The organism is uncultured Dokdonia sp. (genome assembly GCF_947492815.1).
GTDB lineage: Bacteria > Bacteroidota > Bacteroidia > Flavobacteriales > Flavobacteriaceae > Dokdonia.
In genome coordinates, this window is the sequence record NZ_CANLOB010000021.1 from 1 (window position 1) to 57,671 (window position 57,671).

Genomic DNA, 57,671 nt, shown 5'->3' on the forward strand with positions numbered 1-57,671 from the left:
GATGGCGCCGACGGAGCAGTTGGACCACAAGGACCAGCGGGTGCAGATGGTGCTGACGGAGCTGTTGGACCACAAGGACCGGCAGGTAACGATGGAGCTGACGGAGCAGTTGGACCACAAGGGCCTAAAGGAGACGATGGCACAGATGGCACAGATGGAGCAACTGGACCGCAAGGTCCGCAAGGAGCTCAGGGCCCACAAGGACAACCTGGACAAAACGGGCAAGATGGGCAGGATGGAGCCGCTGGACCACAAGGACCACAAGGACCACAAGGACCTGCAGGTCAAAATGGACAGGATGGACAGAACGGTCAAGACGGAGCCGTTGGACCGCAAGGACCAGCAGGGCCAACTGGCGCTACTGGACCACAAGGCACTCAAGGACCTATAGGACCACAAGGAGTTCCTGGAGCTCAAGGACCACAAGGGCAGACAGGAGCAACAGGACCGGCAGGTGCTGATGGTGCTGACGGAGCTACGGGACCACAAGGACCTCAAGGTGAAGTTGGGCCATCTAATGCATATACTGGGTTTTTTATTATAGACAATACTACATTAACAGAAACAGGTACTTACGAACAAGTAATTGATATGATTCCGTTTGAACCTTCTCAGGTTACTTTTGTTGCTCATCCTAACATAGGTAGTTTTGATCTAAATGAAGACAATGCTCTAGCAGATACTCCAAATGCTAATACAGATAATAACACAGCTCTTTTAGAGAATAGCTTTGGAACTATGAATGGATTTGCACGTGCAGGAAGCCCTATCAGTCAAGCAGTTATTTTTGTCGGAGGAAGTGGGTCTTCTATAAATAATATTTCAAGATATTCTAACAACGATCAATGTATAGGGTTACGTTACACTGATAATGATGGAGATAACATGGGAGTCATTGCTGCAAAAATAACTTCCTTTGAATCTGATGGGTTTACATTAGATATTACGTATACTGAAGGAACTTCTGGACCAGCTGATAGACAAGATGATATATTAGATGAGGCTGTGATTGTATTATTCACTGCTTACAAGTAAAAGAAAATGAAATATTATATCACTATAATTTTAGTTTCTGTTTTTGCTTTCGCGAAAGCGCAAACAGCATTCCACAATTTTGGAAATGTACAGATACACGATCAAGGACAAATAGGGTTTCATATAGACCTCATTAATGATGGAGATTTTAACCAGAATCTTGGGTTAGCAGGATTCTATAACTTTAATAATAGTCTCACTATATCCGGAACCAATGAACCTATCTTTTTTGATATGGAAGTAAATGTTCCTGATGATTTATTTTTTGAAGTCTCAACAGGTGTGACTAATTTTTTTGATTTTATAAATGGAAGAATCATTACCCCTAGAGAAAATATAGGAATTACGTTAGATTTTAGAAATAATGGTGTTTATGCTGGTGAAGGAAATAATACACATGTAGATGGATATATAAATAATGCAGGAGATTTAGATTTCAGGTTTCCTATTGGAGATGATTTCAGGCTTCGTACTATGACTGTATTACCGTTAGACAATACGTTTACTTTGTATAAAGCAGCCTATTTTTTTGAAGATCCGAACTCACCTTCTACCCTAACGGGTTTCTTTAATACTAATTTATTTCAAAATACACTATCTATCATTAGTGAAAAAGAATATTGGGATTTAGATGGTACATTGCCTGCAAGAGTAACGTTAACTTGGGATGATCAAAGCGACATTCCAGTATTAGCTGATGAATTATCATCTCTTCGAGTGGTTGGTTTTTCTACAGCACTTAATCAATGGGTTAATCTAGGAAATAGTTCTTTTTCTGGAACTATGGAAGCGGGGGAAATAACATCTGATATTATGGAACCTAATCTCTACAGTGCGCTTACTTTTGGTTCTATTTTAAGAGGTAATGGAGCTATTACAGTGTATACACTTATATCGCCTAATGGAGATGGAAAAAATGATACCTTAATCATTGAAGGATTAGAAACAAGTCCAGATAATGAATTGATTCTTTTTAATAGATGGGGTGTGGAAGTATTTAGAAAAAAGAACTATGACAATTCTTTTGGTGGAATTTCTGATGGTAGAGCTACGATAGACGGGAGTTCTGAGTTACCAGTTGGTACCTACTTTTATGTACTAAAACTACAGGATCAAAAAGATCTTGCTGGTGCGTTTTACATCAATAGATAAAGAATACATAATCATTTTTTAGGTAGCCTACTCGTTTCTTTTTATTTTTAAAGCAAAACAAAAAGCTTCTTTCGGTGATCAATCCTATTATAGAAACTGATAGATTATTCTTACGAGAATTTAAAAAAGGGGACGGTATTCATTTTTTTCAAATGAATGCGGATTCTGAAGTCATACAATACACGGGAGATACTCCATTTAAAGATATTGATGAAGCACATACATTTATAGAAACGTATGATGCCTATAAAAAAACAGGCATTGGTCGTTGGGCCGTTATTCGAAAGTCTGATCAAGAATTTTTAGGATGGTGTGGTTTAAAATATCATGCTAAAGATCGAGTTGTTGATATAGGGTTTCGTTTTTATAAATGTTATTGGAATCATGGATATGCCACAGAAAGTGCAAATGCAGTAATACACTATGCATTTGACTCTTTAAAATACCCTTTCTTAGTGGCTCATGCACATATAGATAATATAGCCTCACATGGTGTTATTAAAAAATGTAATATGCATTTTTTAAAAGATTTTGACTACGATGGACTCCCCGCAAAATTATATCGTATGGACAATCCTGATTATCATCTAAAACAAATTACTGCAGAAGATACTTGGCCAGTGCGTCATCCTGTATTACGAAAAGGAAGACCTCTTGAAGACGTATATATGGAAGCCGATGAAAAAGAATCTACATTTCACGTAGGCATTTTTCATCAACATCAAATCATAGGTGTAGCCTCATTTATGGACGATTCTAAACCTATTTTTACAGGAAAACAATACCGACTTAGAGGCATGGCTGTATTACCTGAATATCGAAGACGAGGTATTGCTGAACTCTTATTAAAAAAAGGAGAAGAAATACTTAGAGAAAGAGATTGTATTTTACTGTGGTTTAATGCTAGAATTATAGCTGTTTCTTTTTATAAAAACTTAGGATACAAAACTATTGGCTCTGAATTTGATATTCCATTAATAGGGCCTCATTATTTAATGAAAAAAGAACTTGAATGAACCGTAGAACATTTACAAAAACAATCATATTAGGAGGTGTAGCTACTACCCTTCCCGTCCAATTATACGCATCTACGGCAGGTATTCAAATTTCTAATGACGAATTATTAGGAAAAGGGAGTCCTTCATTAACTTCAGGAACAGGGTATAAATTACGGCCAGATGCTGCTGTTGCATTTGAACAACTAAAAGCTGCTGCTTTAAAAGATAAAATCCAAATTAAGGTTGTGTCTAGCTATAGAGATTACGCACATCAAAATAGGATTTGGGAACGTAAGTATAACCGCTTTCGCGAAAGCGAACTCTCCCCTATTCAAGCTATTAAAAAGATTATAGAGTACTCTACCATTCCTGGCACCTCCAGACATCATTGGGGAACAGATATAGACTTAATAGACGGTACTCCAAAAGTAACAGGAGATGTACTTGTTCCATCAAAGTTTCATGGTACAGGTCCATTCTGTAAGTTTAAAGAATGGATGGATGCTCATGCAAATTCTTTTGGATTCTATTTGGTGTATACAGATATAGCTGATCGTAAGGGGTTTAACTATGAACCATGGCATTATAGCTACGCACCATTATCAATCCCCTATCTTAAAAGTTATAATGGTTTAGATATAAAAACAATATTACAGGAAAATAAACTAGTTGGGAGTGAACATCTTACCTCAACATTTATTGATCAGTATATCACAGAGAACATACTTGATATCAATCCGTATTTATTAGGTTAAAGGGATTCTATAATTCTTTTTTCTGCTAGTGCTTCTTTAAAATCAGGACGATCTTCTAAGGCTTTAGAAATCCATGATGTTGCCTTTTGTTTTTCCATTTTATGTCTATATATCTGGGCAAGTCTATAATACGCCCAATCTTTTGGGACACCATCTGCTGGAGAATAATTCATGATATACTTATCTAAACATTCTATTCCTTGGTCAAGGCCTATCCCATATTGCCCTGCTATTTTCCCTAATTGATAATGTAATCTATTTTCAGAATTATGTTTTTTACGAGCCTCATCTAAGACTTCTAAAGCTTTTGCGGGAGCATCATTTTTTTCATAATGCTCATACAATTTGGTATAACACACTACAGATCCGCCAACCTCAACAGCTTTTTTATAATTAGACTCAGCATCTTTAGGTCTATCATTATATTCTGCGATATATCCATGTGCTAAAAACCCATCTACTGGGGATAGTTTAGAGAGTTCATTAGCATATTTTTTTGCTTTACTTTCACTTCCGCCAATAATGCTTGGTAATTGAATATAAAATTCTACTAATGCCCATCGAGCTTCCACATGTGTAGGATCTAATTCTGTTGCAGTGACAAAGGCTTCTTTAATATCTCCTATTAATCCTAAAGCTCTTACTTTGTTTATAGCAAGTGCTTTCATTCCTAGTACGCCTCCATACTTATAATGATAGTTAGCTACTTTTGGAGCTAGTTCTACTAGTTTTTCATAATAATCTATGGCTTCGTCCCAATCTTCGGCATAACCATAAATATCACCTAGATATTCTAATGTTTTAAGATCGTTAGGGTGTTGTTTTAAATAGGTTTGAAAGATTGATTTTGCCTGTGTAAACTTTTTGTTATTGAAGTAGGTTTCCGCTTTCGCGAAAGCAGAATTAGAAGTATCTACCTGCGCAAAGGAACAGATAGGGAATAATAAGAAAAGGATCCACTTCATAGGATTTATAATTTTTGCAAATATATACGAAAATAATGCCAAGCTTGATTTTGGTTAGGATTAAGATTTGGGAGGGTATTGTTTAAATATTTTTTCTACCAATTTTTTAAAATAAGCATCTCTTTGATTTGGTGTAGACTTCACTTTTACATCACTCTCACTTATGGCCTGCCATACAAGTGTTCCTCCATGATCCATATCATAAAACTCAAGTGTTATTTGCTGATGTTGCTCACGCCCTCCAATAGGTATTCCGCCACTTATCCCAACACCTACATTACCTCCGCCGCCGCCTAGACCAACACCTACAGTGTTTCTAGAAGCAGTCTCATACTCTGATGCTTGTATTAAAATGGATAAGCTATTGTAGTCTGTTCGGGTATATCCCTTTGATTCAAGAACGCTATCTGTAAATTTTATAAAACGTCGCTCATCAAACTCTGAAAGTCCTGTTGGCTCACGAAAATCATACTGATACGTTTTATATGATTCAAAAGAAGCCTTTTCATCATAATCATAATCTACAAAGGTAGACCCACAACTAATCAAAAAAGAAGCTATACCTATTAAAAATAATACTCGCATTAGGATATTGTTTGTCTAAAAATAAACAATACAATAGGAGTTATATTGTGTTTTGCTATTTCTTAACTATTTTTTTTGTGATGACTCCTTTATTAGTTGTAATACGTGCAAAATACATTCCTTTCACTAAAGACGAAAAGTCAATAGATGTATCTTGCGCTGTCATTACTTTTTTACCAGTTACAGAAAATACCTCTATCGCCTGTAGTTCTACTTCTGATAGGAGCTCGATATTCAAAATACTTATTGTAGGGTTAGGATATAGTCTAATATTATTTTCAATAAGTTCTTCCTCTACGCCTAATATACACTGTTCTTCTACCTCTTCTATAGAGTTACAGTCTGGAGCATTGTTATTAATTATCAAAATAGAATTACTAGTATTAGTACAGAGAAAAGGATTTACACAATTAGAAAGATTAAAATTATTTGTTATTTGTATAAGTTGAGAAGGAGTTTCATAATTTGATAATGCAAATATATCTACAAGAGCGTCATTATTATCAACTATAAGTTCTTGAAGAACATTCCCTTCTTCCAATCCATTTAAACTAGTGATAAGATCATTATTAGAGATTTCTATAATATTTGCATCTATAACAGCACCATTCAAAGAAACGACAGTATTTAATAAAGGATTATTTGAAATTTTAAAATTATCACTCAAAATTTCAAAAACTTGAGACAACGCGTCTATGTTTTGCAGGGATGCATTATTCTCTATAATAAAATCCATCAAAGTATCTGGCAGTGTGCTACCTATTGAGAATAAATTTAATCCGTTAAGATTTTCTAACAATGGGTTATTTGAAATTTCAAGACCTCCTACTATTTGAATAGAACTAAGTGGTGTTAGATCTACAATATCATCTCCAGATATTATTAAAACCCCTTCTATAAGATCACATCCTAAAGCGTTTTCTCCAAAAGCATCAACCTCAACCTGAGAAGTTAATACAACATCACTAGAAGAACATAAAGCACAACTATTAGCAACTTCTTCTTCAGTTGCACAACCTACAAGATTATTTTCGATAGTGATCAGATCAGTATTCGTAATATTATCACATAATAATGCTATCCTACAATCTGAAAGATTAGAATTATTAGTTATTTCTATAAAAAAAGTGGGAGGTAATAGATCTGACAAAGCAGATATATCTTCAAGAACATCATTACCAGAGATTGTAAGACCACCTATACTAAAGGAAGCTCCTGCATTTTGTAGGCCTTCTAAGTTTGTAAGAGAATCATTATTTATAACCTCTATTCCTACAATTACTTCTTGCAGACTTTCTAATGAAGATATATCAGTTAGTAAAGGATTATCTTGAATAACTATAGTTTCAAGGAAGCTTAAACTATTTAGTCCTTCAAAAGAGGATAAATTCATATTATTCCTTACTGTAAAAGTGATACCTCCGCTACTATAATTATCTAAGCCTATCAAATTTTGTAAAGAATCATTACCTTCAATAATAAGACTATCAAAAGTTTCTTGTAAATCATTTAATCCTTCAAGATCAATGAGACTGTCATTGTTTATAATTTCTACACCTATAAAACCAAAAGTTCCAAGTCCTTCTAGGGATAATAACATTGGATTATTAGATATTACTACATTAAGTCCTATGTTTTCTATGTTTTCTAATCCTGCTAAACTTGTTAATTGAGTATTAGTATTTATTATTAAACTATTATCAACAGATATAATTTGAGACAAGGGAGTTAAGTCAACAATATCTGTCCCTGAAATAGTCATATCGCTAGGAAAAGAGATCATTGTACAATCTGGAAAATTAATAGGAAAAGCATCTATTTCTGCTTGAGAAGTAAATATGAGATTTCCTTCTGGACATTGTCCAAATCCAATAAAAAAAGAAAATAGAAATAAAAATGATAGTAGTGTTTGTTTCATAGTCAACGATTTAGATTAAAAGTAAACATACCAATTAATCCAATACTAAATAACTAAAAACAAGATTTTAACGATTATTCTTCATTAAGCATTTTCCATAGCGCGTCTTTAAGCTCTACAAGGCCTTGTTGTGCAACAGAAGAAATAAATAAATAAGGTATTGGCAATTCTCTATCTAACTCTTCAGAAAGTTCTGCTGTAAGCTCATCATCCAGCATATCACTTTTAGTAATCGCTATGAGACGGGATTTATCCAGCATTTCTGGATTATATTTTTGTAATTCGTGTAATAACACATCGTATTGGCCAGCTATACTATCTGCATCGGCAGGAATCATAAAGAGTAAGGTTGAATTACGTTCTATATGACGTAAAAATCGATGTCCTATTCCTTTTCCTTCGGCGGCACCTTCTATAATTCCTGGAATATCTGCCATTACAAAAGATCTAAAATCTCTGTATTGTACAATTCCAAGATTCGGTTTGAGTGTTGTAAACTCGTAGTTGGCAATTTTAGGTTTTGCGGCAGTTATTGCGGCAAGTAAGGTAGATTTTCCAACATTTGGATATCCTACCAATCCTACATCTGCCAGTACTTTTAGTTCAAGAGTAAGCTGTGCTTCATAGCCATCTATACCAGGTTGTGCGTAACGAGGCGTTTGATTGGTACTACTTTTAAAATGCCAGTTACCACGTCCTCCCATTCCACCTTCGGCGGCGATAAACTCTTGACCGTCTTCTGTGATTTCGAAAATCACTTTATCAGTTTCGGTATCTCTAAGGGTAGTTCCTAAAGGGACTTCAATATATTCGTCCTGACCATCATGACCTGTAGATCTTGATTTTGCACCATTCCCACCATGACCTGCACGTAAATGGCGTTTAAATTTAAGATGCAATAATGTCCAAAGGTTTTTATTTCCTTTTATAATAATATGACCTCCACGACCACCATCACCTCCATCAGGGCCACCTTTTTCTATAAACTTTTCTCTATGTAAATGTGCAGAACCTGAACCTCCATTTCCAGAGGTCACGTGTATTTTTACATAATCAACAAAATTTCCTTCAGTCATTTTTCTAGTTTCTTGTGTAGGCAGGAATAGGATCCTGAGTCACCATTTATATTTATCAGTTGTACGTTTTCTTTATACGCTTTCGCGAAAGCGTACCCAGCAATCTTACTATATATTATATAATAACCCGTTGTGCATTTTTACAAAACAACTGGTATATTATCCTATCAATCTTCATTATGTACCTCTAATCCTAAAGGAAGTAATGAAAATTTCTTCGATTCACCCTTCAAGGAAGGGAAAAAAATCAAGAAACCTGTTTAAAATGCACAACGGGTTATAATACTCTTCTTATAATGTATCAATTACAGCACTTAATCGCTCTGTAATATCTTCTATACTTCCCACACCGTCTACGCCAAAGTATTTATTTTGCTTTTCGTAGTATCCTTTTAAAATAGCAGTTTCGTTATAATATACTTTGATACGGTTGCGAATTACAGCCTCGTCTGCATCATCTGCTCTACCCGATGTTTTTCCTCTTTCTAATAAACGTTGCACCAGTACCTCATCATCTACTTCTAGGGCAACCATCGCAGCAACTTCTGTATTTTTTGAAGCCAATAATGTAGCTAATGCTTCTGCCTGTGCTTCTGTTCTAGGAAAACCATCAAATATAAATCCATTTGCATTTGGATTCTTTTCTACTTCTGCATTTAGCATATCTATCGTCACAGTATCAGGAACTAATTGTCCTTTATCCATATATGATTTTGCCAATGTTCCTAATTCGGTTGCATTTTTTATGTTGTATCTAAACACGTCTCCTGTAGAGATATGTACTAGACTGTATTTTTCTTTTAATACATCTGCTTGTGTTCCTTTTCCTGCACCTGGAGGGCCGAATAAAACAAGGTTCTTCATGTGTGATTGTTTAAGTTTATAAATAGAAGTAAGATTACGTCCTAGTCCTTTATAGTCTAGTCCGAATCCAACAACAAAATCATTGGCAATCTCTAAGCCTATATAATCTATTGTATATGGTTTTGTATACGCTTCTGGTTTGTAAAATAAGGTGGCTATTTTAAAAGAAGCGACTTCTTCCTGTTCGAGAATCTGTATAATCGTTTCTATGGTATTACCAGAATCTACGATATCTTCTATCACGACAACGTCACGACCTTTTAAAGAAGGCTCTGCTCCCATGACGGTAAATATTTCGTCACTTTGTGCTAATCCATCGTAACTCGCTACCTTGATAAAGCTCATCTCACACTCTCCATTAAACTTTTTGATAAGTTCTGCTGCAAAAAGAAAAGCACCATTAAGTACTGTCAAAAATACAGGGCGTTTATCTTTATACGCATCATTAATAAGCACTGCAACGCCGTTTACAGCTTGTTGCACTTTTGTATTTGAGATACATTTTTCAAAAGTAAGTTCGTGTAATTGTACAGTCTTCATAGTGTTTTACAAAGGCGCAAAGATACCACCAGAAAAGGACAAATCACAAATTCGGATTCTATAATACGCAAACTTGTGAAAAGCATCTAAATTCTGAAGTATTGATACGAGATTAGAAACGATGTTTTTGTATTTTTGAGTTTTAATTTTTATGCTTGTCGTACTTCGGCAAGTGTCACATTGAGCTTGTCGAAATGCTCAGCATAAACCTCAACGCTGTTGAGAACGTACTTATATGAAAAACTATTTTTCTTCAGAATTCAAATTAGGTATTTTAGGTGGTGGTCAATTAGGCAAAATGATGCTTTATGACACCCGAAAATATGACATTCAAACGTATGTACTAGATCCAAGCCCAGAAGCGCCTTCAAGAATTGCTTGCAATTATTTTGAACAAGGTAGTCTGATGGATTATGACACCGTAGTTACTTTTGGTCGTAAAGTAGATGTGCTCACTTTTGAGATAGAGTCTGTAAACATAGCAGCACTAGAAACTTTAGAAAAAGAAGGCCTGACTGTATATCCTTCTTCAGATACTTTACGAAAGATTCAAGACAAAGGTGTACAGAAGGAATTTTATACGGCTAATAATATTCCTACAGCGTCTTTTAAAATATACCCATCAGCAAGTGCGATTCTTGAAGATAGTCCTAGTTATCCTTTTGTTTGGAAGTCCTGTACAGGCGGATATGATGGGAAAGGAGTTTCTGTGATTAGAAGTGCTCAAGATTTAGAAAAACTACCTGAAGTTCCTTGTATTGCAGAAGCAATGATTCCGTTTAAGAACGAGCTTGCTGTGATTGTAGCGCGTAATCCTTCGGGAGAAGTGACTACGTATCCTGTAGTAGAAATGGAATTTCATCCAGAAGCAAATCAGGTAGAATATGTAATTTGCCCTGCTCGTATTGATGAGCAAGTTGCTCAAAAAGCAAGAGCTGTTGCCGAGAACGTGTCAAAGGCTTTTGAACATGTAGGACTCCTAGCTGTCGAGATGTTTCAAACCAAAGAAGATGATATCTTGGTAAACGAAGTAGCTCCAAGACCGCATAATAGTGGTCATTATAGTATAGAAGGCAGTTACACCAATCAGTTTGAGCAGCATATACGAGCTATCTTAGATTTACCTTTAGGAAAAACAGCAAGTAAAGTTGCTTCTGTGATGGTAAATCTTGTAGGGGAAGAAAATTATCAAGGACAAGTTCTTTATAAAAACATTGAACACATCATCCAAATGGATGGTGTTACGGCTCATATTTATGGAAAAAAAGAAACACGTCCTTTTAGAAAAATGGGACATGTTACCATTGTAGATGAAGACATAAGTATTGCAAGAGCTACCGCCGAAGAGGTTAAAAAAATGATTAAAGTAATTTCTGAATAATATAAACACAAAAGGATCAAAGTATATGAAAGTAGGAATCATTATGGGAAGTACAAGCGATCTCCCAGTTATGCAAAAAGCCATCGATATTCTTGAACATTTAGGAATTGCTACGGAAGTCGATATTGTAAGTGCACACCGTACGCCAGAAAAGCTTTTTGATTATGGTCAAAACGCACATACAAGAGGTATCAATGTCATTATTGCTGGAGCTGGAGGTGCGGCACACTTACCAGGAATGGTGGCGTCATTATCACCACTTCCTGTGATAGGAGTTCCTGTAAAATCACGTAATTCTATAGATGGGTGGGATTCTGTACTATCTATACTACAAATGCCGGGCGGTGTTCCTGTAGCGACTGTAGCATTAGATGGAGCTCAAAATGCAGGGATACTTGCAGCCCAGATTTTAGGTGCTACAGATACTGAAGTACAACATAGAATTGTTACGTATAAGCAAGAGCTAAAACAAAAAGTAATTGACGGAGCAAAAAGTCTAAAATAAAAAAGACCACCTCTCCAGGTGGTCTTTTTGTCAATGTAACATTTGGGTATTGAATTATTATTTATTAACCATCCTAAATAGTATCAAACCTTATGTATTTTACATTGAATTGGGGAATTCTCACTAAAACTCACGTCAAAGATATCACGTAGTTTGAAACTAGTTGCTAAAATCCGACGAGCACAACTAAAACATAGATGAAATACACAAAATCATCGATAAAAAACATAATTTAATTGCATTTTATATGAACATAGCAGATAATCCACTTTTAATTCCTTTCAATGAAGCGCCATTTTCTAGTATAAAAAATGAACACTTTAAGCCTGCATTTGAAACTGCTATTACTATGGCTAGAGAAGAAATAAATACTATTGCCAACAATACAGCAGCACCTACTTTTGAAAATACAGTGGTTGCACTTGACTATAGTGGTGCTCAATTAGATCGTATTTCTAGTGTATTCTTTAATTTGAATAGCGCCGAAACAAATGAACATATTCAAAAAATAGCACAAGAAGTATCTCCTTTGCTTTCTGAATTTGGCAATGACATTACACTTAACGAACAATTATTTGCTCGTATCAAGAGTGTGTATGATCAAAAAAATACACTTGAATTATCTGTAGAAGAACAAACACTACTCGATAAAAGATATAAAAGTTTTGCTCGTAATGGAGCCAATCTTCCTGAAGATAAGAAATCTAGATTGAGAGAAATAGATGCTGCATTAGCAAAATTAAAGCTTACGTTTGGAGAAAATGTACTAGCAGAAACAAACGCCTATGAGTTACATCTCACTGATGAAAGTGATCTAGATGGGTTACCAGAGAGTGCTAAAGAAGCGGCTGCAAGTGAAGCGAAGAATCGAGATAAAGACGGATGGGTGATCACCTTAGATTATCCAAGTTACATTCCGTTTATGAAATATGCTACTCATAGAAATTTACGTAAAGAACTTTCTATTGCTTTTGGAAGCAAAGCCTTTAAAGGCAACGAACAGGACAATCAAAAAAATGTGTTAGAAATTGTTCAATTACGTCATGAACGTGCGAATCTTCTTGGGTATGATACACATGCTCATTTTGTACTGGAAGAACGTATGGCAGAAACACCAGACAAAGTCATCACCTTCCTAAACACATTACTAGAAAAAGCAAAACCAGCGGCAGAAAGAGAATTTGCACAGTTAGAAAATTTCGCGAAAGCGGAAGACAACATTGAACGATTAGAAAAATGGGACAGTTCTTATTATTCTGAAAAACTAAAACAAAAATTATTTAGTCTGGATGATGAGCAATTGAAACCCTATTTCAAATTAGAAAACGTTATCACAGGTGTATTTACTGTAGCACAAAAATTATTTGGACTTCAATTTGAAGAAGTATTTGATGTAGACACCTATCATGAGGAAGTAAAAACCTATCATGTCCTGGATGCCGATGGGAATTTCATCTCTTTATTTTATGCAGATTTCCATCCTCGTAAAGGAAAACGAGGGGGTGCTTGGATGACATCATTTAAATCACAAATGATGAAAGATGGCGTTAATGAGCGCCCTCATGTATCTAACGTCTGTAATTTCACACCTTCTACACCAAGTAAGCCTTCTTTACTTACTTTTAATGAAGTAACTACCTTATTCCATGAATTTGGACATGGACTACATGGAATGCTTGCCAATACCACCTATCCTAGTTTATCAGGAACCTCTGTATATTGGGATTTTGTAGAACTTCCTAGTCAAGTGTTAGAAAACTGGTGTTATGAAAAAGAAGCATTAGAGTTATTTGCAACACATTATGAAACTGGAGAAGTAATCCCTATGGAATTAGTACAGAAGATCAAAGACTCTGCGACTTTCCAAGAAGGAATGCAAACCTTACGTCAATTGAGTTTTGGATTGATGGATATGGCGTGGCATAGTCAAGACCCATCTGCGATTACAGATGTTAAGGCATTTGAAAGTGATGCATTTTCAGAGACGAGTTTATATCCTCCAACTCCTGAAACGTGTATGAGTACTTCATTTTCTCATATTTTTCAAGGAGGATATTCTTCTGGATATTATAGTTATAAATGGGCAGAAGTATTGGATGCCGATGCCTTTGAATATTTTAAAGAACATGGAATCTTCAATAAGGAGATTGCACAAAAATTTAAGGAGCATGTATTATCTAAAGGAGGTACTGAAAATCCAATGACGTTATACAAACGTTTTAGGGGGCAAGAACCTCAGCCAGATGCTTTATTGAGAAGAGCAGGGTTGATTTAAACAAAAGCAATTAAACGGGAATTAAACCGAGATCCCGCTGAAAAGCGGGATTAGTTCAACCATCTATTTTAGATACGTCTTACAGACTTTACAAAATAGTGTTTTACTAATAAAATTACATTTCAAATGAGACAAATAGCCATTATTTCTTTATGTATACTTTATAGTTTAATTTCCTATTCTCAGAACGATACATATATTATAGGAAACTATGAATACGTATCGCTAAAACCTGCATCTGAAGAATCAAAAATAAAAATTACAACTATTGTCAATGAAGTTGAAGAAACGACTCCTCCGCAACAAAAAAGAATGGATTCCTTACAATCTTTAAGAGATAATGATCCTAGATTTTCAAAAGTTTATCTTCACTTCACAAAAAACCATACGACAGAATATAGATTTGGCTTGGGATTAAAAATAAAGTCGAACAATAAAAAAAAGGTATTATACAAAGGTATATACCCGACTTATGAGGTAATTGAAAAGAAAGGGGATTCTATTTTTGTTTTGGACAAGCAATTTAATTCTAAAGCTATTCTTATTAAGACTCACATTGATTTATCAGATTATCCAGTTCAGGAAGTAGATTAAAAAAATCCAAGCTAAAAAATGATTCTTATTTGATATTAAGAATACTTTTACTAATTGTACATTTTAGAGGACTAGAATCTCAATCCCATACTATACTGGGAAGAGCAGGATTGATTTAAAGAAATGAAAGCCCCTTCAATTATTGTCTGTTCGAACGCAGTCGAGAATTCTATAGCAAATGACTATTCGTTAAAACTAATTAGAAATGATGAAAAACATATTTACAATTTTAATTATTCAGTTATTCTTTGTGACACCTATAATTGCACAGAATAAGTCTATACAAAAAAAGAATACGGAATATGTTGGAGAATGGAAATCATATTTATCAGACAAAACAACTTTTCAATACTTAAAACTTAACATAGACGGAACAGGAATTAAGGCTATTGGCAAAACAATTAATGGGAAAGACACTATATTAAGCAAAGATTACTCATTTTTAAAAATTACTAATTGGCAAATAAAAAAGAAAAGACTTGTCATTCAAACTGAACACAATTTAAAATATAAACCAAATAATGTTTATGAAATTAAATTTGCAAATAAAGATAGTATTACTTTATTGGGGGATCATTTTAGGTTAGGCATTTATCCTTCTAGATTAAATAAAGATGTTTTTAATAGAATAGTAAATTATACAAATTCAAAAATATTAAAAGGCGATTATGGTGTAAAAACTCAAACTTGTCTGCAGGAAATAAAGCTTTTTGAATTTAAAAAAATTGATGACAATTTTATTTCTGCAAAATACATTGGGTTTGATGACATAATCCCTCATATAGTTGGTTGTACACAAGACTATGAATTTGTATCTAATTACATAGATCCAGCATATGAATTAAAACTACCTAAAGGGTTTGATTCTTGGTCGTTAGGCTTAGGGAATAACAATCTCATTATTTCTTTCACAGACAAAAGTGATACAACAAGTGAGACCTCTATATCTATTAACTATGACTTTAAAGATGAAAATAAAAAACACTACTTCAAACAAATTGAAAAGGGAAAAGAAATTGAAAACAAAATAATATTTGCAAACAAAGAATTATATCAATTTATAAACTGGCAAAAGAAAATATCTGGAAAAATATTTTATGATAATCATATTTATATTTCATATTATACTTTTGATAAAAGTAAAGAACAAATATTAAAAGAATGCATATCATCTTTTAAGTATAAAAACTAATCACAACAATTCCTATAGAACGTATTCACTTTGTAAGATGAAAACGTCATATACAACAAAGAGTTTTCGACTACGCTAGAATAGATAGTATAAACTACATACTATTACTATTTCGCTTTATTCTTCTCCTCAATCCACTTAGACATAAATTTGGTGCTTTGTAGGGTGTGATGTAACAACATCTGTCCTGTAAAGTTATCTTGTCTATGAGTTGTCAATGTATTTTTACACTTTGTGATTACATCATAAAAACCATCTTCAAAATCTACTCGTTGAAAACGATTATTGACAAGTATACGTCCATGATCCTGCGCTACTTGCCACAGGTTTTCATTTGTGTATAAGGCTGTGGCCGCTTTCGCGAAAGCGTATACATCATCTTTTACATATCCTCCCCAGGTAAAATCTCCTTGCATCGCCTCTGCTCCTACTTGAGTTGTCACATTGGGTGTTCCACATTGCATAGCATCTATAAACTTCCCTTTAAGACCTGCACCAAAACGCAAGGGAGCCAATAATACTTTCGCTTTTGAAATAACTTCTTTGGCATCTTCGGCTCTTCTTTTTACATAAAAACCTTCTTTAGGATTGTGCAGCTGCAATACTTTCTCTGAAGCATAGGCTCCATACACATGTAATTGTGCGTCAGGAATCGCTTTACGTATTTCTGGCCAGATGATTTGTTTAAGTTGTAGGGTGGCATCCCAATTAGGCGCATGTAAAAAATTACCTATGCAGATAAAATGATTCCGTTCTTCAAAAGGGATAAAGTCTCCTAATACGGGTGGCAATAAAAAGGGCAAATAATGTAACAAGCGCTCAGGGACTTTAAAAAACGTCTGAAGTAATTCCATTTCATACTCAGAAATCATCAAGGTAAGATCACACCTGTAGATACTTGCTATTTCTCGTTTGGCAACATCAGAAAGGAGATCACTTTCTTTAAAAACACGATTTTCCTTCACTGCTTGGTGCCGTGCTTTACGTAAACAATGCAAATCTTCTGTATCGAGTATTCGCAATGCATCTGGGCATTGTTGCGCGACTCGCCAACCAAATTGCTCTTCGACCATAAACCGATCAAAAAGCACCAAATCTGGATTCAGTTCTTTGACGAAAGCATCAAAACTGGTATCATTTAAGGCGACTGAGGTCGTATCAATTCCTTTTTCTGTCAGATCTATAGCATATTCACTAGGAGATGCTGTCGACGCATAGGTGATGTTCCAATTTTTAGAAAGAAACACATCCATTAATTGCAGCATACGACTTCCCGCTGCTGACGATTGTGGCTCTACCCAAACACTTGAAATGATTACTACGTTCACAGGGTAAAAATAAGGAATAGATCATCTTTAAAGCTATTACATGAAATAAGAAAGTTCAAAGTTTCAAATTTTAGGTTTCAAAAAATCAAATTGTACATTTCAAAAATAGAGTATTGGTCTATTTTCAAACCGGGATTTCGATACTATTTGTTTTCTGCCTTTCGACGAAATCAAATCACTCAATCTCCTTACTCACTATTTTAAATTCCAAATCACAAAAAAGCAAATCGTAAACAAAAAATTCGGGATTTCGATACTATTTGTTTTCTGCCTTTCGGCGAAATCAAATCACTCAATCACCTTACTCACTATTTTAAATTCCAAATCACAAAAAGGCAAATCGCAAACAAAAAACTCGGGATTTCGATACTATTTGTTTTTCTGCCTTTCGGCGAAATCAAATCACTCAATCACCTTACTCGCTATTTTAAAATCCAAATCACAAAAAGGCAAATCGCAAATTCTTTTTTCTCTTCTCTATTTTCTATTTCTCTGCCTTTCGGCGAAATTAAATTTAGCACTCTCTTCTATCATTAAAACGGAAGCGAAGTTATAAATGTTTCAAAATATTTTGAAAGTTCAAAAATAGTAGTATCTTTGACATATGAAATTTGAAGAAGCAAAATCAAAATTTATTCAAACTTGGGGAGCACTCGGTTCACAATGGGGTATTAATAAGACCATGGCACAAATACATGCTTTATTAATGATATCACCAGATCCTTTAAGTATGGAAGATATTATGGAAGAGCTTCATATTTCTAGAGGAAATACGAGTATGAACTTACGATCACTTATGGATTGGGGGATTGTTTTTAAAGAATACAAGCCCGGAGAGCGAAAAGAGTTCTTCTCTGCTGAAGGAAATATAGATGAATTGGCTCGTAAGATTGCTAGAGAACGTAGTCGTAGAGAAATTAAACCTACGTTAAGAGTGTTACAAGATATTAGCACCATAGATGGAGAAGAGTCTACAAAAGCTGCACATTTTAAAGCCAAGACAGAAGAGTTGTATGATTTTGTTTCTAGAGCCGATAATATGTTAGAAAAGATTACAGAGCAAAAAGAAAACTGGATTACAAAAACCATATTAAAATTAATGCGCTGATAAGTATTGAACTATTTTTTTAATTATAAGTTTCAATATTTTCTGAAACTTTCAAACATTCTGATTATGCAAACACTATTTAAGATTAACAAAGTGATTATGATTATAAACGCTATCCTATTTATCATCCCTTATTTTGGTCTCTTATTCATGATCATAACTGGAATATCACAACTTACATTATTCCTAATATATGTGTCGAAATGGAAATTAATAGCTACAGAACTCAAAAAATATTTTATCTCTTATGGAATAGTAGCATCCATATCAGTAGGCCTTCTTATCATCAGTAACAAATTTAGTAATGGACAGGATGCCCTTATGATTATAAGTATGCTCTTAGGTGGGATTTTAAGTCTATGTTTTTTATATCTGTCAAAAAAACAATCTACTTATTCCAATCATATTCATATAAAACACATCTACTCATGAAAACTACAAGAATCATCAACTACTTTTTAATGGGACTAGGTATCCTCTTAAGTTTATTAGGATTTATATCAAGCGGATTTTGGATGATAACTGCTATATATGCATTCTTTCTTGGCCTTTTTCAAGGGCTTACAGGGATCATTCTTTTTATGTACAAACCTTTTAGCACTCGTTTTCAATTATACACGGGAGGTCTATTATTATTTTTAGGAAGCTGTTACTTGCCTTGGGGAAAAAGCTGGATGCTTTTACCTATTCCTTTATCGCTTTATTTCACCTTTATGTTATATACTATTAATCCCAAAAAACTATGAATTTTTCAATTCCAAATTGGCTTATCGTTTTAGGAGGTTGTGGTCAAATATTTACAGCGCTTATCTATCCTTACATACGTCATCGTGTTTTTGATTGGTATACAGATGTAAAACAATTAAAACCGCTCAATCAAGAAATTGCAAAAACGTATGGACGCTATATTCAAGGTCTTAATTTTTCTTTTGGATTGATTGCCTTGTTATTGACCGAAGATCTTAAAAACCAAACGCCCTTAGCATTGGCAATCACGGGATTAATCGGAGCTTACTGGGTAGGGAAAGTAGGTACTCAAATAGCGTATTACCCCATGTATGAAATCCCACAGGAGCCCATTTTTAAAATAGGAAGTTATTGTATGAATACGCTATTTGTACTTTTTGCAGTTGTCTTTACAGCGCTATTTATACACAATCTTACAGGAATTATTTAAACACTATCATCATGAGTATTCCACTATCACATACTACTCGTACAGCATTTAAAAATACACATGCTACTCGTAAAGAAATAAAAACATTTTACGATGAAGCTACAGAAGATTATACATTTTGGAGTCAAGATTTCAATATGCATTTTGGGTATTTCTCCTTTGGGAAAACTAATGTATTAAGGCGTGATACAATGCTTAATGAGATGAATTCTCAAGTATTAAAAAGACTAGAGCTCTTAGCTTCCAAACAATTTGTAGCAGATCTAGGATGTGGTATGGGAGGAACCATGCGTCACTTTTTACATAGACATTCTTTATTATCTATGATAGGTGTCACCCTATCTGATTTTCAAGCAATCGAAGGAAATAAACTATTAAAGAAGTATCCTGCAGTTATTGTGAAAGAAGACTTTAGAAACACATCTATAGCTTCTCATAGTGTTGATGGCGCTATTGCAATGGAAAGTTTTTGTCATACTGGACATAGTCTTAAAACGCTCAAGGAAGCACACCGCATTCTTAAACCTGGAAAACGACTCGTTATAGGAGATGCCTTCTTAAAAAAAACACCCGATCAATTATGTTTGGGAAGCTCTTATAGTTATAGAAAGCTTTGCGAAAAATGGAGCTTAGAAGGTCTTGGAGTTATTAATAATGTGAAGCGTGATTTAGAGAACATAGGATTTTCTAAGGTTACTATAGATGACATTTCTCCTCGGGTAGCACCTTCTGTATTTCACGTACCCTTTGCAATTCCTTTATTTCTCATAAAAAAACTATTGAAAAGAGAACCTATCAAAAAGCAAAGTTGGGATAATCTAAAAGCTTCTTTTTATGCATTGACTTCTGGATTACACATGAAAGACTTTGGCTATTACCTCATCACCGCAGAAAAATAATAGGATTATGAAACATATATAAAAAATTAATTTATGGTGGATGATCATCACTTCTATACTATACTTAAGTATTATTGGAATGATCATAGGTGGATTATTTCAACTCATTTTAGGAATCATACAACTCCTCTCTTTTTGTATTTATATCGCAAACTGGTCAAAAATAGCAACTAGATTAAAGCAACATTTTATCATATATGGAGTCTTGACTTCTCTATTAATACCTTTCTATTGTTTTGCTACTACAGAAGTATTTATAAATACCTTAATTGGTTATTCAGCAATCCTTGCATTCTATTTTTTATATATCGCATACAGTCAATATAAATACGTAACATATGAATTATAACATCCTCTCTTATCTTATTTATGGGTGTATCATGGTATATATCATATACAAAGTTGGACTCATTTGTTATCATAATGGGAATATCTTTGTCTTACATCTTATGCCTACCAATGCACAACTATGTTTATATATAAACAATATACTATTAACAGGATACTACTTAGTAAACATAGGATATGCTGTGTATAGCATCTCAACATGGAATACTGTAAAAAACTCTTATAACATCATTGACACAATAGCATCTCACATAGGAAGCATTGTACTCATTTTAGCAGTATTACACTATATGAATATTATCGTATTACAACTCTTTTTTACATCACAAAAACAACACATTTAAATACAATTATTATGGAAACTTCAAAAATCATCATTGGTTATTTTATTTATTTACCAGTTATCATATTACTCACCTTTTTTGTTTCAAAAACCTTATTTAAGAATGGTCGCATTTTTATGATCGAAATCTTTAAAGGTCGAGAAGAGATTGCACTTTCTACCAATCGGCTTTTCGAAGTCGGGTTCTATTTATTAAACCTAGGATTTGGGCTCTCTATACTAAGAATTGAAAGTTATCATTTTGATGAGACGTATCAAGAGCTTATAGAGGTGTTAAGTACTAAAATAGGTGGTTTTTCTATATACTTAGGCGTTATGCTATTCCTGAACTTATTCTTATTTTTAAGAGGTCGTAAAAAATCAAAATCTACGATTATTCAACGCGTGCAAGGCCCTACAGTAACACAATAACATTTTAAATTTCAATCAAATGAAAAAGCTCATCATTGCAGGCGGCACAGGTTTTCTAGGCTCTGTTATCACTTCTTATTTTAAAGACACTGTTGACGAAATTGTTTTGCTTTCGCGCCTGCCTGCCGGCAGGCAGGAAAGCACTATCAAAAACAATTGTAAAACTGTGATTTGGGATGCCAAAACGATAGGTGATTGGGCTGCTGAATTAGATGGCGCAGATGTCCTTATAAATATGACAGGAAAATCTGTAGATTGTAGATACCATCAAAAAAACAAAGACCTTATTTTAAATTCTAGAGTAGACAGTACTAATATTCTTGGTGAAGCTATTGCTTTAGCTAAGAAACCACCAAAAGTATGGTTAAACTCATCTACAGCTACGATATACAGGCATTCATTAGATAAAGAAATGGATGAAGAAAACGGCGAAATCGGTGAAGGGTTTTCTGTACATGTAGCAACATCATGGGAAAAAGCATTTTTTGAAGCTAATACCCCAGTAACAAGAAAGGTGGCTTTACGTACTGCTATTGTATTAGGTAAAGAAGGAGGTGCATTACAACCTATGGTTACGATGACAAAACTCGGTCTTGGAGGAAAACAAGGTTCAGGTCATCAAAAATTTAGTTGGATTCACGAAGATGATTTTGTAAAAATTATAGACTTTTGTATTAAGAATGATCAGCTATCTGGGGTTATGAATGTAGTCTCTCCAAATCCATCTGATAATCAGACACTCATGAGATTGTTACGTAAAACTCTCAAAGTACCTTTTGGAATACCTGCTCCTAAACCAATATTAGAAATCGGTGCATTTCTAATTCGTACAGAAACTGAACTATTATTAAAAAGTCGAAATGTAATCCCCAAACGATTAGTAGAACATGGGTACACATTCTCTTATCAAGATTTAGAAACTACCCTTAAAGAATTAACCGCATGACCGTAATTACATTGCATACACATATTAACAGTACAATTAAAGAAGCTTTTCAACTCTCATTGGATATTGATTTTCATAAAAGAACAGCCTCTCAAACAGATGAAGAAGCTATTGCTGGAGTAACCTCTGGAATCATAAAGTATAATGAAACGGTTACTTGGAGAGGAAAACACTTTGGTGTATTTCTAACACACACGTCTATTATATCTGCTTATGATGCACCTACCTATTTTGTAGATGAAATGATAGAAGGTCGTTTTAAATCTTTTAGACATCAACACTATTTCGAACAAAAAGGAGAGGGTGTTTATATGAAAGATGTCATTACGTATCAAACTCCCTATGGGATATTCGGAAAGTTATTTGATCGATTACTTCTTAAGAAACATATGACAGATTTTATAGCAAACCGAAATTCAATTTTAAAAAATGAATTAGAGAAAAATAACTAATCATTAAAAATGTTTAGTAAAAAAGGCAAGCTGTGTGTGGTGCAGGCTTGCCTTTTAAGCTATCAAATAAATAGTAAATTTTATTCTATAATTATTTTCTTAGTAGTCGTCCCTTGGTCTGTTGTAAGTTTCAAAAAGTAAATTCCACTATTTGCTTTTTTAGCAATATCTACATCAAATAACTGTGTATTACTTAACGTAGTATTTCTAGAAATAGAGGCAAGTAATCTTCCCGTCACTGTGTATACATCTATCACCACCGCTTCACTTTGCACATCATTCATACGTATACTCATAACACCATTACTTGGATTAGGGAATATCGACACTGTTTCGCTAAAAGGGACAGCAACCTCATCTACAGCTAATGTTTCTGCTTGTACTAGAATCATATACCCTTCACAAGCTCCCAATATAATATCCAAAAGGCCATCATTATTTATATCTATAAAGTCCTGATCATAATTTCCTATGTTCCATATATTATCTTGTCCATCATAAGGATCGATAATATCACCTCCAAAAACACCTTCATTTTCAAACAGTGTAAATGTCCTAATACCACCATTTTGCCCTTGATCTGTAGAGGTATCACAAGGCGGTTCATCTGTGTCTACACTTGCAATAGTAACATCTTGATCACCATCTCCATCTAAGTCTACCATTTTTACATTACCTCCCCATACATCTGTACGATCTGATGTAAGCATTTGTTGTGTATATGTTACATTCTGATCTACTTGTATAGCCCCTGTATAAGCTATATAGTCCTGAAAATCATCTACAACATAAAAATCTAAATCACCATCATCGTCTAAATCACTTCCTGTAAACATGTATGGAGCTTGCCCAGGAAATCTTTGAAAATCTGTAAAGGTTCCATCTCCATTATTAAACATCGTAAATAAACCTTGATCGTTAAAAGGAGCCACAGGGCCTCCGCCTACCCCTAGACATTTGATAATATCTAAATCACCATCATTATCTACATCATGAAACTCTGTTGCAGTTCCAAAACTAGACGTTCGCATAATTCCCATACGACTTTCTGCTTCTTCTGTGAAATTACCGTTCCCATCATTTATATATAAGACATCTAAAACTGGTCCCGTTTGACTATAATTAACCATATATATTTCTGGATAATCATCTCCAGTAAGATCTCCTGCCACCGCTGCACAAAATTGAATAACATCTATAGTCAGTACTGGAAGTCTTGTATCTGTTTGATCTTCTAATCCTAACCAATTCCCATCAGTATCATTCCCTCTATTCATATACAATTTAGGTTGATCTTGAAATGTATTTACTATAAAAATATCCATCCACCCATCTAGATCTATATCTACCGTAATGGCATCTCTAGCATCTGTAGGATCTGATAAAAATTCTGGAGCCAATGTATCCGTTTTATCCTCTAGTACTCCATTACCATTATTCATCAATAAAAGATCTGTCTTGGCTCCTTCAAAAGAGAAAGGCGTTTTTCTCACAACTACCAAATCCTGAAAAGAATCATTATCAAAATCTGCAACAAGAAAATCCTTTTCCATATCATCTACGACATTAGCATTTTCATTATCACTTATTGTTGAAATTACAATCCTATCCTCTGTCTCATCATCAAAATCTAACCATTGGGAGAAAGCTGATGTACTTGTTAAAAAAAATAGCAATGCACTTATTAGTGGTAATAGTTTTTTCATAGCAATTTGTTTTAGAGTAAAAATAAAAAAGCATAGCAACTTTTAGTATTTTTCATAGTGTATACATCTATAACAGTTCAAGCCTATAAATTCCTAGTATCATTCATTTTATAATTGAAAATACTGTATAATTTTTAACACGTTTACATATTATTTGTATAAAATTTATATAAACAGTGTCAATTTTCTCAAAATTGTTATTTTTGCGTGAACCCTCGATAAAATCGGCTATGCCATCAAACCAAATAGATCCTACAAAATGGGTCGATCAATATTCAGATTATTTATTTAATTACACCATTGCTCGTGTGAATGACAGAGACATGGCTCAAGATTTAATATCAGAAACTTTTCTTGCTGGTCTTAAATCTATGAAAAACTTTAAGGGAGATGCCAGTGAACGTACTTGGCTCATATCTATCTTAAAGCGTAAGATTATTGATCACTACCGTAAATCAAACTCTAAAAAAGGAAAAGCAGAAGTCCATATTAATTATAAAGATGACGAAAGCGAAGGAGACTGGTTAGAAGAACGTGTAGCAGATCCATTTGATAAAACAGCAGAAGATCAAATTCAAAATGAAGAATTAGGAGAAGCTATATATAATTGTTTATCAAAGCTTCCAGAAAAACAAGCAAGTATTTTCAGAATGAAAACAATAGACGGATTTGATACTGAAACAATTTGTAATGAATTCGATATTACTCCGTCTAACTTTTGGGTTATCATACATAGAGCACGTACAGCTATGGCAAGTTGTATGAAAAAGGACTGGTTCTAAGTACCCAAAATTATTAAGAAAAAATACATATGAAAGTAAAATTAGAATGTCACGAAGCAAATCATATATGTGACAAAAATCAATACAAAGAAGCTGGTTTCCTTGAAAAGGTGAAACTCACTTTTCACTTGCTGTATTGTAGAGCTTGTAGAACATATACTGCAAACAACACAAAACTGACAAAAGCAATGAACAACCCTAAAGTAGAAACAGTAAGTCAAGACGAGAAAAACGCTCTTAAAGAAAGACTTGCTCGTGAATTAGGACAATAAAGAATATAACAAACACAGTAAACCAAACCAAATCATAGGCAGCCCTTCCACAAAAAAAGAAGCATAATATTTATATTGTTTATCTGAAGACGCTATCAGCAATATCGCTGAAGTTATACATATCAAACACAAACTAAACGCATTATTATATTGGAACTCATCTTTTAAAAATTCTAATATAAATAACACTACAAGTAAACCTATTCCTAAAAGCTTAGTACGTCGTATCCCTAGACTTTTAGGAATAGTATTAATATCTTCTCGATCATAATTTAGATCTCTTATATCAAACGGTAATGTAATCACGATAATAAATAAAAATCGTTGTACAAAAGAGATCCATACAGCCACTTTCATATCTTGCATCCCATCTATAACTGGTAATAACGTAGTTACTCCAGCCCATACAATAGCAATTGTATACATTTTTGCACCATAAAACGAACGTAAATTACGCTTTCGCGAAAGCACAGGCAGCGCGTACAACAATGTTAATACTCCGAAAACACCACATAGTAACAACACATCAAAAGAAAGTTGGGTAGCATAATAAACCATACAAACAAATGATACCAGTGAAAATAATTGAATAGCTCGTAAGGATTCTGTGAGGCTTAAATGATGTAGTTTAGCTAAGCTTGAATACTTGATAAAGTTATACCCTGTTATACTTGCAAAAAAAACAAAAAAAACAAATTCTTTGTGATAGGAAATGTTGAAAGTTTCATAGGTAACAAAAACCAATGAAACTACTGCTAAACTCACATGTATACTACTATTGATATAAAAATCAAAAATACGTTTCAACCATTTCATTAAACAAAAATAAGATAACTGTTAATAAGCTTGTAAAATCGTTTACAACTTACATAATTGTGATCTCAAAAGATATATTTTTTACACTTATAAATTGTAATTTTGTTACTTAAAAATTCAATCCAATATGAACACTGATTCATTTGCTTTACGCCATATCGGCCCTAGAAGATCTGATCTTCCTTCCATGCTTCAAAAAGTAGGTGTTGAAACAATAGACCAACTCATTTTTGAAACCATTCCTGATAACATTAGATTAGAGCGACCACTTGCTTTAGATCCTGCAATGAGTGAGCATGAATTTGCAGCACATATTCAAGAACTTGCTTCTCAAAATAAAGTATTCAACTCCTATATTGGTTTAGGATATCATCAAGCAGTTACACCAGCGGTAATACAGCGTAATATCTTAGAAAATCCAGGATGGTATACTGCTTATACACCATATCAAGCAGAGATTGCCCAGGGAAGACTAGAAGCGTTGCTTAATTACCAGACAATGATCACAGATCTTACTGGAATGGAATTAGCAAATGCATCATTATTAGATGAAGCAACAGCTGCTGCAGAAGCAATGGCATTATTATTTGCAGTTCGTAGTAGAGATCAGAAAAAAGCTGGAATTTCAAAATTCTTTGTTTCTGAAGAAATATTACCTCAAACACTGTCATTATTACAAACAAGATCAACACCTATAGGTATTGAACTTGTGATTGGAAATCACGAAAACTTTGACTTCTCACAAGATTTCTTTGGAGCTATATTGCAATACCCAGGAAAATCAGGACAAGTACATGATATTGCAGAATTTGTAAATCAAGCAAATGAAGTCGGTATTAAAGTAGCTGTAGCAGCAGATATTTTAAGCCTCGTAAAATTAAGAGCTCCCGGAGAAATGGGTGTAGATGTTGTCCTAGGTACAACACAACGTTTTGGAATTCCATTAGGATACGGAGGACCTCATGCTGCTTATTTTGCTACAAAAGAAGCTTATAAACGTAATATACCTGGACGTATCATAGGTGTTACAAAAGATACGAACGGTAACCGCGCTTTACGCATGGCACTTCAAACAAGAGAGCAACATATAAAGAGAGATAAAGCAACATCAAATATTTGTACTGCACAAGTATTACTTGCTGTAATGGCTGGAATGTACGGCGTATATCATGGTCCAGAAGGATTAACTCATATCGCAAATAAAGTACATAATACTGCTGCAACACTCGCAGATGCTTTAGAAAAATTAGGATTATACCAAACAAACACTGCATATTTTGATACTATTCAAGTAAAAACAGATAGTAAGAAAGTAGCAGCAATCGCTAATGAAAATGCAATCAATTTTTACTATCCAGATGCAGATACCGTAGCTATTGCTATACATGAAGCAACTACGTTAAAAAATCTAAATACAATTATTGCTGTTTTTGCAAAAGCATTAGACAAGCCTACTATTGAAATACAAGAACTTATAGAAGGATCAAGTATTTCTGGAGGAATTGCTCGTGACACTAGTTTCTTAACATTACCAGTATTCAATAGTTATCATTCAGAAACAGAGCTAATGCGCTACATTAAAAAATTAGAGCGCAAAGATCTTTCTTTAAATCATTCAATGATTTCTTTAGGATCATGTACCATGAAGTTAAATGCTGCTTCTGAAATGCTTCCATTAAGTAACCCACAATGGGGAAATATCCATCCTTTTGCTCCTTTAGATCAAGCACAAGGATATCAAAGCATGTTAAAAAAGCTAGAAGAGCAACTTACAGAGATTACTGGTTTTGCAGGAACATCCCTACAACCTAACTCTGGAGCTCAGGGTGAATATGCAGGCTTAATGGTAATACGTGCTTATCACGAATCAAGAGGCGATGCTCATAGAAATATATGCCTAATTCCATCTTCTGCCCATGGAACAAATCCAGCAAGCGCAGTAATGGCTGGAATGAAGGTAATTGTAACAAAAGCATTGGAGAATGGAAATATCGATTTAGATGACTTACGTGCAAAAGCCGAAGAACACAAAGATAATCTAGCAGCATTAATGGTTACATACCCATCTACACATGGGGTATATGAAAGTGCTATTAAAGAAATTACAAGTATCATCCACGAAAATGGAGGCCAAGTGTATATGGATGGCGCAAATATGAATGCACAAGTAGCACTTACACATCCAGGCGCTATTGGTGCAGATGTTTGCCACTTAAACCTTCATAAAACTTTTGCGATACCTCATGGAGGAGGAGGACCTGGTGTTGGCCCTATCTGCGTTGCTAGTCAACTAGTACCTTTCTTACCATCAAATCCAGTGATTACAACTGGAGGAGAAAAAGCCATCACAGCAATATCTGCAGCCCCTTGGGGATCTGCCTTAGCTTGCCTTATATCCTATGCATATATTACTATGCTAGGAGAAAACGGTCTTAGAAAATCTACGGAATATGCTATCTTAAATGCTAATTACATCAAAGAGCGTTTAGATGGGCATTACCAATGTTTATATACAGGAGAACGTGGTCGAGCTGCTCACGAAATGATTATAGATTGCCGTCCGTTTAAAGCAAATGGAATTGAAGTAACTGATATAGCTAAGCGCCTTATGGATTATGGATTCCATGCGCCTACAGTGTCTTTCCCTGTAGCAGGAACTATCATGATCGAACCAACTGAAAGTGAAAGCAAAGAAGAGCTTGATCGTTTTTGTGATGCTATGATCAGTATTAGAAAGGAAATTGATGAAGCCGCAAGCGACCCAAATAATGTGATGAAAAACGCACCACATACACTGACTATGCTAACTGCCGATTCATGGGATTTTCCATACACAAGAGAAAAAGCAGCATACCCATTATCATATATCGCCGAAAATAAATTTTGGCCTACAGTAAGACGTGTAGATGATGCATATGGAGATCGTAATTTAATTTGTACATGCGCTCCGATTGAAGAATACATGGAAGAAGCATAATGCATTTTGAAACGCATTATATAATAGCAGGTATACACATACCTGCTATTTTTTTAAGTATTCATAAAAAAAAATAAAAAATGAACTCGCAATAATTGATCTTTTACTATTTCTTTATAAATAGTAAAAAATTCATAAAAATATAATCATAAATTCATCTTGAATTAACTATTCAATTGAGTTTCATTACTTTTACCAAATACTAACAAAAAGTCCATATATGGGTATTAAGATTACAGGAATAGGAAGTTATATCCCTAGCGCGGTTGAAAAAAATGAAGATTTTAATAACCACTTATTTCTAAATAGTGATGGCTCTTCTATAAAACATGAAAACACGATTATTATAGAAAAGTTTAAAGCTATTACTGGGATTGAAGAACGCAGGTATGCTAAAGATCATCTTACTTCTTCAGATTTAGGTTTTTTTGCAGCTGAAAAAGCAATTTCTGATGCCGATATAGATCCTGAAACGATAGATTATATCATTGTTGCCCACAACTTTGGAGATGTACAAAAGGGCAGAGAGCAAAGTGATCTTGTCCCAAGTCTTGCATCTCGTATAAAGCATAGTTTACGTATTAAAAACCCTCGTTGTGTTGCTTATGATATTCTATTTGGATGTCCTGGATGGATCGAAGGTGTTATACAAGCACAAGCATTTATTAAAGCTGGAATGGCAAAACGATGTCTTGTCATTGGAACAGAAACTTTATCTCGTGTAGTAGATCCGCACGATAGAGACAGTATGATTTATAGTGATGGTGCCGGAGCAACTATTATAGAAGAGGATGCAAATAATGAGACAGGCATTCTTTCCTTTGAATCTGCAACCTATACATATGACGAAGCTTATTTCTTGTTTTTTGGAAAATCAAATAATCAAGAAGAACCCGAAGATACTAGGTATATAAAAATGCATGGTAGAAAGATTTATAATTTTGCATTAACACATGTTCCACAAGCTATGAAAGTTTGTTTAGATAAAAGTGGAGAAAAAATTGAAAACGTAAAAAAAATCTTTATTCATCAAGCAAATGAAAAAATGGACGAAGCTATTTGCGAACGTTTTTTCAAATTATGTGAGCATCCTATGCCTGAAAATGTAATGCCTATGAGCATTCATAAATTAGGAAATAGTTCTGTTGCCACAGTACCTACTGTATTTGACCTTGTGATCAACGGTAAAATAAAAGATCAAGAAATACATAAAGGTGATTTAATCATATTTGCTAGTGTTGGTGCTGGCATGAATATTAATGCAATTGCCTATAGATATTAACACGGGACTCCCCACAAAATGAGGTTTAAAAAACCAACATAATGATGGATGTCTACATAGTCATACCATGCCATAATGAGGCTACACTTATCTCTCAAACATTAGAGTCATTAGTTGCGCAAACGGTATTGCCTAAAAAAATTGTCGTTGTTAATGATCATAGTACTGACAATTCGGAGGAGGTGATATCCGCTTTCGCGAAAGCGTACCCATTCATATCTCTTGTAAATTCTAATGCCGAAGCACAACATTTACCAGGCAGTAAAGTAATCCAAGCATTTCAAAAGGGATTAGACACTTTAGACAACAACTATGATATTATATGCAAATTTGATGCAGATCTTATCTTTCCCCAAAAGTATATAGAAACCATTATTTCTCATTTTAAACAAGACTCCAAAGTGGGTATGGCTGGAGGTTTCTGTCATATAAAAAAAGAAGAACAATGGGTTTTAGAAAATCTCACTAATAAAGATCATATAAGAGGCGCTTTAAAAGCATACAGAAAAGAATGCTTTACACAAATAAATGGTCTCAAAACTGCAATGGGCTGGGATACCATTGATGAATTACAAGCCAAGTATCATGGATGGCGTATTGCAACAAACGAACAACTCGCTGTAAAACATTTAAAACCTACAGGAAACACCTATACAAAAGCAGCTAAATATAAACAAGGAGAAGCTTTTTACGGCATGCGATATGGTTTTATACTCACTACGATTGCTTCGTTAAAACTAGCATTTCGCAAAAAGAAAATAGGATTCTTTTTTGATTATATGAGTGGTTTTTTTCGCGCAAAGCGAAAGCAACAACCGTATCTTGTTTCTAAAGAAGAGGGCATCTTTATTAGAAAATTAAGATGGAAAGGTATTATTTCTAAAATAACACCCTAAATTCTTAACATTATCCTGATACTATCGCCTTGATATATTAGTATTTTTACACCTTTTAAAGCATACACTATGTCTACATCTAGATTACACCTTATAGCAATCGCTTCTTTGTTTTTATTATTCTCTTGTGCTACCAAAGAACTCCCTGCTACATCGCAGCCTCCTGCTACCCCAAAAGTACCAGCAACAAAGAAAAAAACACCAAAAAATATTATCATGCTAATTGCAGATGGTACAGGTTTAAGCCAAATATCAGCCACGCAATTTTACCATTCAAAGCCTTCTAATTATGAACGCTTTAAACATATAGGACTTATAAAGACTTCTTCTTCAAGTGATCTTATTACAGATTCGGCAGCAGGAGCGACTTCATTTGCATCTGGTATTAAAACTTATAATGGTGCTATAGGAGTAAATACAGATACAATTGCTGTTCCTACTATTTTAGAAGAGTTATCTGAGCGAGGTTATGCTACGGGAGTGATTGCTACTTCAACAATCACACACGCTACACCTGCAAGTTTTTACGCACATGTAAAGTATCGCAAAATGGAAGAAGAAATTGCAGAAGCGCTTACCTACTCTTCTGTAGATTTTTTTGCAGGAGGTGGACTTCAATTTTTTAATAACAGGACAGATAAAAAAGATTTGTTAAGCGAACTTTCTAAAAATGGTTTTGTAATGGCAACTTCATTTCTTAATCCAAATATACCTACAAGCTTAGATCAGAAATATGGATTCTTGCTTGCCGATGGAGGGATGCCAAAAATGATTGACGGAAGAGGTTCTTTCTTGTATGATGCGACTACTTTAGGTTTATCATATTTAAAGAAAAACAATAAAGGTTTTTTCTTAATGGTAGAAGGTTCCCAAATAGACTGGGGAGGACATGCCAACGATGCAGATTATCTTATCGGAGAAATGATAGATTTTGATGTTGTTTTAGGAAAGGTTCTTGATTTTGCTAAGAAAGATAAAAACACCTTAGTTATTGTCACTGCCGATCATGAAACAGGCGGTTTCACACTCGCTTCTGATGATGGTAATTATAATAAAATTAAACCTTCGTTTTCCACTGGCGGACATTCGGCAACCATGGTTCCTGTGTTTGCATATGGCCCTGGTGCCGAAGAATTTTCTGGAATCTATGAAAACACAGAAGTTTATAAGAAAGTTAAAACATTACTCAAATTATAGAACGTTCATAAAGCTATAACAAAATAACGCTCTGCACGTTTATTTTATTAATTTAGCTTTTTCAAAGCAATTGCATGACATATCTACACGATATCGGTAAATACTTCTTAATGATCAAAGAAACTTTTGTCAAACCAACAAAAGGTAAGGTCTTAAGAGTATTAATTTTTAAAGAAATTGATGATTTAATTATCGGTTCTTTAGGGATTGTTGCTTTTATCTCCTTTTTTGTAGGAGGGGTGGTTGCTATTCAAACAGCCCTTAATCTAACCAATCCTATTATACCAAAAGAGTTAATAGCATTTGCTTCAAGACAATCTGTAATTCTAGAATTTGCACCCACTTTTTTATCTATTATTATGGCTGGAAAGGTAGGATCTTTTATTACTTCTAGTATTGGTACGATGCGAGTGACAGAACAAATTGACGCATTAGAAGTCATGGGAATTAACTCTTTAAACTACCTTGTATTTCCTAAGATAGTAGCCATGTGTTTTTATCCTTTTGTGATTGCCATTGCGATGTTTTTGGGTATTTTAGGTGCTTACATAGCTGCTGTTTATGGTGGTTTTACTACGGAAGATCAATTCTTAACAGGCCTAAAGGATGATTTTATTCCTTTTCATATTACGTATGCTTTCCTAAAGACATTTATTTTCTCTTTCTTACTCGCTACAATTCCTTCATTTCATGGCTTTTACATGCGTGGAGGTGCTCTTGAAGTAGGAAAAGCAAGTACCACATCCTTTGTGTGGACGAGTGTCGCTATTATTGTTACCAATTATTTTATAACTCAAATGTTGTTAAGCTAATGATAGAAGTAAGAGATTTAAAAAAAGGATTTGGTGATGTTGAAGTTCTTAAAGGACTAACGACTTCTTTTGATAAAGGAAAGACCAATCTTATTATTGGGCAGAGTGGATCTGGAAAGACAGTTTTTATCAAAAGCATGCTCGGGCTATTTAGACCTGATAGTGGTAAAATCCTATACGATGGTATTTGCTATTCTGATTTAGATTTTGAAGAACAACGAGCTATTAGAGAGAAAATAGGAATGGTTTTTCAAGGAAGTGCTCTTTTTGATTCTATGACGGTTGAGGAAAATATTATGTTTCCTTTACAGATGTTTACGAAGATGAAAAAAGGAGAAATGCGAGAACGTGCAAATGTAGTAATAGATCGTGTGAACCTTGAAAATGCTAATCACAAATTACCTTCAGAAATATCTGGTGGAATGCAAAAACGTGTTGCCATTGCAAGAGCCATTGTAAACAACCCTAAGTATCTTTTTTGTGATGAGCCTAACTCAGGATTAGATCCACACACGGCAACGGTGATTGACAATCTTATTCAGGAAATCACTGAAGAGTTTAATATCACAACAATTATTAATACCCATGACATGAACTCTGTTATGGAAATTGGTGAAAAAATTGTTTTCCTTAAAGAGGGACGCCTTGCCTGGGAAGGTGATAAAACTCAAATCTTTAGAACCGACAATGAAGAAGTGACTAATTTTGTATACTCTTCAAATCTATTTAAAATGGTTCGAAAAGCTCAGAACACTCAGTAAACCATTATAGTTTAATAATTATCTAATATTCTATACTTTTGATTAGCTTTTCTTTTTATCAATAATTTTCCGACAATATGGCTAAATTCTCCATCGAACTCGAGTTGGTACTCTCCTAAATTATTTTTGATAGGCTCAGATTTTCCTTTTATCCTTCCCATAACCCGATCGTCTTTATTAAATGTTGTATCATTTAATGTCAGATCGTAATATTCTAATTTAACATCTAATGCATTCTTGTCATCATACTCTGGGTAGTCAGACCACAAAGTAATATAAACCTCTGGGGGTTCTGTTAAATTAATTTTTAAAGCTGTAACACTTGTCCCTATAGTACCAATAACAATTGTTAATGAATCTATTTTTTTATTATCATAGGAATTATAAGCATAATATTCATAGCCTAATTTATTAATTTTAAGTGTCGTAGAATCAATCTTTATATCAGGTTCTATTATTATATTTTGGGATAATACATTAAAACTAAAAGTTACTAAAATGAGTAATTGTAATATCTTTTTCAATCTATAATAGTTATCGCACAATAAGTGTATCTAACTTCAGTTTAAAGTCTAACCATTTATACAAGCGCTCTTTGTCTTTTACTAGAACATCGTCTGCTATAGAATCTTTCCATACAGCATCAAATACAGTAAGTGTGTCTATATTCTCTAGATTAGACATATACGTCCTAGAATAACTTAAGCCTTTAAGGTTTTCATATTGAATCTTTGCTTCTTCGCAAATTTCTGAAAATGGAATCAATGCTTCCTCAAGTTTGGTTAACTGCAATACTTTTTGTTCTAAATAAATAATCTTTTGATCCTTATTAAGGATATCTAAAGAATCTCTAGATCGTAATTCAGCCATATAACGCACCTCATCCTTATAATCATCACCATCATCATTTCTTTGAAAAGGCAATGTTAATCGAACTCCTTGCAACGCATTGTAATCTTGAAGCCTTGCTCTAAGAACATTCATAGTCTCTTCAGATATCTTATCATTTCCAAATGGAGTAATATCGATGCTAGAAATATCACTCTTATTATAGGTATAGCTAGCATATTTTTTAATAAAACCAGCGTTAGGTAAGGCATCAAATTCTTTTTCTATAAATCGTTTTGCATCATTTTTAAAAGTACTTTCCTTATAAACACTCCAGAATGTCCACGCAGGAAAAATCATTACTAAAAAAGCAACAATAGAGGTAAGCCTGGCAATATTTTTTCTACGTTTAGAATTTGCATACCGAATCATCGGGAATCGTAACACTTTAAGTACAATAAACGTAGCAAGAGCAATAAACACGGTATTGATTAAAAACAAATACATAGCACCTCCTGCAAAACCAAGGCCCTTTTCATTTCCAATAAATGCTTCAGCTAGACCATATCCTACCGTACATAAAGGTGGCATCAAGGCAGTAGCAATAGCTACACCAAATATCACACTAGCAATGGTTCCTTTTTTAGTACGAGCAATAATTAAAGCCAATCCTCCAAAAAAGGCAATCAATACATCTCGTATATCTGGCTTAGTACGCGCTAATAACTCTGAAGATTCTTCGCGTAAAGGAAATAACCAAAAGAATAAAAACGCAGTAAGCACACTTAGAAGAATCATTACACCAAAATTGATAAATGATTTTTTGAGCGTGAAAATATCATTAATTGCAATAGACATTCCTATTCCTAAAATAGGTCCCATTAAAGGAGAAATAAGCATGGCTCCAATTACAACTGCGGTAGAATTTGCATTTAATCCAATAGAAGCCACAAAAATAGAACAGATTAAAATCCAAGCAGTGGCCCCTTTAAAAGGAATATCACTCTTGATGTGTTCAATAGTCACCTCACGATCTGTATCTGCTCTAAAATCAAGCAGTTCTACAACAAACAACTTTAAACTTTCCCAAAGTCCTTTTGCGTCCTGTTTTACAGCTTCTTTATTCTGTTGAATTTCTTTATCAGTTTCGTCCATATTCTTCAAACTATAAATTTGACCTTTACTTACCCTAAGGTATTACCAAATTTTGATTGTACAGCGTTACGTATTTCTTTAATGTCTTGTTCTTTTGATTTTGGCACAATAACGAGAACATCTTCCTTTTCAACGATAATATAATCTTGAAGTCCATCTACCACTACTACTTTATCACTTGCTGTTCTAATAATAGTGCCTGACGTATTTGTAGCAAGTACGCGCGCATTGATAATGGCATTTTCATCCTGATCTTTATCCATTTTTTCATATAAAGACCCCCATGTTCCTAAATCATTCCAGTCAAAAGTAGCAGGAACTACTTTCACTTGTTTATGTTTTTCCATAATCCCGTAATCAATGCTTATATTTTCAGCTTCGGGATAATATTGATCAATAAATGCTTGCTCTTTTGGCGTATTATATACAGGGATTCCATTAGCAAATAGTGCATACATCTCAGGAAGATGCGCTTTAAACCCATTTAAAACGGTTTGTGCGCTCCAAATAAACATCCCGGCATTCCATAAATAGTCTCCACTTTCATAAAATTGCTTTGCTGTAGGATAGTCAGGTTTTTCGGTAAAACGTTTTACCGCTTTCGCGAAAGCGGAATCCGACTGGTCATAATTTATATATCCATATCCCGTATTAGGAAATGTAGGTTGAATACCTAATGTTGTAATTACATTTTCTTCTTCTGAAGCATCAAATGCAATTTGAAGATCATTTACAAAAGCGTCTTCATCTTCAATCCAAGCATCACTAGGCGCAACAATCATGACAGCATCTGGATTTTCTTTTTCCACTTTAAGGGCAGATAATAAAATACATGGTGCTGTATTACGCATGGCAGATTCCAACACGATATTTTTTTGCTGAATCTCAGGAATTTGCTCTTTTACTAATTCATTATAAATACTGTTGGTGAGAATAAGTATTTGATCTTCAGGAACAAGTTTTGCTAATCTTTTAAAGGTTTTTTGCAATAGAGTTTCCCCTGTTCCTAACATATCATGAAACTGTTTCGGATAGGCTTCTACACTTACAGGCCAAAATCTTGAACCAACACCACCAGCCATTAATAATGCGTAATAATTTTTATTTTTTGTACTCATACTTTTCTTAATCCAATTGTTCAATCTCAGCATTAGGCTGAAATAAATATACCTTTCCCGTGGCTACCTCAACACACTCATAGCGTTTTACACGTTTGTTTCCTTTTCTAAAAATTTTACCATTATATATTCTAAATCTCGACCCTTGAGGTATCTCAAAGATATAGTTTTTATCAGTGGGTGGATCATACTTTTTGAGTGCTACAGATAGATGCGCATCTGTATCACTACTTGCCTTAGGATTTTTAAAATGACGTGCTATATATGGCAATACTTCTTGCGGAAAAACATCAGGTCTAATAAACGGTAGCATTAGCAACTGAAAAGTTTGTTTCCATTCCTTACCATGTGGCTTTATAAAACGCCCAAACTTTTCAAAAGCTACCAAATGAGCTATCTCATGAATAAGTGTTATCAAAAATCGATATTTATTAAGGCTTACATTTACGGTTATTTGATGCTGACCATCTGGCATTCTCCTATAATCTCCATGTCGAGTAATACGTTCATTTACAATTTTCAGATACACTCCATGCGTTTTGATAAGTTCAAAAGTAGGTTGCACTGCACGTTCAGGAATATATTTTTTAAGTATTTCTACCATAGGAATCTTCTTCTAAAGTAAGAATATTCTATATGTCTGACAAGTTCTAAAAGTGTTTCATTTTATAAATCAAATCTATTTTAAAAAGCCTTCGAACAAATTTAAAATAGTTAGCTATCCTCCTGCTCTTTCTACAAACAAAAATCCTACTGTTTACTGAATTCATTTCAGTATCCAGCAGGATCTTCATGTAACACCTCTCATCTGAGCAAATAATAAAAAACTACAATTAATTGATAATCAAAATTATTATGCTTTCGCGAAAGCAAACCAACGCGTATTCCAATACCACTATTTCAACCGATTCTTTTTTCTAATACGATAAAATATCCAAATTCCTGCGCCAATCATTAATAAAGGCCAAATACGGACTAATAAAAGTACAAGGGCTTCTAATACTGAAAGTCCAATGCGCATACTATCTCCCATTTCTTTTAAAAAAGAAGGGCCTTCTTTTTTAGGCTTTTCTATAACAGGAAGTTCTTGGTATACGTCTACCTGTATAGTACTGTAACTAATTTTGTTAGACATATATCTCAATCTCCCTTCTGCAGATTCTATTTCTTCCTGAAGAACTCGTATTTTCTCTTCGGCTTGAAGTACTTCTTCTACTGTTTTTGCTTTTCCTCTTAATATAGATTCATAGCGATCTTTTACTTCTCTTTTAGTTTTTAGCCTACTTTGAATATCTACATACTCTTCCGTCACATCTACCGTAGTGATATTTTTGGTTTCTATAGCTTTAGAAAGTTTACTTATACTATCTAACAGCGTATCAAAATGAGCTTGTGGAATACGTATGGTAAACCTATTCTCCTTACGATATGCGTATGTACTCATTCGTTCATCAGAAATATAACCTTCGTATTGTTGTGCATAATTACGTGCTATACGAGTAGCATACACCACATCAGCTACCTCCATTTTAAGAGAAGCATTTTTGATGATTTTTATTGTTGATGGTGTATTTTTGGATTTTGAATTTCCCTTTTCATTAACCGCAACAGCTTTGAATGCTGGAGTTTCGCCCGTATGTTCTATAGGTATAGATTCAAAATTAGCATCACCTTCATGCTGACTACATGAAGTATATAAAAATGATGAAACTATAAAAAGAAATAGTACCTTTAAAATTGATGTTTGTGTCTTCATATTTAATTCATATTGATTATTGAAGTCAAACATAAAATCAATGCTTTAAAAAGCTTTGTATACCACTTGTAAAGGCTTTGTAAATCATTTTACAAACCATAAAAACCTAATAGCAAGAACGTTATCACAAAAGAAGAACACATACTATTTACTACATTAACACAAGCAGTTCTGACTACTTTTAGGAAGAACCACCCTACTATAGATAAACCGATAGCTTCTTGGAAAGGACAGGATATTGTATTATTCCAAGAAGACTTAATAGCACAAGTAAATGGGAGTATTAGTGAAAAATCATTTTACACCTATTTCAAAAATGAACCTAAAAAACTTCCAAGAGTTGATATTCTAAATCTATTATCTCATTATGCAGGATATACTTCATGGTCTACTTTTAGCAAAGAACAAACAACAACACTAAAGAAAAAGAAAACACCTATCTCATACCTATATGTAGGTGTAGGACTCATTATTTTAATTACTGTTATTTCACTTACAAGTTCTTATTTTAAAACAACAAACACTTTTCGTTTCTGTTTTATAGATACTGATAGAAATGCATACATTGATAACATTCCGCTAGATATTACTATTATAAATGATAATCAATCACCAACCCATATAAAAAGTGATAGTATAGGTTGTTTCACTTGGGCAACAAAGGAAGACTATATACAATTTGTAGTACAATCGCCTTATCATAAAACAGATACCATTAAAAGATATATAGATACTGCTGCATCTGAAGACATTCCATTATTAACTGATGACTACAATTTGATGTTGCATTTCTACGCAAATAACAACGTGAACGATTGGAAAAAACGCAGACAACAATTACAACAACTTATTGCAAAAGATGCCATTTTAATACAAGTCCTTCCATATAATTTAGGAGTCGAATTTTATACTAAAGAAGCCTTTATAAATAAACTTACTACCCCTACAAAAAGCTTACAAGGTTTTGAAATAATAGAATCTATAAAAAAAAGAAATCAGATTGTAAAACTAAAATTTAGAACAAACCATGAATAAAGCAATTCTCTTTATAGGTATATGTATGGTATTAGGATGTTCTAATAGAGAATATAGTACGTCTACTAATGATACAATTGCAAAAGAAAAAGCACCGATAACTATTTCTCTAGAAGATGCTTATAAAGCATTAATTTTAGAGAAAATTCAAGATCATATAGATACTGAGAAACTTCAAGATCAATACCCAAATTTCAAACAACCCATTGACACTACAACATCATTGCATATAAACCATCAAGAAACTATACAGGACATTACCCTGTTAGATACTATAATTCAAGACGATACAAGTACTACAGATATACGTACAATCATCACCTATACGAGCAATAAAAAAGATACAATCATTGCTACTATAGCGCGTACCAAAGTAATATTAGATGATGAAGAAATCATTTCTTCCAAAGTGATTCTAAGGACTCCTGAAAAATGATACTATCTTAAAAAACACTTCCTCATTTTAAACAAAATAGGACACTAACCTATTCAAAATAAGGTTTTTAACAACTAAAAGAATGTATCTTAATAGAGTATTAATAATAACTCATAAAACCTTATTACTATGTTAAAGAAAACATTAAATCTAAAAGGTGTTAGAACATTATCAAACACCGAGCAAAAAGAAATTAAAGGAGGATTCTGGGGAGGTTGTCAACCTCAACTTGTTCAATGTTTTGATGACAGTGACTGTCCATGTAATCGTAGTTGTGGAATTACTGTAGATACCCCACAAGGACCTATAGACTTTTCTGACGTATGTCAATTTAATTAAAAGTATAATCTTCATTTAAAACGTATCACATGTTAAAGAAAACATTAAACTTAAAAGGTGTTAGAACATTATCAAACACCGAACAAAAGGAAATTAAAGGAGGATTCTGGGGAGGTTGTCAAGCCCAATTTATAGAATGCACTAGTGACAGCGATTGCCCATTCTGTAGTTCAGGCTGTGGCATCTCTTTTGAGGTAAACGGCCAAGTATTCTTAGAAAACTTCTGTAGGTTCTAATAAAGAGCAATTCACAATATTAAAGTCATCTAGAAATGAATAGCTAGATGACTTTTTTATATTACTATGTGGTGATTTTATCACCAAAATCTTTAAGGACATTTAAATTCTCTAAAGAATCAACATGAATGTTTCCGATATAATTCATTCCTAAATAACCCGCAGTTTTCACAAAAGGGTACCAAAATTCTTGATCTATACTACCATTCATACAGCAACTTATAGCACCAAAACCTTTTCCTCGTAATTGCCTACCCAACTCTTTTTCGATAGTTAAGAGATCAGAGATTCTATCAAAAAACACTTTTAGAATTCCACTCATGGTATACCAATACACAGGAGTAGCGAAAATAACATTCTGGTATTCATCAATAATACGTTTCATTAAAGGCAGAAAATCATCATCCTTATTAGCATGTTCATAATCATAATAACTAATATCATAATCATTTAAGTCTACAACATCACAGTGTATAATCTGTTGTAATTGCTGAACAACTTTTGCTGTATCTCCATGAGAGCGAGAACTCGCTAGGATAATAATCGTTTTTTCTGATCTATTCATTAAGGCGTACTTGCAGAAACTTGTAATAACTTTCCGTTATAAAATTTATTTCCTGTCAAAGAAAAATCAGCTAGATATTCAGCCATTTCTTTAGCAGTAAGCGGTGCCTGATACCCAGGAAATGCTTCTTCTAACATTTCTGTTTGCACAGCTCCAAGTGCTACTACATTAAAAGCAATGTGTTGTTCTTTATATTCTTCGGCGAGGAGTTCGCTCCATGTAATAACAGCTCCTTTGCTAGAACTATAAGCTGCAAGCCCTGGAAACTTCATACTTCCTTGTACGCCTCCCATACTACTCACCGTCACCACATGACTCCCTTCTTTCATGTATGGAAGTACCACCCGCGTCAATTCTGCCACACCAAATACATTTACTTTATATACGGCTTCAAATTCTTCCATACTTGTTTCTGCAAAAGGTTTATTCAACAATGCACCTGCATTATTAATTAATATATCCACACCTTCCCAATCACTTTCAATAAAATCTACTACTTTTTGAAAATGACTCATATCTGTGATATCAAAAGAAAAAGCCGTGATGTTTTGTTTATTCAAGAGTTTACACGGAGTCTCATTTCGCGAAAGCGCAAGAACCTGATGCCCTTGCTCGGCTAATAATTGTACGAGCTCATACCCTATTCCTCTACTGGTTCCTGTAACTATAATCTTTTTCATATCCATGCAGACGGATATCTCAACCCGTTATATGTATAAATGTTCATTAATTCATTTTAATTTCTTGAGAAGCTGTATTTGCCATACGTTCTAATCCCGGAATAAGTTTTCCTATCACATTTTCCATAAATGCAATATCCATTTTATCTGCCTCATCCCCTACCGCATGATAGTGATCAAAATTAGTAAAATCAAAAGAAGAAATGGTATGTGCAGGAATTCCAAATTCCTGATAAAAAGGATAATTATCACTACGTCTAAAAAGGTTAAACTCTTTCGCTTTTGGTAGAAAACCTATTACCTTTTCACCTGCATATTCATTAAATTTTTCTGGCATATTAGAAAGATCATACCCAGAGATATACACTAAATGGTCTTTCGCTTTCATCGGGACACCTATCATTTCGATATTAAACATCACGTAGGGTGTGATATTTTCTACCTTAAGTCGTTTTGCTAAATGCTTAGATCCTAACAGCCCTTTTTCTTCAGCAGAATATAATGTAAAAATAATGGTTCGTTTATTAGATTTTGCTTTCGCGAAATGATCTGCTAGAGCCAACACTGCTGTTGTTCCTGCAGCATTATCATTAGCACCATTTGCAATAACATCATCCCCTACAGGCTTTGCATTTCCTATATGATCATAGTGTGCTCCAATAATGATTATCTCTTCTTTAAGTGTTGGATCATTCCCCTCTACAACACCTACAATATTAAAAGCATCTTCTCCTTTTGCTGTAAAATTATCTCTATAAGAATCAAAATAAGAAGATACTCCCGAATTTTTAAAACGTGCCTCTATAAACTGCGCTGCTATCTCTATTCCTTGACTTCCTGTATTTCTTCCTTGTAACTCATCTGCGGCAAGAAACTCAATCGTTTTTTGTACAGATGTCATTTTACTTATGTTTGGAAACACCATAGTAACTTGATCTTTTGTTGGATCTGGTTTAGGAACATCCGACACAGGAGGCGGTGGTGGCGGAACATTAGATTCATTTACAGGCTGTAATGCTGTTCCACAAGAAGCCATTAGACTTCCTAATAGGATATAAAAAAATAGTTTTTTCATGTACTTAAAATTTTATTTTCTAAAAATGAAATAGATAAAACTTTTCTACTTAAAGCAACCGCTACGCTTTCGCATAAAAAATTTAATTATTTAGGTTGGTATGCAAAAAATCAATTTTATGTATGCTCACTTCATAGGTTTAAAGATAAAAAAACCCATCTTTTAGAGACGGGTTTTTTATAATAATAGTATCCTAAAGTATTATGCAAGCATCAATACTGGATTTTCAATATATGTTTTTAAAGTTTGTAAAAACTGTGCTCCTGTCGCACCATCTACTGTGCGATGATCACACGCCATTGTCAATTTCATGGTATGACCAGGCACTACTTGTCCATCTTTGACAACAGGCTTTTCTACAATAGCTCCTACCGATAAAATCGCTGAGTTAGGTTGATTAATAATAGATGTAAAATCAGTGATACCAAACATACCTAGATTGGAAATTGTAAACGTACTTCCTTCCATCTCTTGAATAGTTAATTTTTTATTGCGTGCCTTTCCTGCAAGTTCTTTTACCTCAGCATTAATCTGTGGTAAAGATTTTTCATTTGCAAAATTAACTACAGGTACAACCAATCCATCAGGAACAGCAACTGCTACACCAATATGCACATGATGATTTAATTTCATCTTATCATCAAACCACTGAGAGTTTACTTGAGGGTGCTTCTTTAAAGCGATAGCTGTTGCCTTTACAATCATATCATTGTATGATATTTTTATGTCTGGCAATTGATTAAACTGTTTTCTAAATGCAATCGCATTTTCCATATTAAACTCCACATTTAAATAATAATGTGGGGCTGAGAATTTAGAATTAGAAAGTGCTCTTGCAATTGCTTTACGCATTTGTGAATTAGACACTTCTTCAAAACTTTCTTCTCCAGTTGCAACAAATGGTTGCACGCTTCCTCCAGCACTAGCCACACTTGGTGTAAAGTTTTCTACATCTGATTTTATGATACGTCCATTTTCTCCAGAACCTTTTACTTGCGATAAGTTAATACCCTTATCTTCAGCTATTTTCTTAGCAAGTGGTGAAGCAAATATGCGTCCTCCATTAGTAATTGATGTAGTTACTGGTTTAGAAGTTGCTTTGGGAACTTCTGTTTTTGGTGCTTCCGGCTTTGGCATCTCTTTTTTAGGAGCTTCTGCCTTAGGTGCCTCAGCAACTACGTTTGAAGCAGCCGATCCAGAAGTAAAGTTTGCTACTACTCCAGACACATCAGTTCCATTAGGTCCTAATACTGCAAGTAGTGCATCTACTTTTGCCGTAGCTCCTTCTTCTAATCCTATATAAAGTAATGTCCCTTCGTTAAAAGATTCAAACTCCATGGTAGCCTTATCCGTCTCTATTTCAGCAAGAATATCTCCTTCTTCTACTGCATCACCTACTTTCTTTAACCAAGTAGCAACGGTACCTTCTTCCATCGTATCTGAAAGTCTTGGCATTGTTACCACAACAACTCCTTCTGGAATTGCTTGTGCTTCTGTTGTTACTTCTTTAGCAGGAGCAGCTTCAGTTGGAGCTTCACTAGCTTCTTCTGTCGATGCTTCTTGAGGAGTTTCAGTTCCTCCTCCATTTAATAACGCAGTTATATCTTCTCCTTCATCTCCTATGATAGCAAGTAGCTTATCTACTTGTGCCGTTTCTCCTTCTTGAATCCCGATATGAAGCAATGTTCCATCATAAAATGATTCAAACTCCATGGTGGCTTTATCAGTTTCTATTTCGGCAAGAATATCTCCTTCAGAAATGACATCACCAACTTTCTTTAACCAAGTAGCAACGGTACCTTCTTCCATGGTGTCGCTAAGTCGCGGCATATTTATTACTTGTGCCATAGCTTATAGTTTATGAGGTAAAAATGGATAATCTTCTTGTTCGTATACAACATCATACATCACATTCTTTTCTGGGAATGGGCTTTCTTCTGCAAATTTCTCACACTCAGCAACGCGTTCTTTTACACGTTTATCCATCACTTTAATTTCATCTTCTGTAGCATATCCTTCTTTTAATAGAATATCTTTTACCTGTGTAATAGGATCTATTTTCTGGTATTCTGCCACTTCTTCTTTTGTTCTATAATGTTGCGCATCACTCATAGAGTGTCCTCTATAACGATATGTTTTTAATTCTAGAAATGTAGGACCGTCTCCTCTACGTGCTCTATCTATAGCCTCATCCATTGCTTCTGCTACAGCTACTGGATTCATTGCATCTACAGGACCACAAGGCATTTCATACCCTAATCCTAACTTCCAAATATCTTCATGATTTGCTGTACGCGCTACTGAAGTACCCATTGCATATCCATTATTTTCTACACAAAATACAACTGGTAATTTCCAGTTCATTGCCATATTAAAGGTTTCGTGTAAAGATCCTTGACGTGCAGCACCATCTCCAAAGAAGCATAATGTTACGGCTTCTCTTTTATGATATTTATCTCCAAAAGCCATTCCAGCTCCAAGAGGAATTTGACCTCCTACAATACCATGACCTCCGTAAAACCCTTTTTCTTTTGAGAATATATGCATAGATCCTCCAAGACCCTGAGAGGTTCCTGTAGCTTTGCCATACAATTCTGCCATTACACGCTTAGGATCTACTCCCATACCTATAGGTTGCACGTGATTACGATACGCAGTAATCATTTTATCTTTGCTTAAATCCATTGCATGCAATGATCCCGCCAATATTGCTTCTTGACCATTGTAAAGGTGTAAAAACCCTCTTACTTTTTGCTGGATGTATACTTGAGCTAGCTTGTCTTCAAACTTACGCCAGAAGAGCATTTCTTCGTACCAATTGAGATACGTTTCTTTAGTGATTTTCTTCATCTATAACGAGTATAAAAATGGCTTTATAAAAAAGCCACTAACAAAAATAAGGTATTAGATAGATATCGCAAAAAGGGTTTTGCATAAAAGTTACGAAATCGAAATAGTAACTGTATTTACAGTACTTATTTTGTTAAGATAATTGTAATGTTTCAGATATACGCTTTCGCGAAAGCGTACTTATCAAAAATTACGTTTACAAAAAAGAGTTTTTTAAAGATATTTTGACGTAAAAAGTAAAGGAAGTAAGTTTTCTAACGAATCACTTTTCCACACTTCTCCTTGATCGCCCATAAAATAAATAGGAATGGCTTCTCCTTGTCTTATTTCATATTCTGCAATAGCTTGTCTACAGGATCCACATGGAGGTATAGGTTGCGAAGTTGGTTTATCTTTTCCTCTTGCGCTTATGGCTATTGCCTTAAAAGTAGTATTTGGAAATTGTGCTGAAGCATAATAAATAGCCGTACGTTCTGCGCACAAACCTGAAGGGTAGGCGGCATTTTCTTGATTACTACCTCTTATTATTGTTCCATTTTCTAGTAAAATAGCAGCACCTACATAAAAATCTGAATATGGAGCATAGGCAGTATCTCTTGCAAGAATAGCTTCTTGCATCAACGAAAAAATCGTTTCTGGAAGCTCATCTACAGATGGGTATACTTCCAAAAACGATTCGATCTTAATTTTTTTCATATGTATTTACCGTTTACACGGAAATATTATTTCTAGTATTCATCATACTCATCTCCAAAATGGAAGGTAAGTCCAAAACGTAAAGTGTTTTCTAATGGACTACGTACAGAACCTGTAGAGAAAAGATATGATAAATCAATATCTATAGCATTAAATTCAAAACCAGCACCTAATGTTGCAAACTTACGCGCTCCTTTGATATCACTTTCATTAAAATATCCTGCACGTAGTGAGAATACGTCATCATACACATACTCTGTTGCTAATGACCATGTAAATTCTTTAAGTTCCTCACTAAATCCATCTGGTGCATCTCCAAATGATTGGAAAATCCCTGAGAAAAAACTCACGTTATCATCCTGACCTGCGATAATGTTTCCTTCCCCATCTCTAATAGGAGGTGTAGGTACTAATAATTTATTGAACTCTAACCCAACAAATACTCTATTGTATCCATCTAATATAAAATCAAATCCTCCACCAAATTTTAAGTTTGTAGGAATAAAATCATCATCATTATCTGCATCACTATAAGATACTTCTGGACCTATGTTAGAAATATTAAATCCTGCTCTCCAACGACCGTCAAAACTATTATAGGTAATCTCTTCAGATTGATAATATCCTGAAATATCAACTCCAAAAGATCCTGCTGCTCTAGCATCTGGATCTAATTGTTGAATTCTAAGATCACTTCGTAGGTAACGCCCAGATACCGCCATAGAAAAACGCTCACTTAATTTAAGCGCATAGGTTGCATCTAATGTAAATTCATTAGGACGAATATCTAACCCTGGATCATTAGGACCTGTAGTGGTTGTAATTGTACCTAAACTAAAATATCTAAGACTCGCACCAAAAGCACTTCGATCATTAATACGATTTGCATAGGCAGCTTGTAGAATAGCAATATCATTTACTAAGTTTCCTAAGTAAGGTGTATAGTTTACACCTACATTATGTTTTCTATCGAGAAACGCTAGTTTAGCGGGATTCCACTGTACTCCATACACATCAGGACTTGTTGCTACTCCTTGTTCTCCAAGTCCTGCAGCACGTGCGTCTGCAGCAATAATTAAGAATGGGACTGCCGTGGTAATTGTATTAGGCTCGTCTTGGGCTTGCACCGTTGCATTAAAAGCAAAACATGCTCCTAAGCACAGCATCATCATTTTCTTCATAAAGATTTCAAATTTGAACAAATATAGACTTTTTATAGATTTATATTTTATAGAATTACAAGCTTTTCAAACTTTTCTACTCGCTTGTTAGTTAACGCAGAATTTACCGTTATCTTATATACATATACTCCTTTTCCTATCGCCTGACCAAAATCATCTAATCCATCCCACACAATATCCCTAGATAAGAAGCCTTCATTTACGACAGTTTGATTAATTGTCTTTACTACTTTTCCACTGACTGTAAATATCTGAACCTGTACATCCAAAGGTTCAAATGGTCTATTATGATTAAACCAAAACTCTGTATAATTTACAAAAGGATTAGGGTAATTTAATACATTTTCTAATTGTAATTCTCCATCACCAACCACTACAAATTGTAACTCTGCTCTAGACGAATTATTATACACATCCCATGCTATAAAAGTAAGTGTATGCAATCCTTCTTCTAAATCTCTAAGTCTTCTCGTTGCAGTTCCTCTAGTAAAATCATCGACTTCTGTTTCATAAAAGTCATTCATAATAAGAGGATTTGTCTCATCACCATCTATAATCGCAATAATATCATGACCAATTCCTCCAGCGGTATTAATACCATTTTCATCTTCTAGTTTTGCTAGTATTATAGGAGAATCATCTGTGATACCTCCATTTACAAAACTCTCATCATTCATAAACAATCGAATACGAGGCCCTAAATTATCTGGCGGTGCATCTTCATTAAGTCCTCCTATAATAATATCTCTATTAACACCAGCTTGATCTTCTAAAACGCCTAATCGTTCTGAATAAAAATTTAATCGTCCTTCTCCTAAAGGAATCGCTGTATCTCGTGGCATTATGAATTCAAACTCAAACTGCCCATTTACAACAGATGCTTGCCCTCTATATAAAACAGCTCCTAAAGTTTTAAAATCTAAAATACCTAATTCTCCATTTACGATAGTACCATCATTTCCTAATGTTTGGCGTTGTACATCTTTATCGTATAGGGTTACTGCTAGTGTCCCTGTATAATTAGAAATTACTTGCCCTAATTCACTAGTCACTACACCATTTATTTTTACACGATCTAACGCACGTAATGTTGGCAATTCTTGAGTAACAGGAATATCATTTACAGCCGTTAAACGAACATCGGGTCTTGGAAATGCTAGTCGCATAGCAGGATCGCCTAAAAAGAAAATTACCCTACGTTGACTATTTTCTACTTCATTTTTTGCCAGCCTTACATGCTCAGCGACGCTTACAAGTTCAGTATCATTAAAGCCAAAAATTTCTTCTGCAATTTCATCATTAAACTCTAATCCTACACTCACAAAAATTTCTCTTGTCGTTGCTACCATAGCAACCGCACCTCCATCTGCACTCCAAATAAAACCTTCACCGCCTGTAGGTCGTAACGGGTTGTCAAATTTTGTAAACTCACATGTTACCGTAACCAATAGAGGAAGTCGTTCATCATTAGCAAGGGCATCTACCTCGTTTTGTGTAATAATGGCTTCTGAAGCTAAAAGCTCTTCTCCCCCATGCCCTAAATATGTTACTACCAAAGACCCTAGCTCTAAGGCATTAGAAATAGTTTCATTTACTTGAGGATATCGGTCTCCACCCGCAGAGGATTGTTGTTGGAATGCATCACTATATATTTTTATCACATTCGTAGAAGGCCGCTGATTCTCAATTTCATCACTTAGTGCATCTAGATTGACCTGCAATCCAAAGTGTCCCGTTGAAGGCTCATCTGCATCATCAGCAATCATCACTAAATTGTTACGCCAGCGTCCATAAGATTCTCTCGAATCATAGTTTATAATTTTATCAACTAATGTAGTTGCAAGCGATGGTGTATCTGCTAAAATACGCCCCACAGCAATATCTAATCGATCGTTTGCACCAGAAGGATTCGTATTGCCACCTCCAGAATTTTCAACAAATCCTTCATTAGGATCCATAAACCCAAAGAAATCATCAGACATAATAGATTGGGCCAAACTAAAACTCTGTTGTGTTTGAAACGTGGGTACTATATTATTATTACCAAAAAGTCGGTCCTTATAATCTACCGAGGCATCTCCAAATAAACATACGTATTTAAGTCTATTTGCATCTGAAGATGCATTATCATACACATACTTTACAAGATTACGTATCGCTCCTATATCCTGACTACCACTTCCAAACTCCTCATATATTTCATTAAGCGTCACCACTTTTACATTCAACCCTCTAAAAGTTCTATTATGCGCTGCTAAACGTTCTGCTTGTGGTCGTAATAAATCACCTGTTATCATAATGTAATCTACATCCTGAAAATTACCACTATCATCTTGGAAGATGGTTCCTTTTAAATTTTGATTTGCAACTCTTGTATTATTACTCTCTCTAAAAGGCGTAAAATAATCTGAAGGTGTTACCGCAACAAAATGACGCAATGTCCCTAAGGGACTTTTAAAACTAATTTCTCCTTGCCCTCCTTCATTAATAGTCGTTGTGATAGAAGTTTGATCAGTCACGTCCCAAATTTGGGTATACTCACTAGCATTCGTAAAAACATATTCTCCTAAACCACTTAAGGTTGCTGCCTCATTCTTTTTAAAATTAATTTGTTCTCCTGTCCCTTGAAGTTGTCTAGGTACATCCAAACTTATAAAATCTAAATATCCTAAACTAGAAGGATTTCCACCATTATTATAAGTAATTGTTATCGTTACCTCAGGACTAGATATAGGAATATCTACCTCAAAATCTCTACCTGTAGCTAGACTTATATTATTTACAGGTAATAAAATTGCTGTCCCTACAGACGAACCATTGACTGCGATTTCAAAAGATGTTTGAGATTCTGAAGCAGCCGCCAAGCGTACTTTTAAATTAGCCGTTTGACTGGAAACAATATTTGGAAAATTAAAGTCAAAAGTTTGTTCGTTTTCAATATTAAATTGCTCTCCAAACCATCTACGACCTACCAATACAATGTTTTCAAGATCTTCTTCGTGAAATTGGTAATCTTCAAATGTAGTAAATGTTGTCGTTGGAATTCCTGGAGGTTGACTCATGGGTTGTACTCGTAAGCCTTCATTACCTCCTGCTGTCACATAATAATAAGATCTATCTGAATACGGATTTATATTCGTATTTAATTCTTCATGAAATGTTCGAGCACTTTCTCCAAAAAACAGAATATGATCATTTCCAGTAAATGATCCATCTTCACCTCCTACTACTTGTATCGGAATTTCTCTTAAATCAAATACCTCATCACCATTATCGCTATTACGGAGTGGCAAAGGAGAACCTCCTAATCCATAGACTTTAATTGTTTGAGGATCGATACCATCTAAAGACATCCCCATACTTTGAAGAAAGTTTCGAGTCACTTGATGCACGCCCGTTTCCTCTACATAAAATTTATAATAATCGCCACTCGCTAATATTGAATTTGTAATAGGTATGGACGATCTTGAATTATACGCTTTCGCGAAAGCGTATACAACTCTAGCACTTTTGATACGTTTATACTGTCCGTTTTGAACTACAAAAGGTGTTACATTTAAAAGTGCATGATATTTTTCTCTGGCTTTTCCTGTTTGTATCGTATAAGAAACATCTGATGAAAGTATGTCCTTATTTAATTTAGACAATTGAGAAGCCGGCAAAGATTCATATACAATATCTTCCAGACGTATACTTGTTTCTAATATAGGCTGGTTCACTTCCCATTGGGTCATATATTGCCAAGAACCATTCTCATTTTGAGAAAGTTGAGAAGAGCTATTTAATGGCGCATTTGCATCTGTTAGCATGCTTTCCCAATCTAACGACAATCGCTTTTCTTGAGAAAAACCAAGTGAGCAAATAAAAAATAAAAGTATAGCGTAGCGTATTTTCATCATATATCGTAACGATAAATGCCAATCAATAGTATCAAAAAAGGTGATAATTTGATTATTTTTTTTTTGTTTACAATAATAAAGAATAAATACCGACGTTACTAATGAGTTGACTAAAACCACTAAAATTAAATTTGATGAGCGCTTTTAATAAATTAATATTGTCATTTTCCTGTTAATTGTTATATTGCGATCCCAAATCTACTTAAGCAAAAACCGATGAAATTAAATCTTGCTCTAAAAACCTTTGCTGTGGCCGCTGTTGCCCTAACAGTTGCTAGTTGTAGCAAATCCAACAATTATAAAGACAGTTCTCGAGGAACTGGATGGAAAATCGACGGAAAAAATGGCGGTTTCAAAGCCAATACAGATTATACTGAACAAGCTACTGGCCCTGGGTTAGTATTTGTTGAGGGTGGAACTTTTACTATGGGTAAAGTTCAAGATGACGTAATGCATGATTGGAATAACTCTCCAAATCAGCAACACGTTCAATCATTTTACATGGATGAAACTGAAGTAACTAATGTAATGTACCTAGAGTACTTAGATTGGATTAAAAAAGTTTTCCCACCAACAGACGATAATTACCGTAACATTTATTTAGGTGCTTTACCTGACACATTAGTATGGAGAAATCGTTTAGGATTTAATGAAACGATGACAGAAAACTATTTACGTCATCCAGCCTTTGCAGATTATCCTGTAGTAGGTGTAAGCTGGCTTCAAGCTGTAGAATTTTCTGATTGGAGATCAAATCGTGTAAACGAATTAATCCTTGAAGAACAAGGGTTTACTGCTCGTGGCGCAAGAAATGATGTAGAAGCTACTTCTACTTTTGATACAGAGACCTACTTAAACTCTCCTACTTTAACTTATGGAGGAAGCGATAGTCTTGCAAGAGGAGGAAGAGCGAGTGAGTCAAGAATGAAAAGAAATGATAGTACCAATATCTTTGTACAACGTAAAGATGGTATTCTATTACCAAAATACAGACTACCAACAGAAGCTGAGTGGGAATATGCTGCTTTAGGACTTTCTGAATTAAGAAGTTATAATGTATACCGAGGACGTAAAAAATATCCTTGGAATGGATCTTACACAAGATCTTCTTCTCGTCGTACACGTGGAGATCATTTAGCTAACTTTAAGCAAGCCGATGGAGATTATGGAGGAATTGCTGGTTGGTCTGATGACAATGCAGATATTACTGCTGAAGTTCAAACATATGAGCCAAATGACTTTGGATTATATGACATGGCAGGAAATGTTTCTGAGTGGGTAGCCGATGTATATCGTCCAATAGTAGATGATGAGTTTAATGACTTTAACTACTACAGAGGAAACGTTTATACTAAAAATGCTATAGACGAAGAAGGAAAAGTAAAAGTTGTAACAGTAGATTCTATCGTATATGACACATTAGCTAACGGAAAAGTTGTAGCTAGAGATCTACCAGGAGAAATACTTCAAGTACCAGTAGATGAAGATGAAACTTATTTACGTACACAATTCTCTCAAAGTGACAACCGTAACTTTAGAGATGGTGACAGAAGATCTACACGTTACTTCGAATCTTTTGATGATGATGAAGATCCTAGCGAAAGCGAAGGGAAAGTAATGTATGATGCTCCAAGACATAGAGTAACTAACGACAGTACTGGATTGCAACGTGAGTTTGATGAATCAAATAGCAGAACAACCCTTATTAATGATGAAGTTAGAGTATACAAAGGAGGATCTTGGAGAGATAGAGCATATTGGTTAGATCCTGCACAACGTCGTTTCTTACCACAAGGAATGGCTACAGATGATATCGGATTTAGATGTGCTATGTCACGTGTAGGTTCAAAATCTAAAGGTGGAAAAAGAGCTAGATAATTTTTAGCAATAAACATATTTAAAAAAGCCCTCTTGTAGGGCTTTTTTAATACCATAAATTATGAATATAGAACAACTACATCAACTTTTTTTAGAAAGTACTGGTATCTGTACCGATACTCGAAAATTAAAAAAAGGGCAATTATATTTTGCACTAAAAGGAGCCAACTTTAATGGAAATCTATTTGCAAAAAAAGCTTTAGAACAAGGAGCCACCTATGCTGTCATTGATGAAGCACAAGAAGATCTTAACGCCACTATTTTAGTGGAAGATGTTTTAAAAACACTACAGGAGCTATCTACTTATCATAGAAAGTATTTAAACATTCCTATCGTAGCACTTACCGGGAGTAATGGAAAAACTACGACTAAAGAACTTATAAACGCTGTATTATCTCAAAAATATAATACCACTGCTACGCTAGGCAACCTCAACAATCACATAGGGGTTCCACTTACATTATTATCGATGTCTAAAGAAACGGAAATTGGCATTGTAGAAATGGGTGCAAATCATCAAGGTGAGATCGCCATGTTAAGTGAAATTGCACAACCAAATTTTGGGTATATCACAAATTTTGGAAAAGCACATTTAGAAGGATTTGGTGGTGTAGAAGGAGTTATCAAAGGAAAAAGTGAATTGTATAAATACATTCATAAAACCAATGGTATTGCATTTGTAAATAAAGAAGATCCTTTACAGATAAAACAATCTACCGGTTTAACTATCAAAACATTTGGACCAAACATTGCAGATTACACTATTGCATTTAAAGAAGCATCTCCATATGTTCATTTAGAAACTAACGGTCTCACGATACAAACACAATTAACAGGTGCTTATAATGCCCTGAATATTGCCGCAGCCATTGCCATAGGCTCTTATTTTTCAATACCTATGGAAGCTATCAAAAAAGGAGTAGAAAATTACATTCCTGCTAATAATAGATCTCAAATCATAAAAAAGGAAAATAACAACACTATTATTTTAGATGCTTACAACGCAAATCCAACAAGTATGGAGGCGGCATTACTTAACTTAAGTAAACAATCATCAAAACACAAAATCGCTTTTTTAGGAGATATGTTTGAAGTTGGCAAAACCACACTTCAAGAGCATCAATATATTCTTGATTATGCAGATTCGCTCCATATTGATCAAGTATATGCCGTTGGGCCCACTTTCGGGATTTCGATTCCTAAAAATAACAAATACCATGTGTTCCTGACATATAACGCTTTCGCGAAAGCGTATAAAAGCAACAGTACCGTAGACACAACCATACTCATTAAAGGATCACGCGGCATGGCTATGGAACGTGTCTTAGAGTTAATTTCATAAATATGTGGGTCATACTGGATTCGAACCAGTGACTTCTACCCTGTCAAGGTAACACTCTAAACCAACTGAGTTAATGACCCTTTTTGTAAAAATAAATAAAAGAAAAGGTTTTAATACCAAATGAACTTTAAAAATCTATTTAACTAAAGACACTCACAGTGTATAATGCGTTTCACTTTGATTTCTGATCGTAGTTGCTGCTTGTTCAGCTGTAATATCACGCTGTGGATTTGCAAATAACTCATAGCCTACCATAAATTTCTTAACAGTAGCAGACCGTAACAATGGCGGGTAAAATGACATATGCATATGCCATTCCGGGTGTTCTAATCCGTCTGTAGGCGCTTGATGTATTCCAGAAGAATATGGAAATGATGTTTGAAAAATATTATCATATTTAATAGTAAGCTTCTTAATAGCTTCTGCAAAACTCCATCGTTCTTCTTTTGTCAACCCTGTAACGGCAGCAACTTTTCGTTTTGGAAGGATCATCGTTTCATAAGGCCACACTGCCCAATAAGGAACCAATACGATTATATGCTCGTTTTGAAAAAGAATACGCTCTTTAGCTTCTAGTTCTTGAGAAATATAATCTCCCAAAAGAGATTTTCCATTTTCTTCCCAATAAGCTAACTGCCTATCTGTTTTTTTGACGACTTCTTCAGGAATTGTACTCTGTGACCAAATTTGCCCATGCGGATGCGGATTACTACACCCCATAATAGCGCCTTTATTTTCAAATATTTGCACATAATTAATCGCTGGATTTGCGCCTAGGCTTCTATATTCATCTTGCCATAGAGCGACCACTTTATCTATATCAAGAACAGTCATCAACGGAAGTGTCAAAGAATGATTTTCTGAAAAGCAAACTACCTTGCATATACCTTGTTCTCCTTTGGCAAGTAACAAACCGTCTTGAGTTTGCGCAGTCGTAGTTTCAGAGAGTAAGGCTGCAAAATCATTGGTAAATACATAAGGCGCCTTATAATCTGGATTAACAGCACCTCCTGCTCTTTCGTTACCTGGACATAAATAACAATGCTCATCATATGTGATGGTCTCTAAGGAAGATGGCGCTTCATTCTTTCCTTGCCAAGGTCGTTTAGTTCTATGAGGAGACACCAAAATCCATTCTCCAGTTAATATATTAAATCTTCTATGTGGATACTCTTGCAAAGATGTCATACTATGAATAAATTGATGTTCCTTGACTAGGAACTGTTACAAATGAAGTTAAGTCTATATCAAACTCTTTTTTATATGCTATTGATGCATCTGTAATAAATTTTTCTACCGCATTTTTATGAATTAAATTAATCGTACAACCACCAAAGCCCCCTCCCATCATTCGGGCGCCAAGTACCTGATCATATCCTTTTGAAAAATCTACCAAAAAATCTAATTCAGGGCAACTGACTTCATATTGATGTTGCAATCCAAAATGAGAGGCATACATCAAATTTCCAAATTGCTTCAAATTTCCTTCTTTTAAATAATCAACAGCTTCTAAAACTCGCTGATTTTCTTGTAGAACGTATGTTGCTCTTTGAAAATGAACGTCAGATAATTGACTTTCATAGTCTTTTAATTGTAAAAGCGTGATATCCCGTAATGAAGTGATATTAGCATTATCCTTCTGCATCATGCTCACAACCTCCTCACATTCTTCCCTACGTGTATTATACTCACTAGAAGCTAGATTATGAGACACATTTGTATTTAAAAGTAGTACAACATAAGGATCAAAATCTACATCTATATACGTATGCTGGTTCGTTAAGCAATCTAAAAGCAAGACAGTACTTTCTTTACTTTTCATCACAGCATACTGATCCATGATACCGCATTTAGTCCCTACAAAATTATGCTCAGCTCTTTGTGACAACTGCACCATTTGCAACGTAGATACGTTTAATTCAAAAAGTGCATTTAATCCATAAGCTATACCACATTCTAAAGCTGCAGAAGAGCTAACACCACTCCCTAATGGAAGATCGCTATCTATAAGACAGTCAAAGGCACCTATACCATTAGTTATTTTTTGTATTTCTGCGACAACACCTACGATAAAATTTTCCCAAGTAGCTTCTCTAATCTCTACCTTATCTATATCGAAAGTAAAAAGCGCTTGATATGTAGTGCTCAATACAGTACATTGCGTAGCAGAGGATGCCTTTTGAAAAGAAAGTGTAATTTTCTTATCAATAGCCGTTGGAAGTACAAAACCATTATTATAATCTGTATGTTCTCC

Annotated in this window: 55 protein-coding genes, 1 tRNA gene and 1 pseudogene (1 of these 57 running past the window's edge); 33 read left to right on the forward strand and 24 right to left on the reverse strand. The window is 34.5% G+C overall.

The window, feature by feature from the left end; genetic code table 11:
• The 4 genes and pseudogenes from Q1A01_RS16785 to Q1A01_RS16800 form a co-directional block, all read left to right on the forward strand.
• A pseudogene (locus tag Q1A01_RS16785) lies at window positions 1–1,035 on the forward strand (hypothetical protein); the annotation flags it as partial.
• A gap of 6 nt (window positions 1,036–1,041) precedes the next feature.
• Complete coding sequence (locus Q1A01_RS16790) at window positions 1,042–2,187, forward strand: gliding motility-associated C-terminal domain-containing protein (protein ID WP_299683301.1); 1,146 nt, start codon at window positions 1,042–1,044, stop codon at window positions 2,185–2,187.
• A 74-nt stretch (window positions 2,188–2,261) separates the two neighbouring features.
• Window positions 2,262–3,203 (forward strand): GNAT family N-acetyltransferase, encoded by a 942-nt coding sequence (locus Q1A01_RS16795; protein WP_299683303.1) that lies wholly within the window; start codon window positions 2,262–2,264, stop codon window positions 3,201–3,203.
• Window positions 3,200–3,940 (forward strand): M15 family metallopeptidase, encoded by a 741-nt coding sequence (locus tag Q1A01_RS16800; RefSeq protein ID WP_299683305.1) that lies wholly within the window; start codon window positions 3,200–3,202, stop codon window positions 3,938–3,940. Before Q1A01_RS16795 ends, Q1A01_RS16800 begins: the two co-directional genes overlap by 4 nt.
• On the opposite strand, the gene Q1A01_RS16805 is transcribed toward Q1A01_RS16800, so the two are convergent.
• The 5 genes from Q1A01_RS16805 to Q1A01_RS16825 form a co-directional block, all read right to left on the reverse strand.
• The gene (locus Q1A01_RS16805; protein ID WP_299683307.1) at window positions 3,937–4,905 is read right to left on the reverse strand and encodes a tetratricopeptide repeat protein; all 969 of its coding nucleotides are present in this window, start codon (window positions 4,903–4,905) and stop codon (window positions 3,937–3,939) included. The genes Q1A01_RS16800 and Q1A01_RS16805 overlap by 4 nt on opposite strands.
• A 60-nt stretch (window positions 4,906–4,965) precedes the next feature.
• Window positions 4,966–5,490, reverse strand: coding sequence for a DUF4136 domain-containing protein (locus Q1A01_RS16810; RefSeq protein WP_299683309.1), 525 nt, complete (start codon window positions 5,488–5,490; stop codon window positions 4,966–4,968).
• A 55-nt stretch (window positions 5,491–5,545) separates the two neighbouring features.
• Window positions 5,546–7,408 carry a T9SS type A sorting domain-containing protein gene (locus tag Q1A01_RS16815; RefSeq protein ID WP_299683311.1) on the reverse strand — a complete coding sequence of 621 codons (1,863 nt, stop codon included), beginning with the start codon at window positions 7,406–7,408 and terminating at the stop codon, window positions 5,546–5,548.
• 74 nt (window positions 7,409–7,482) lie between these two features.
• Window positions 7,483–8,484 (reverse strand): GTPase ObgE, encoded by a 1,002-nt coding sequence (gene obgE / locus Q1A01_RS16820; RefSeq protein ID WP_299683312.1) that lies wholly within the window; start codon window positions 8,482–8,484, stop codon window positions 7,483–7,485.
• A 291-nt stretch (window positions 8,485–8,775) separates the two neighbouring features.
• Window positions 8,776–9,888, reverse strand: coding sequence for an adenylate kinase (locus tag Q1A01_RS16825; protein ID WP_299683314.1), 1,113 nt, complete (start codon window positions 9,886–9,888; stop codon window positions 8,776–8,778).
• A 235-nt stretch (window positions 9,889–10,123) separates the two neighbouring features.
• Between Q1A01_RS16825 and Q1A01_RS16830 the strand changes: the two genes are divergently transcribed.
• From Q1A01_RS16830 to Q1A01_RS16850, 5 genes are all read left to right on the forward strand, one after another.
• A complete protein-coding gene (locus Q1A01_RS16830; protein WP_299683316.1) occupies window positions 10,124–11,269 on the forward strand; it encodes a 5-(carboxyamino)imidazole ribonucleotide synthase in 1,146 nt (381 codons plus the stop codon).
• Window positions 11,270–11,294: 25 nt separating this feature from the next.
• Window positions 11,295–11,774 carry a 5-(carboxyamino)imidazole ribonucleotide mutase gene (purE, locus tag Q1A01_RS16835; RefSeq protein WP_299683318.1) on the forward strand — a complete coding sequence of 160 codons (480 nt, stop codon included), beginning with the start codon at window positions 11,295–11,297 and terminating at the stop codon, window positions 11,772–11,774.
• A gap of 247 nt (window positions 11,775–12,021) precedes the next feature.
• Entirely contained in the window at window positions 12,022–14,049 is a 2,028-nt protein-coding gene (locus Q1A01_RS16840) for a M3 family metallopeptidase (RefSeq protein ID WP_299683320.1), read from the forward strand.
• A gap of 126 nt (window positions 14,050–14,175) precedes the next feature.
• Window positions 14,176–14,643: a hypothetical protein gene (locus Q1A01_RS16845; protein ID WP_299683322.1), complete on the forward strand. Its 468-nt coding sequence runs from the start codon at window positions 14,176–14,178 to the stop codon at window positions 14,641–14,643.
• A 205-nt stretch (window positions 14,644–14,848) separates the two neighbouring features.
• On the forward strand, window positions 14,849–15,835 hold the full coding sequence (locus tag Q1A01_RS16850; protein ID WP_299683324.1) for a hypothetical protein: 987 nt from the start codon (window positions 14,849–14,851) through the stop codon (window positions 15,833–15,835).
• Between the two features lie 107 nt (window positions 15,836–15,942).
• On the opposite strand, the gene Q1A01_RS16855 is transcribed toward Q1A01_RS16850, so the two are convergent.
• The gene (locus Q1A01_RS16855; RefSeq protein ID WP_299683326.1) at window positions 15,943–17,163 is read right to left on the reverse strand and encodes a glycosyltransferase family 4 protein; all 1,221 of its coding nucleotides are present in this window, start codon (window positions 17,161–17,163) and stop codon (window positions 15,943–15,945) included.
• Window positions 17,164–17,767: 604 nt separating this feature from the next.
• On the opposite strand from Q1A01_RS16855, the gene Q1A01_RS16860 reads away from it, so the two are divergent.
• The 10 genes from Q1A01_RS16860 to Q1A01_RS16905 all read left to right on the forward strand — a co-directional run bounded on the left by Q1A01_RS16860 (window position 17,768) and on the right by Q1A01_RS16905 (window position 22,847).
• The gene (locus Q1A01_RS16860; RefSeq protein WP_299683328.1) at window positions 17,768–18,271 is read left to right on the forward strand and encodes a MarR family transcriptional regulator; all 504 of its coding nucleotides are present in this window, start codon (window positions 17,768–17,770) and stop codon (window positions 18,269–18,271) included.
• A 66-nt stretch (window positions 18,272–18,337) separates the two neighbouring features.
• Window positions 18,338–18,703, forward strand: a complete 366-nt coding sequence (locus tag Q1A01_RS16865; protein ID WP_299683330.1) for a hypothetical protein — start codon at window positions 18,338–18,340, stop codon at window positions 18,701–18,703.
• Entirely contained in the window at window positions 18,700–19,017 is a 318-nt protein-coding gene (locus tag Q1A01_RS16870) for a hypothetical protein (RefSeq protein ID WP_299683332.1), read from the forward strand. The genes Q1A01_RS16865 and Q1A01_RS16870 overlap by 4 nt, the downstream gene beginning before the upstream one ends.
• Window positions 19,014–19,448, forward strand: coding sequence for a hypothetical protein (locus Q1A01_RS16875; RefSeq protein ID WP_299683334.1), 435 nt, complete (start codon window positions 19,014–19,016; stop codon window positions 19,446–19,448). Before Q1A01_RS16870 ends, Q1A01_RS16875 begins: the two co-directional genes overlap by 4 nt.
• Before the next feature lie 11 nt (window positions 19,449–19,459).
• Window positions 19,460–20,347, forward strand: coding sequence for a class I SAM-dependent methyltransferase (locus tag Q1A01_RS16880; protein ID WP_299683336.1), 888 nt, complete (start codon window positions 19,460–19,462; stop codon window positions 20,345–20,347).
• Between the two features lie 40 nt (window positions 20,348–20,387).
• A complete protein-coding gene (locus Q1A01_RS16885) occupies window positions 20,388–20,696 on the forward strand; it encodes a hypothetical protein (RefSeq protein ID WP_299683338.1) in 309 nt (102 codons plus the stop codon).
• The gene (locus Q1A01_RS16890; protein ID WP_299683340.1) at window positions 20,686–21,039 is read left to right on the forward strand and encodes a hypothetical protein; all 354 of its coding nucleotides are present in this window, start codon (window positions 20,686–20,688) and stop codon (window positions 21,037–21,039) included. Before Q1A01_RS16885 ends, Q1A01_RS16890 begins: the two co-directional genes overlap by 11 nt.
• Window positions 21,040–21,050: 11 nt before the next feature.
• Window positions 21,051–21,449, forward strand: a complete 399-nt coding sequence (locus Q1A01_RS16895) for a hypothetical protein (protein ID WP_299683342.1) — start codon at window positions 21,051–21,053, stop codon at window positions 21,447–21,449.
• A gap of 19 nt (window positions 21,450–21,468) precedes the next feature.
• Window positions 21,469–22,395 (forward strand): TIGR01777 family oxidoreductase, encoded by a 927-nt coding sequence (locus Q1A01_RS16900; protein WP_299683343.1) that lies wholly within the window; start codon window positions 21,469–21,471, stop codon window positions 22,393–22,395.
• Window positions 22,392–22,847: an SRPBCC family protein gene (locus Q1A01_RS16905; RefSeq protein ID WP_299683345.1), complete on the forward strand. Its 456-nt coding sequence runs from the start codon at window positions 22,392–22,394 to the stop codon at window positions 22,845–22,847. Before Q1A01_RS16900 ends, Q1A01_RS16905 begins: the two co-directional genes overlap by 4 nt.
• Window positions 22,848–22,927: 80 nt before the next feature.
• Here Q1A01_RS16905 and Q1A01_RS16910 read toward each other — a convergent pair whose 3' ends face one another.
• The gene (locus Q1A01_RS16910) at window positions 22,928–24,553 is read right to left on the reverse strand and encodes a T9SS type A sorting domain-containing protein (protein ID WP_299683347.1); all 1,626 of its coding nucleotides are present in this window, start codon (window positions 24,551–24,553) and stop codon (window positions 22,928–22,930) included.
• A gap of 230 nt (window positions 24,554–24,783) precedes the next feature.
• Between Q1A01_RS16910 and Q1A01_RS16915 the strand changes: the two genes are divergently transcribed.
• Window positions 24,784–25,335 carry a sigma-70 family RNA polymerase sigma factor gene (locus Q1A01_RS16915; protein WP_299683349.1) on the forward strand — a complete coding sequence of 184 codons (552 nt, stop codon included), beginning with the start codon at window positions 24,784–24,786 and terminating at the stop codon, window positions 25,333–25,335.
• Window positions 25,336–25,364: 29 nt separating this feature from the next.
• Window positions 25,365–25,607 carry a hypothetical protein gene (locus Q1A01_RS16920; RefSeq protein WP_299683351.1) on the forward strand — a complete coding sequence of 81 codons (243 nt, stop codon included), beginning with the start codon at window positions 25,365–25,367 and terminating at the stop codon, window positions 25,605–25,607.
• On the opposite strand, the gene Q1A01_RS16925 is transcribed toward Q1A01_RS16920, so the two are convergent.
• The gene (locus Q1A01_RS16925) at window positions 25,596–26,423 is read right to left on the reverse strand and encodes a hypothetical protein (protein ID WP_299683353.1); all 828 of its coding nucleotides are present in this window, start codon (window positions 26,421–26,423) and stop codon (window positions 25,596–25,598) included. The two genes, Q1A01_RS16920 and Q1A01_RS16925, sit on opposite strands and share 12 nt — an antisense overlap.
• A gap of 127 nt (window positions 26,424–26,550) precedes the next feature.
• Between Q1A01_RS16925 and gcvP the strand changes: the two genes are divergently transcribed.
• From gcvP to Q1A01_RS16955, 6 genes are all read left to right on the forward strand, one after another.
• Entirely contained in the window at window positions 26,551–29,400 is a 2,850-nt protein-coding gene (gene gcvP, locus Q1A01_RS16930) for an aminomethyl-transferring glycine dehydrogenase (RefSeq protein WP_299683355.1), read from the forward strand.
• A 220-nt stretch (window positions 29,401–29,620) separates the two neighbouring features.
• Window positions 29,621–30,682, forward strand: coding sequence for a 3-oxoacyl-ACP synthase III family protein (locus Q1A01_RS16935; RefSeq protein ID WP_299683356.1), 1,062 nt, complete (start codon window positions 29,621–29,623; stop codon window positions 30,680–30,682).
• A 44-nt stretch (window positions 30,683–30,726) separates the two neighbouring features.
• Window positions 30,727–31,578, forward strand: a complete 852-nt coding sequence (locus Q1A01_RS16940) for a glycosyltransferase family 2 protein (protein ID WP_299683464.1) — start codon at window positions 30,727–30,729, stop codon at window positions 31,576–31,578.
• A gap of 69 nt (window positions 31,579–31,647) precedes the next feature.
• Window positions 31,648–32,775 (forward strand): alkaline phosphatase, encoded by a 1,128-nt coding sequence (locus tag Q1A01_RS16945; RefSeq protein ID WP_299683358.1) that lies wholly within the window; start codon window positions 31,648–31,650, stop codon window positions 32,773–32,775.
• A gap of 74 nt (window positions 32,776–32,849) precedes the next feature.
• Entirely contained in the window at window positions 32,850–33,587 is a 738-nt protein-coding gene (locus tag Q1A01_RS16950) for an ABC transporter permease (RefSeq protein WP_299683360.1), read from the forward strand.
• The gene (locus Q1A01_RS16955; RefSeq protein WP_299683362.1) at window positions 33,587–34,348 is read left to right on the forward strand and encodes an ATP-binding cassette domain-containing protein; all 762 of its coding nucleotides are present in this window, start codon (window positions 33,587–33,589) and stop codon (window positions 34,346–34,348) included. The genes Q1A01_RS16950 and Q1A01_RS16955 overlap by 1 nt, the downstream gene beginning before the upstream one ends.
• Before the next feature lie 11 nt (window positions 34,349–34,359).
• Here Q1A01_RS16955 and Q1A01_RS16960 read toward each other — a convergent pair whose 3' ends face one another.
• From Q1A01_RS16960 to Q1A01_RS16980, 5 genes are all read right to left on the reverse strand, one after another.
• Entirely contained in the window at window positions 34,360–34,872 is a 513-nt protein-coding gene (locus Q1A01_RS16960; protein WP_299683364.1) for a hypothetical protein, read from the reverse strand.
• A gap of 10 nt (window positions 34,873–34,882) precedes the next feature.
• On the reverse strand, window positions 34,883–36,331 hold the full coding sequence (locus tag Q1A01_RS16965; protein WP_299683365.1) for a DUF389 domain-containing protein: 1,449 nt from the start codon (window positions 36,329–36,331) through the stop codon (window positions 34,883–34,885).
• Window positions 36,332–36,360: 29 nt separating this feature from the next.
• The gene (locus Q1A01_RS16970) at window positions 36,361–37,449 is read right to left on the reverse strand and encodes a mannose-1-phosphate guanylyltransferase (RefSeq protein WP_299683367.1); all 1,089 of its coding nucleotides are present in this window, start codon (window positions 37,447–37,449) and stop codon (window positions 36,361–36,363) included.
• Window positions 37,450–37,456: 7 nt separating this feature from the next.
• The gene (locus Q1A01_RS16975) at window positions 37,457–38,053 is read right to left on the reverse strand and encodes a SprT-like domain-containing protein (protein WP_299683369.1); all 597 of its coding nucleotides are present in this window, start codon (window positions 38,051–38,053) and stop codon (window positions 37,457–37,459) included.
• A gap of 291 nt (window positions 38,054–38,344) precedes the next feature.
• Complete coding sequence (locus Q1A01_RS16980; protein ID WP_299683371.1) at window positions 38,345–39,205, reverse strand: DUF4349 domain-containing protein; 861 nt, start codon at window positions 39,203–39,205, stop codon at window positions 38,345–38,347.
• An 807-nt stretch (window positions 39,206–40,012) separates the two neighbouring features.
• Between Q1A01_RS16980 and Q1A01_RS16985 the strand changes: the two genes are divergently transcribed.
• The 4 genes from Q1A01_RS16985 to Q1A01_RS17000 all read left to right on the forward strand — a co-directional run bounded on the left by Q1A01_RS16985 (window position 40,013) and on the right by Q1A01_RS17000 (window position 41,251).
• On the forward strand, window positions 40,013–40,240 hold the full coding sequence (locus tag Q1A01_RS16985) for a hypothetical protein (protein ID WP_299683373.1): 228 nt from the start codon (window positions 40,013–40,015) through the stop codon (window positions 40,238–40,240).
• The gene (locus Q1A01_RS16990) at window positions 40,233–40,676 is read left to right on the forward strand and encodes a hypothetical protein (RefSeq protein WP_299683375.1); all 444 of its coding nucleotides are present in this window, start codon (window positions 40,233–40,235) and stop codon (window positions 40,674–40,676) included. The genes Q1A01_RS16985 and Q1A01_RS16990 overlap by 8 nt, the downstream gene beginning before the upstream one ends.
• A 129-nt stretch (window positions 40,677–40,805) precedes the next feature.
• Complete coding sequence (locus Q1A01_RS16995) at window positions 40,806–41,015, forward strand: hypothetical protein (RefSeq protein ID WP_299683377.1); 210 nt, start codon at window positions 40,806–40,808, stop codon at window positions 41,013–41,015.
• 29 nt (window positions 41,016–41,044) lie between these two features.
• A complete protein-coding gene (locus Q1A01_RS17000) occupies window positions 41,045–41,251 on the forward strand; it encodes a hypothetical protein (protein WP_299683379.1) in 207 nt (68 codons plus the stop codon).
• Between the two features lie 64 nt (window positions 41,252–41,315).
• Here Q1A01_RS17000 and Q1A01_RS17005 read toward each other — a convergent pair whose 3' ends face one another.
• From Q1A01_RS17005 to porU, 8 genes are all read right to left on the reverse strand, one after another.
• Entirely contained in the window at window positions 41,316–41,816 is a 501-nt protein-coding gene (locus Q1A01_RS17005; RefSeq protein ID WP_299683381.1) for an NAD(P)H-dependent oxidoreductase, read from the reverse strand.
• A complete protein-coding gene (locus Q1A01_RS17010) occupies window positions 41,816–42,496 on the reverse strand; it encodes an SDR family oxidoreductase (protein WP_299683383.1) in 681 nt (226 codons plus the stop codon). The genes Q1A01_RS17005 and Q1A01_RS17010 overlap by 1 nt, the downstream gene beginning before the upstream one ends.
• Before the next feature lie 46 nt (window positions 42,497–42,542).
• Complete coding sequence (locus Q1A01_RS17015) at window positions 42,543–43,571, reverse strand: M20/M25/M40 family metallo-hydrolase (protein ID WP_299683385.1); 1,029 nt, start codon at window positions 43,569–43,571, stop codon at window positions 42,543–42,545.
• 201 nt (window positions 43,572–43,772) lie between these two features.
• The gene (locus tag Q1A01_RS17020; RefSeq protein WP_299683387.1) at window positions 43,773–45,419 is read right to left on the reverse strand and encodes a pyruvate dehydrogenase complex dihydrolipoamide acetyltransferase; all 1,647 of its coding nucleotides are present in this window, start codon (window positions 45,417–45,419) and stop codon (window positions 43,773–43,775) included.
• 3 nt (window positions 45,420–45,422) lie between these two features.
• Entirely contained in the window at window positions 45,423–46,421 is a 999-nt protein-coding gene (gene pdhA / locus Q1A01_RS17025) for a pyruvate dehydrogenase (acetyl-transferring) E1 component subunit alpha (RefSeq protein ID WP_089372881.1), read from the reverse strand.
• 213 nt (window positions 46,422–46,634) lie between these two features.
• Window positions 46,635–47,117, reverse strand: a complete 483-nt coding sequence (locus Q1A01_RS17030) for a cytidine deaminase (RefSeq protein WP_299683393.1) — start codon at window positions 47,115–47,117, stop codon at window positions 46,635–46,637.
• A gap of 32 nt (window positions 47,118–47,149) precedes the next feature.
• Window positions 47,150–48,298 carry a type IX secretion system outer membrane channel protein PorV gene (gene porV / locus Q1A01_RS17035; protein WP_299683395.1) on the reverse strand — a complete coding sequence of 383 codons (1,149 nt, stop codon included), beginning with the start codon at window positions 48,296–48,298 and terminating at the stop codon, window positions 47,150–47,152.
• Between the two features lie 47 nt (window positions 48,299–48,345).
• Window positions 48,346–52,197, reverse strand: a complete 3,852-nt coding sequence (porU, locus tag Q1A01_RS17040; protein WP_299683397.1) for a type IX secretion system sortase PorU — start codon at window positions 52,195–52,197, stop codon at window positions 48,346–48,348.
• A 216-nt stretch (window positions 52,198–52,413) separates the two neighbouring features.
• Between porU and gldJ the strand changes: the two genes are divergently transcribed.
• A complete protein-coding gene (gene gldJ / locus Q1A01_RS17045; protein WP_299683399.1) occupies window positions 52,414–54,075 on the forward strand; it encodes a gliding motility lipoprotein GldJ in 1,662 nt (553 codons plus the stop codon).
• A gap of 61 nt (window positions 54,076–54,136) precedes the next feature.
• Window positions 54,137–55,417 (forward strand): UDP-N-acetylmuramoyl-tripeptide--D-alanyl-D-alanine ligase, encoded by a 1,281-nt coding sequence (gene murF, locus Q1A01_RS17050; RefSeq protein WP_299683401.1) that lies wholly within the window; start codon window positions 54,137–54,139, stop codon window positions 55,415–55,417.
• A gap of 5 nt (window positions 55,418–55,422) precedes the next feature.
• On the opposite strand, the gene Q1A01_RS17055 is transcribed toward murF, so the two are convergent.
• The 3 genes from Q1A01_RS17055 to galK all read right to left on the reverse strand — a co-directional run.
• A tRNA-Val gene (locus Q1A01_RS17055) sits at window positions 55,423–55,497 on the reverse strand.
• A gap of 73 nt (window positions 55,498–55,570) precedes the next feature.
• Entirely contained in the window at window positions 55,571–56,605 is a 1,035-nt protein-coding gene (locus Q1A01_RS17060) for a UDP-glucose--hexose-1-phosphate uridylyltransferase (protein ID WP_299683403.1), read from the reverse strand.
• Between the two features lies 1 nt (window position 56,606).
• Window positions 56,607–57,671, reverse strand: partial view of a galactokinase gene (gene galK, locus Q1A01_RS17065; protein ID WP_299683405.1) — the 3' portion only. It continues 84 nt past the right edge of the window; the window shows 1,065 of its 1,149 coding nt (coding positions 85–1,149); its start codon lies beyond the right edge, outside the window; its stop codon occupies window positions 56,607–56,609.

Coding starts and splice junctions, on each gene's coding strand:
- Q1A01_RS16895 (WP_299683342.1), top strand. CDS start 21,051: ATGGAAACTTCAAAAATCATCATTGGTTATTTTATTTATTTACCAGTT.
- Q1A01_RS16850 (WP_299683324.1), top strand. CDS start 14,849: ATGATGAAAAACATATTTACAATTTTAATTATTCAGTTATTCTTTGTG.
- Q1A01_RS17030 (WP_299683393.1), bottom strand. CDS start 47,117: ATGAAAAAAATTAAGATCGAATCGTTTTTGGAAGTATACCCATCTGTA.
- Q1A01_RS16880 (WP_299683336.1), top strand. CDS start 19,460: ATGAGTATTCCACTATCACATACTACTCGTACAGCATTTAAAAATACA.
- Q1A01_RS16995 (WP_299683377.1), top strand. CDS start 40,806: ATGTTAAAGAAAACATTAAATCTAAAAGGTGTTAGAACATTATCAAAC.
- Q1A01_RS17010 (WP_299683383.1), bottom strand. CDS start 42,496: ATGAAAAAGATTATAGTTACAGGAACCAGTAGAGGAATAGGGTATGAG.
- Q1A01_RS16920 (WP_299683351.1), top strand. CDS start 25,365: ATGAAAGTAAAATTAGAATGTCACGAAGCAAATCATATATGTGACAAA.
- Q1A01_RS17000 (WP_299683379.1), top strand. CDS start 41,045: ATGTTAAAGAAAACATTAAACTTAAAAGGTGTTAGAACATTATCAAAC.
- porV (WP_299683395.1), bottom strand. CDS start 48,298: ATGAAGAAAATGATGATGCTGTGCTTAGGAGCATGTTTTGCTTTTAAT.
- Q1A01_RS16970 (WP_299683367.1), bottom strand. CDS start 37,449: ATGAGTACAAAAAATAAAAATTATTACGCATTATTAATGGCTGGTGGT.
- Q1A01_RS16825 (WP_299683314.1), bottom strand. CDS start 9,888: ATGAAGACTGTACAATTACACGAACTTACTTTTGAAAAATGTATCTCA.
- Q1A01_RS16950 (WP_299683360.1), top strand. CDS start 32,850: ATGACATATCTACACGATATCGGTAAATACTTCTTAATGATCAAAGAA.
- Q1A01_RS16925 (WP_299683353.1), bottom strand. CDS start 26,423: ATGAAATGGTTGAAACGTATTTTTGATTTTTATATCAATAGTAGTATA.
- purE (WP_299683318.1), top strand. CDS start 11,295: ATGAAAGTAGGAATCATTATGGGAAGTACAAGCGATCTCCCAGTTATG.
- Q1A01_RS16975 (WP_299683369.1), bottom strand. CDS start 38,053: ATGGTAGAAATACTTAAAAAATATATTCCTGAACGTGCAGTGCAACCT.
- Q1A01_RS16940 (WP_299683464.1), top strand. CDS start 30,727: ATGGATGTCTACATAGTCATACCATGCCATAATGAGGCTACACTTATC.
- Q1A01_RS16870 (WP_299683332.1), top strand. CDS start 18,700: ATGAAAACTACAAGAATCATCAACTACTTTTTAATGGGACTAGGTATC.
- Q1A01_RS17020 (WP_299683387.1), bottom strand. CDS start 45,419: ATGGCACAAGTAATAAATATGCCGCGACTTAGCGACACCATGGAAGAA.
- Q1A01_RS16845 (WP_299683322.1), top strand. CDS start 14,176: ATGAGACAAATAGCCATTATTTCTTTATGTATACTTTATAGTTTAATT.
- Q1A01_RS16890 (WP_299683340.1), top strand. CDS start 20,686: ATGAATTATAACATCCTCTCTTATCTTATTTATGGGTGTATCATGGTA.
- Q1A01_RS16990 (WP_299683375.1), top strand. CDS start 40,233: ATGAATAAAGCAATTCTCTTTATAGGTATATGTATGGTATTAGGATGT.
- Q1A01_RS16810 (WP_299683309.1), bottom strand. CDS start 5,490: ATGCGAGTATTATTTTTAATAGGTATAGCTTCTTTTTTGATTAGTTGT.
- obgE (WP_299683312.1), bottom strand. CDS start 8,484: ATGACTGAAGGAAATTTTGTTGATTATGTAAAAATACACGTGACCTCT.
- Q1A01_RS16860 (WP_299683328.1), top strand. CDS start 17,768: ATGAAATTTGAAGAAGCAAAATCAAAATTTATTCAAACTTGGGGAGCA.
- Q1A01_RS16815 (WP_299683311.1), bottom strand. CDS start 7,408: ATGAAACAAACACTACTATCATTTTTATTTCTATTTTCTTTTTTTATT.
- Q1A01_RS16875 (WP_299683334.1), top strand. CDS start 19,014: ATGAATTTTTCAATTCCAAATTGGCTTATCGTTTTAGGAGGTTGTGGT.
- Q1A01_RS16945 (WP_299683358.1), top strand. CDS start 31,648: ATGTCTACATCTAGATTACACCTTATAGCAATCGCTTCTTTGTTTTTA.
- Q1A01_RS16905 (WP_299683345.1), top strand. CDS start 22,392: ATGACCGTAATTACATTGCATACACATATTAACAGTACAATTAAAGAA.
- Q1A01_RS16840 (WP_299683320.1), top strand. CDS start 12,022: ATGAACATAGCAGATAATCCACTTTTAATTCCTTTCAATGAAGCGCCA.
- Q1A01_RS16885 (WP_299683338.1), top strand. CDS start 20,388: ATGATCATCACTTCTATACTATACTTAAGTATTATTGGAATGATCATA.
- Q1A01_RS16915 (WP_299683349.1), top strand. CDS start 24,784: ATGCCATCAAACCAAATAGATCCTACAAAATGGGTCGATCAATATTCA.
- murF (WP_299683401.1), top strand. CDS start 54,137: ATGAATATAGAACAACTACATCAACTTTTTTTAGAAAGTACTGGTATC.
- Q1A01_RS16935 (WP_299683356.1), top strand. CDS start 29,621: ATGGGTATTAAGATTACAGGAATAGGAAGTTATATCCCTAGCGCGGTT.
- porU (WP_299683397.1), bottom strand. CDS start 52,197: ATGATGAAAATACGCTACGCTATACTTTTATTTTTTATTTGCTCACTT.
- Q1A01_RS17060 (WP_299683403.1), bottom strand. CDS start 56,605: ATGACATCTTTGCAAGAGTATCCACATAGAAGATTTAATATATTAACT.
- Q1A01_RS16900 (WP_299683343.1), top strand. CDS start 21,469: ATGAAAAAGCTCATCATTGCAGGCGGCACAGGTTTTCTAGGCTCTGTT.
- Q1A01_RS16980 (WP_299683371.1), bottom strand. CDS start 39,205: ATGAAGACACAAACATCAATTTTAAAGGTACTATTTCTTTTTATAGTT.
- Q1A01_RS16830 (WP_299683316.1), top strand. CDS start 10,124: ATGAAAAACTATTTTTCTTCAGAATTCAAATTAGGTATTTTAGGTGGT.
- Q1A01_RS17015 (WP_299683385.1), bottom strand. CDS start 43,571: ATGAAAAAACTATTTTTTTATATCCTATTAGGAAGTCTAATGGCTTCT.
- gcvP (WP_299683355.1), top strand. CDS start 26,551: ATGAACACTGATTCATTTGCTTTACGCCATATCGGCCCTAGAAGATCT.
- Q1A01_RS16955 (WP_299683362.1), top strand. CDS start 33,587: ATGATAGAAGTAAGAGATTTAAAAAAAGGATTTGGTGATGTTGAAGTT.
- Q1A01_RS16805 (WP_299683307.1), bottom strand. CDS start 4,905: ATGAAGTGGATCCTTTTCTTATTATTCCCTATCTGTTCCTTTGCGCAG.
- Q1A01_RS17005 (WP_299683381.1), bottom strand. CDS start 41,816: ATGAATAGATCAGAAAAAACGATTATTATCCTAGCGAGTTCTCGCTCT.
- Q1A01_RS16790 (WP_299683301.1), top strand. CDS start 1,042: ATGAAATATTATATCACTATAATTTTAGTTTCTGTTTTTGCTTTCGCG.
- gldJ (WP_299683399.1), top strand. CDS start 52,414: ATGAAATTAAATCTTGCTCTAAAAACCTTTGCTGTGGCCGCTGTTGCC.
- pdhA (WP_089372881.1), bottom strand. CDS start 46,421: ATGAAGAAAATCACTAAAGAAACGTATCTCAATTGGTACGAAGAAATG.
- Q1A01_RS16865 (WP_299683330.1), top strand. CDS start 18,338: ATGCAAACACTATTTAAGATTAACAAAGTGATTATGATTATAAACGCT.
- Q1A01_RS16910 (WP_299683347.1), bottom strand. CDS start 24,553: ATGAAAAAACTATTACCACTAATAAGTGCATTGCTATTTTTTTTAACA.
- Q1A01_RS16800 (WP_299683305.1), top strand. CDS start 3,200: ATGAACCGTAGAACATTTACAAAAACAATCATATTAGGAGGTGTAGCT.
- Q1A01_RS16965 (WP_299683365.1), bottom strand. CDS start 36,331: ATGGACGAAACTGATAAAGAAATTCAACAGAATAAAGAAGCTGTAAAA.